This is a genomic window from Avibacterium sp. 20-132, assembly GCF_023611925.1.
GTDB lineage: Bacteria > Pseudomonadota > Gammaproteobacteria > Enterobacterales > Pasteurellaceae > Avibacterium.
Genome location: NZ_CP091456.1, coordinates 979664 through 1037334, shown reverse-complemented (window position 1 = coordinate 1037334; position 57671 = coordinate 979664). Strand labels below are relative to the sequence as shown.

The following is a 57671-nucleotide window of genomic DNA, read 5'->3' as shown; positions in this document are numbered from 1 at the left end:
CTGCTATACACTAAAGTAATAATAACACTTTCAATTTGTAACCAAAGGCTTGCGTTATTATTTCCAGTCACTTCACTCGAAACAAAAATCCCCGTTAAGATTGCCCCAGCAATGCCGCCCATTCCGTGAATACCAAAGGCATCAAGAGAATCATCGTAGCCTAATTTGTATTTCAGTTTGGTAACAGTAAAGAAACAAATTACACTGGTAATCGCACCAATCCATACCGCACTTTGTGGTAGTACAAAGCCGGCAGCAGGGGTTATCCCGACTAATCCTGCTATTGCCCCTGAGGCAAGACCTAATGCAGAGGGTTTATATTTACTGACAACTTCGCAAAGCACCCAAGTTAATGCCCCCACGGCGGCAGAAATTTGTGTGGTTGCAAGCGCCATTCCCGCACGGCTATCTGCGGCTAAGGCAGATCCCGCATTAAAACCAAACCAGCCAACCCATAACATCGCACAACCAATGAGGGTTAAGGTGAGGTTATGCGGCGCCATAACTTCTTTTCCATAGCCATAACGCTTTCCGATGAAAATTGCCGCACATAATCCGGCTACACCCGCATTGATATGAATGACTGTTCCACCGGCATAATCTAATACCCCATCTTCAGCCAACCAACCGCCAATCCCCCATACCCAGTGCGCCGTTGGAACATAAACCAGCAATGTCCATAAACCGACAAAAATTAGCACCGCACTAAATTTCATTCGCTCGGCAAATGCCCCTGTCATAATGGCGCCTGCAATGATGGCAAAGGCCATCTGAAATAGCATAAAAACAGACTCTGGAATTGTGCTTGCTCCGGGATAGACAGTGAGTTTTTCTTCTGTGGTGAGTACATTTAACCCTTGCAAAAAGAGACGATCAAATCCACCAATAAAGGCGTTATTTGGGGTGAAGGCTAGGCTATAACCACATATAAACCAAATTACCGCAATCAAACTACAGGCAGCAAAACTTTGCACCATAACGGATAAAATATTCTTTTTTCTTACCATTCCAGCATAAAATAATGCCAAGCCCGGGATCGTCATAAATAACACTAAAATCGTCGATAGCATCATCCAAGCGGTATCGCCAGTATTGATGACCGAAAAAGGTTGTAGCCAATCAACGGCTTTTGCTGTCAGGGGAAAGCATAAAAGCATTAATAACCCACTATATTTTTTCATTTTAATATCCTCTCATTGCGTTAAATTGCCGTTTTATTGCTTGCTTTTGGAGGGATAAGTTTTTATCACCCTTTCCACAAATGCCATTACCAAACAGGTAAATCACAAATAACAAAATAATGAAAAATAAAGATTTCGTCAAATAAAAAAGAAAAAAGAATGAAAATAAATTAAAAATAGAATGATGTTTTAATATGAAATCCAATTTTATTTATTTTGTATTCATCTCGTAGATAAAAATTTACTGATGCCATAAAACAGAGGCTTAATTTTATAAGCCGTTTCATTGCAAACTAAGATAAGACTTTCTTAATCCCTATCCTTCACCTTACCCAGATCCCACTGGCTCGTTGTACCGTTTTCTCTTATTGCCTTAAAGCATAATAATAGGCACTTTGATTAAAGTGCCTTATTTTTGAATTTAAACGACCAGTAAATGATTTACTGTCTTTTTAGCTTAGTTTGTAAGGATTGTAAGGAATACACCTCGTAATTTTGCAAATTGCCGATACTTTGCACTAAGGCTTCTGCCGCGGCCAAGGTGGTTTGAATAAAGACTTTTTGTTGCAACGCACTACGACGGATAGAATGGCTATCTTCAATGCTTTCAGGCAAACTACCTACCGTATTAATGATCATCGCAATCTCGCCATTTTTTATTGCATCAACAATATGTGGACGCCCTTCGCGAACTTTATTTACCGTTTGGGCAAAAATACCGTTTTCACGCAAGAAATTGGCTGTCCCAAGGGTTGCACATAAGCCATATCCCTGTTCTTGTAATCCTTTCGCAATCGGCAATAAGCGTGGCTTATCCTTGTCATCAACAGAAATAAATACTTTTCCTGTTTTAGCGATTTGTTCGCCTGCGCCAAGCTGAGCTTTAATGAACGCTTCTGCGAATGTTTCGCCCACGCCCATCACTTCTCCTGTTGAACGCATTTCAGGGCCTAAAATAGTATCTACCCCCGGGAATTTTATAAACGGGAACACCGCTTCTTTCACTGAATAAAAGTGCGGTTGAATTTCACCTTGAATTTGTTGAGCTTGCAAACTGATGCCAGCCATTACACGCGCCGCGATTTTGGCTAATGGACGTCCTGTGGCTTTGCTCACAAATGGCACAGTACGACTTGCCCGAGGGTTTACTTCTAAGACATAGATCACGCCCTCTTGCACGGCAAATTGAACATTCATTAATCCCACCACATTTAATGCTTTTGCCATCGCTGCAGTTTGCCGGCGGATTTCATCTTGAATCTCTGCACTTAAGGAATAAGGTGGCAGAGAACACGCACTATCCCCACTATGAATCCCCGCTTGTTCAATATGTTGCATAATCCCGCCGATGACCACCTGTTCGCCATCACAAATGCAATCCACATCCACTTCAATAGCATTATTTAAGAAATGATCAAGCAGAATTGGGCTATCTTCGGAAACTTGCACCGCTTCACGCATATATTTGTTGAGTTCCTCCACATTATACACGATTTGCATTGCACGCCCGCCTAGCACATAAGAAGGACGAACCACGAGTGGATAGCCCACTTCATCAGCCAATTTGACTGCTTCTATGGCATTTCTTGCGGTACGGTTATTCGGTTGTTTTAAGCCGAGTTGTTGTAGGATTTGTTGGAAGCGTTCACGATCTTCTGCGGCATCAATACTGTCCGCTGATGTACCAATAATGTTCACGCCATTTTCGGCAAGGGCGTTCGCAAGTTTTAGCGGTGTTTGACCGCCATAATGCACAATGACGCCATCAGGCTGTTCAAGGTGAATGATTTCTAACACATCTTCAAGGGTAAGCGGTTCAAAATAAAGGCGATCTGAGGTATCGAAATCGGTAGAAACCGTTTCAGGGTTACAGTTCACCATAATGGTTTCAAAACCGCTTTCACGCAAGGCAAGTGCGGCGTGGACACAACAATAGTCAAATTCAATGCCTTGCCCAATTCGGTTTGGTCCACCACCTAAAATCATAATTTTCTTACGATCAGAGGGTTTCGCCTCGCATTCTTCTTCATAAGTAGAATAAAGATAAGCCGTATCCGATTTAAATTCCCCAGCACAGGTATCAACCCGTTTATAGACAGGGTGCAGATTGAATGATTTACGCAAATTTCGCACCGCACTTTCATTACTTTTCACTAATTGGGCAATACGTTTATCTGAAAAACCTTTACGTTTTAAACGGCGAAGCTCTGCATAGTCTAATTGTTCAAGTGTTTTTTGCTCTAAGGCTAATTCTTCTTTCACTAAATCTTGGATCTGCACTAAAAACCAAGGATCAATTTTTGAGTAATGATGTACTTCTTCCAAGCTAAACCCTGCGCCAAAGGCATCGGCAACATAAAGAATGCGGTTAGGCCCGGGGTTACCAAGTTCGGTGCGTATTTTTTCAGGCGCTTCAGACAGCAAATTGAAACCACAAATACCCGTTTCTAATCCTCGTAACGCTTTTTGCAAGCTTTCTTGGAACGTACGCCCCATTGCCATTACTTCGCCCACGGATTTCATCTGCGTGGTTAAACGATCGTCTGCTTGAGGGAATTTCTCAAAGGCAAAACGTGGCACTTTAGTCACCACATAGTCAATAGACGGTTCAAAAGACGCAGGAATAAGTCCACCGGTGATGTCGTTACGCAATTCATTGAGCGTATAACCCACCGCCAATTTGGCTGCCACTTTTGCAATAGGGAAACCTGTTGCTTTAGATGCCAGCGCAGAAGAACGGCTCACGCGTGGATTCATTTCAATCACAATCATTTCACCATTGGCTGGATTAATGGCAAATTGCACGTTTGAACCGCCTGTATCCACCCCAATTTCACGCAACACAGCAAGGCTGGCATTACGCATAATTTGATATTCTTTATCGGTGAGGGTTTGCGCGGGTGCAACGGTGATAGAATCGCCCGTATGTACGCCCATTGGATCAAAATTTTCAATGGAGCAGATGATAATACAGTTATCGGCTTTATCACGAACCACTTCCATTTCGTATTCTTTCCAGCCTAATACCGATTGTTCGATAAGTAACTCGTGGGTGGGTGAGGCATCAAATCCCCGTTCACAAATGGCGATAAATTCATCTCGGTTATAGGCTATGCCTCCTCCTGAACCCCCCATAGTGAAAGACGGACGGATTAACGTTGGAAAACCGACTTCGGCCTGAGCTGCCCAAGCTTCCTCAAAAGTATGGCAAACAAAAGATTTTGGCGTATTTAAGCCAATTTTTTCCATTGCTTCTTTAAAGCGACCACGATCTTCTGCTTTATCAATAGCATCTTCCGTTGCTCCAATCAGTTCGACAGCGTATTTTTTCAACACGCCATTTTTAGAAAGATCTAAGGCACAATTCAAGGCAGTTTGCCCGCCCATTGTGGGTAAAATCGCATCGGGACGCTCTTTTTCAATAATCTTTTCGACCGTTTGCCAAGTAATTGGCTCAATGTAGGTTACATCTGCCATATCAGGATCAGTCATAATGGTGGCGGGGTTAGAATTGACTAACACCACTTTATAACCTTCTTCACGCAACGCTTTACACGCCTGCGCCCCTGAATAATCAAATTCACACGCCTGTCCAATCACAATTGGGCCTGCACCGATAATTAATATAGTGTTTATGTCTGTACGTTTTGGCATTTTGGTTTCTCTTATAATCTTTTTTAACGTTGTTTATGGAGTGTTGGTGTAACTTTAGTTACTATGAGGTTATTTCTATTTACTTTGTTCCAATGCAGCCACAAACTTATCAAACAAATACGCCACATCATTTGGACCGGGGCTAGCTTCAGGGTGGCCTTGGAAAGAAAATGCCACTTGGTCTGTTAGCTCAATGCCTTGCACCGAATTATCAAATAAAGAGCGGTGGGTAATTTTCACATTTTTTGGCAAGCTGTGTTCGTCCACTTCAAAGCCGTGATTTTGGCTAGTAATAAAAACTTTTTGTGTTGCTAAATCTTGCACAGGGTGGTTTGCACCGTGATGACCGAATGGCATTTTTTTGGTTTTACCCCCTACGGCAAGCCCCAATAATTGATGCCCCAAGCAAATACCAAAAATCGGCTTTTTGCTTGCTAATAAGGTTTGAATATTTTGAATCGCATAATCACAAGGTTCAGGATCGCCGGGGCCGTTGGATAAGAAAATGCCATCAGGCTGATAAGCTAACACTTGTTCTGCGGTTGTGTGAGCGGGTACAACGGTAATTTTACAGCCGCGTTCAGCAAGCATTCGTAAAATATTGTGCTTCACGCCAAAATCATAAGCAACAATATGATATTCTTGTTCAGGCTGTGAATGATAACCTTTACCTAACGCCCACTCTCCCTGTGTCCATTCATAAGGTGCTTGGCAAGTTACCTGTTGGGCAAGATCTTTGCCAGCCATAGAACCGAAACCTTGTGCAAGCGCGAGTGCTTTTTGTTCATCGATCTCTCCTGCCATAATACAGCCAGCCATCGCCCCTTTATCTCGTAAAAGACGAGTAAGGCGGCGAGTATCAATATCGGCAATGGCGACCACATTATTTGCTTTTAGGTAATCGGCAAGGCTTTGATTGGCACGGAAATTACTGTGTAACAAAGGCAAATCACGAATGATTAATCCACTAGCATAGACTTTATTGCTTTCTTGATCTTCATTATTGGTGCCAGTATTGCCAATATGGGGATAGGTAAGGGTAACCATTTGTTGAAAATAGGAAGGATCGGTGAGAATTTCTTGATAACCCGTGATAGCGGTATTAAAAACCACTTCTCCCGTCGTTGAGCCAGACACCCCAATAGATGTGCCGTGGAAAACGCTGCCGTCAGCCAATACTAAAATTGCTGGACTAGACATAAAAAACTCCTTAATTGTAGGTGAACACTTGCAAATGCTCATTAACCGAAATTTAGCGAAAAAACACCGCACTTTTATTTTGCAGTTGTACTAAATTGCATTGGTGGTTAGCTCACAGGCTAAACGGGCTAATTCTAAAAGACAATAGCACGATATTCAAGCAAATTCACAAGGAATAAGAAATATATTTATTCATTAATATTGCATAAATAATCATTGTAATGCAAGCAATTTATTTTTCTCTGATTTATTTTGTAGATTTTCACCAAGTTGTTTACAATGTATCTTATTTTTAGTAACAGGGCATATTATGAAAAAATCCGTTTTCGTCGTCTCACTCGTACTTGGTTCAGCTTTACTCACGGGCTGTGCCACAATCGATCCACAAACGGGAGAACGCAAAGATCCATTGGAAGGATTTAACCGAGCAATGTGGGATTTCAACTATAAGGTTGCCGATCCCTATGTGCTGAAACCAGTTGCCAAAGGTTGGAAAAATTACGTGCCACAGCCTATTAAAACAGGAATTATCAATGTTGCGAATAACCTTGATGAACCAGCCAGTTTTGTAAACCGCTTATTGCAAGGTGAATTTAAAAAAGCAATGGTGCATTTCAATCGCTTCTGGATCAACAGTATTTTCGGTTTAGGCGGTTTAATTGACTGGGCAAGTGCCAGCCCGCCATTACGCGTAGAAGAAAAACGCCGTTTTGGTGATACCTTAGGGGCTTATGGTGTCGAAACAGGTACTTATGTAATGTTGCCGATGTACGGGCCTGCCACCCCTCGTCAAGATCTAGGTAATTTAGTGGATACCACTTACCCAATGCTGTCTTTACTAGGTCCTTGGGGATTATTAAAATGGGGTATTCAAGGTATTGATAGTCGCGCAAAAATGCTTGATAAAGACGCATTATTAGAGCAATCGCAAGATCCTTATGTTACTTTCCGCGAAGCCTATTTCCAAAACTTAGAATATCACGTTAAAGACGGCAATGTGGAAACCAAAGGCAATACCCTTTCACAAGATGAACTTAAAGAAATTGATTAATGATAGGAATAAATACTATGGAAATGACCTCAACTCAGCGCTTAATTTTAGCTAATCAATATAAATTAATGGGCTTATTAGATCCAAATAACGCCGCGAAATATACCCGTTTAGAAACGATTGTAAAAGGGGGATTTGGACTAGAATTGAAAGAATTAGATAAAGAATTTTCTAATCTTTCAGAACAAGAATGCCAAACTGTTCGAGATACCCTTGAAATGTATCACGCTTTACACGTTTCTTATAACAACTTAGGCGACACAACCACCGTAACCCCACACCGCTTACAATTTGCGGGTTACTGTGCCGTGCGTGAGAAAAAATACCTTCACTACTTACGTTTTATCACCACCACAGAAGAGAAATACGCAGAATTTATGCAATGCGAACACGGCTGTGATTCACAAACGCCAATGTGGGACAAATATATTAAAATGCTCGAAGTTTGGCGTAGCTGCCCACACGAATATCATTTAAGTATGGCGGAAATTCAGAAAATTTTGAATGCTTAATTGCCAAAAACCACCGTATAATTAAGTGCGGTGGTTTTTTATAAAGTGTTTGACCTAGCTAAAATAATATACTCAAGCAAAAATTGTATTTTTCACGCACTGATTGCCCAAAATAGCCTAAAACCTATGGTATAAGATAATACTTTTTACTAATACGTTGGTCATTACGCCACTATATTCATTACTATACCCAGATGTATTCAAGTAAAATTAAAAGGACTTGGTACAGCACAGACCCAAGTCCTTAGATTTAATACCCCTAAGTTTTTAACGACAATTTAAAAAACCTAGATGTTTTCTTCACTTGTAACCTATTAAAGAATATTTTTAAATTCTTCCATTACTGATTTTGGCCACACGCTAGATTGCACTTCACCAATGTGTTTTTTATGTAGCAACAACATTGCTAGGCGAGATTGCCCAATTCCGCCACCAATTGAAAGAGGTAATTTACCATTGACAAGATCTTGATGCCAATCAAATTTTAAGCGATCTTCATCACCTGTAATGGCAAGTTGTTTGCGTAAAGCCGTTTCATCTACGCGGATTCCCATTGATGACACCTCAAATGCGCGCTCTAGCGTTGGATTCCATACTAAAATATCACCATTTAAGCCTTTGTATTCACCTTCCGAAATCGTTGTCCAGTCATCATAGTCTGGGGCGCGTTTGTCGTGTGGCTTACCGTCGGATAATTCACCGCCAATTCCAATTAAGAACACAGCGCCGTATTCTTTACAAATAGCATTTTCACGCTCTTTATCATTCATTCCCGGATAGCGTTGAACTAAATCTTCACTATGAATGAAGGTAATGTCCTGCGGTAAAAAACGGGTTAAACCAAATTTTTCACTCACTGCGGCTTCTGTTTCTAATATCGCTTGATAAATAGAACGCACGGTTTCTTTTAAATAAGCAAGGTTGCGACGACCTGCAGGGATCACTTTTTCCCAATCCCATTGATCCACATAGACAGAGTGAGTTTGATCGAGGCTATCTTCATCTGGACGTAATGCTTTCATATGTACAAATAACCCTTCACCTTCGGCAAAACCGAAACGCGCAAGGGTATGGCGTTTCCATTTGGCTAAAGAATGAACGACCTCGAAGGTAGCATCTGTGATCTGCTTCACATTTACTTGAACTGCTTTTTCTGTACCTGAAAGATTATCTTGAATACCATTGCCAACTTGGCTTAGGATAGGACCTTGAACTTCTACAAGCCCTAAATGTTCCAAAAGTTTTTGGGTAAAGGTGTTTTTAGCAAAGCTAATTTCTTGTTGTTGTAAAATAAATGATTTTTCCATTGTATGAACCTTATTTATTATTGGTTTTGATTTTCGTTGCATATTATTTAATGATACGGGATCAAAATTCAATACCTATAAACAAAAATAAGATTGAAAATGGTTTTTCCATAAAAAAATAGCTATAATTTTAAATTAAATTTAATTTTGGGAAAAGAAAATGCACAATATTGATAACTTAGATAAACAAATCCTCCGTGTGTTAATCAAAGATGCGCGTACGCCGTATGCAGAAATGGCAAAAAATTTTGGGGTAAGCCCCGGAACAATTCACGTTCGTGTCGAAAAAATGCGTCAGGCGGGCATTATTCAAGGGACGAAAATCCGTATTGATCAACGTAAATTAGGCTATGATGTATGCTGCTTCATTGGCATTATTCTTAAAAGTGCGAAAGATTACGATAAAGTCATTGAGAAATTAGAAAAATTTGAAGAAGTGGTGGAGGCTTATTACACCACGGGGAATTATTCCATTTTTATTAAGGTGATGACCCACACCATTGCGGAGCTTCATTCCGTGCTCGCAACCAAAATTCAGTTGATTGATGAAATTCAATCTACCGAAACCTTAATTTCAATGCAAAACCCGATTTTGCGTGATATTACTCCATAACTTATTCATTTATAACAAAAATAGGAGTCATTATGTCTGATGTTTTTCACTTAGGTTTAACCAAAACAATGCTAGATGGCGCGAAACTTGCCATTGTTCCGGGCGCACCAGAACGCGTTGAGCGAATTGCTCGTTTATTGGAAAATCCAAAATTTTTAGCGGCAACAAGGGAGTTTACTTCGTGGCTTGGCTATCTTAATGGTAAAGCGGTGGTGGTGTGTTCCACTGGAATTGGTGGGCCTTCTGTTTCCATTGCTGTGGAAGAGTTAGCGCAATTAGGCGTGCGTACCTTCTTACGCATTGGCACAACAGGGGCGATCCAACCGCATATTAATGTAGGTGATATTTTGATCACCACCGGCGCGGTGCGCTTAGATGGCGCAAGCCGTCATTTTGCTCCATTGGAATATCCTGCCGTAGCCGACTTTACTTGCACCTCAGTGCTTCACAAAGCCGCATTAGAAAATCAGAACGCCAAAGTGCATATCGGTATCACCGCGTCATCCGATACGTTCTACCCGGGGCAAGAACGCTACGACACTTACACGGGCAAAATTTACCGCCACTATCAAGGTTCATTAAAACAATGGCAAGAACTCAATGTGATGAACTATGAAATGGAAAGTGCAACCTTATTTACAATGTGTTCAGCCTTAGGGTTGCGTGCGGGAATGGTGGCAGGCGCTATTGTAAACCGTACCCAGCAAGAAATTCCAAACGAGGAAACCATTCACCAAACGGAACAAAACGCCATTGATATTGTGGTGAAAGCCGCCGCATTATTAGTTTAATTAAAAAATAAAGTGCGGTGAATTTTTACCCATTTTTTACCGCACTTTCTTAAATGACGTATCATAATTATGATGAATTTCAGGCTTTCTTATCTGGTTCTTGTCCCTCCGTACTCAATAAAAGATTGCAATTTCAGCCATAGATCGTAAAATCCCTTCGTTCGTTGAACAGCTATATCGCAAGTATTGTGTATAGGAAATGATCAAACTGTTTTCAATTCTGGTTTTCATCGTTATACCATTCTTGCCGTTTTCAATTTCTCTTAAGGATTTAAGGAAGGTTAGAAATTTGGCAATTCTTTAACGCAATGCGTTTTCTCTCGCCTAATTCCTATAAGGTATCCCATTTTTAATCGCGAATGGCATAACCTTGCAATCCCTTTTGTAAACAGGAGTTTTCTATGAAAAAAACGATTTTTACTACCGCACTTTTCGCGGCGGCTACGTTGGCAAATGCCACAACGATGCCAAACCCCAATACCACTACGCATACTTATGAGTTCACCCAAACCTATGCGTTGCAAGTTCCCAAAGGCTCATCAGGCACCACCAATTTATGGGTGCCATTGCCTTTTAGCAACGATTATCAAAAAGTAAAATCCATTACATTTGACGGCAATTATCAACAAGCGTACATCACTGAAAATAATCAATATAGTGCAAGTACCTTATTCGCCAGTTGGGCGCCAGATGCCCAAAAACGTGATTTAACAATTACCTTGGTGGTGGAAACGCAAGATCGTGAACCAAAGAAACAAGGGTTGCTGAAAGACTATCAAGCCCCACAAAACATAGAATATGGCGTTGATGTGCAACCTTATTTACAGCCAACAAAACATATTAAAATTGACGGAATCGTAAAAGAATATGCCGATAAAATTGTAGGCAATGAAACCAATCCGCTCAAAAAAGCAGAACGCATTCATCAGTGGATTGTGGCAAATATGGAGCGAGATAATTCGGTGTTAGGCTGCGGTGATGGCGATGTAGAAAAAATCTTAACCACCGGTGTATTAAAAGGAAAATGCACAGATATTAATTCTGTATTTGTTGCCTTAGCCCGTGCTTCTGGCATTCCTGCTCGTGAAGTGTTTGGTATCCGTTTAGGTAAAGCCGTGAAAATGGGGGAAATATTCTCAGTCTGCGTTTGGCAGTGCCAAAAATAATATAGCCAATGAAAACGGCGGACAACATTGCCGTGCAGAATTTTACCTTGCCGGCTTTGGTTGGGTGCCTGTTGATTCAGCCGACGTAGCAAAATATCGCCTAACAGAGAAAAAAGACGTGACGGATACAAATACCCAAGCCGTTTCAGATTATTTATTTGGAAATTGGGAGGGGAATTGGATGGGCTTTAATCACGCACGAGATTTCACTCTTTACCCAACGCCAGAACTCGCACCAATCAATAATTTTGGCTATCCTTATGCCGAAGTGGGTGGCGATCCGTTAAATTCATTTGATGCAAAAGAATTTGGTTATGAATTTATCTCACAACAACGTTAATCCGAAAAACGCCAATACCAAATTTTGCGCGATATGTACCACCGCAGTGAGTGCTGCGGTGGCATCAACATTATGCTGCATTGCCCCGTTATTTTATTTACTCTTCGGCATTTCCAGCACTTGGTTGGTGAGCTTAAATCAGCTTGCCTTTTTACAAATTCCAATGCTTGTGATTTCTCTCTTTGCCTTTGGTTATGGCTTTTGGCTATTGAATTTCTCAGGGAAAATCATTTGTAGCAAATATTTATCACGCCGTATGTTACAAATTTTATATTGGTTAATGGCGCTGATTATTCTCTTTTTCTTAACCTATCCTTATGTTTTACCTTATATTTTGGATTATTTAGAATGAAAAAAATATTACTTTTTTTAACCGCACTTAGTTTTTCACTATCAAGTCTTGGCGCAGAACGAAAGGTGACATTGCATATTGAAGAAATGAATTGCCAGCTTTGTGTCTATTTAGTCAATAAAGTATTACGTAATATTGATGGCGTGCAATCCACTAAAGCGAATTTTAACTCACGCTCAGTGAATGTGGTTGCAGAGGAGAACGTCAGCGATGAAATGCTGATTCAAGCCATTGATAGCTTGCATTATCACGCAGTGGTACAAAAATAAATCCCCTGTTGCCATCAACTAAAATAGAAAAATGCAATAAAAAAGGCTTAAAACCTTATCATTGGTTTTAAGCCTTTCGCTATGCAATTTAAAACATTATTTCTTTAACGCACCTAAAATCCCGCGCATAATTTGCTTGGTGATTTGGTTACGAATGTTGCGTCCTACGGATTTAGCCACGCCACTAACCACTTGTTCCGTTACGCTCAGTTGCTCGCCACGTTTTTTCTTACCAAACAACATTCTGCTTAAGCTACCCATAAAGCCATTTTCTTCTTCCTCTTGCGCTTGTTCTGCTTGTTTTTGTGCAACAGCGGCAAGATCAGCTTGCTCTTGCAACATTTCAAAAGCCGAAATATTATCCACATAATTATGGTAATAAGGATAAAGATCATCGTCTTTCACCCATTGGCTACGCTGTTCAAGAGAAATCGGTTTAAGCTGGCTTTTCGGTGGATAAATATACGCTACTTCCACGGGGGTTGGCATTCCTTTCTCATCAAGGAAAGACACTAATGCTTGCCCAACACCGAGGGTAGAAATCGTTTCTACCACATTCACATTTGGATTTGTGCGGAAGGTTTCAGCCGCAGATTTAACGGCTTTTTGATCGCGAGGCGTAAAGGCGCGCAAGGCGTGTTGTACACGGTTCCCTAACTGTCCTAGCACGGTATCGGGTAAATCTAATGGATTTTGTGTAACAAAATAAATCCCGACCCCTTTAGAACGAATGAGACGCACCACTTGCTCCACTTTATCCACCAATACGGCTGGCGCGCCATCAAATAATAAATGGGCTTCATCAAAGAACATCACAAATTTAGGTTTCTCTGGATCGCCCACTTCAGGCAATTGCTCAAATAATTCTGCCATCAGCCAAAGTAAAAAGGCGCTGTACATACGAGGGGAGTTAATTAATTTTTCTGAATTCAATACATTAATCACACCACGCCCATCACGGGTTTGTAGCCAATCATCAAGATTTAATGCGGGTTCACCAAAAAGGTTAGTTGCCCCTTCATTCTCTAATGTGAGTAAGGCACGCTGAATTGCCCCTACGCTAGCGGCTGAAACATTGCCATATTCCACTTGGAAGGTTTTTGCATTTTCTGCCACATATTTGAGCATTGCGCGTAAATCTTTTAGATCAATAAGTAACAATCCTTTATCATCTGCCACACGGAATACCAAATTGAGTAAGCCTTCTTGCGTGGCGTTAAGATTGAGTAAACGAGAAAGTAACAATGGTCCCATTTCTGAAATAGTGGTACGCAATGGAATGCCTGTTTCACCAAATACATCCCAGAAAGAAACGGGATAGCCTTGCAAATAGCTTTCCCCACCTAAATGGAATTGCGCAATTCGTTCTGCCACTTTGCCTTGAAATTCACCCGCTTTAACTAAGCCCGATAAATCGCCTTTGACATCCACCAAAAACACTGGCACACCGTCATCGCTGAATGCTTCTGCCATTTTACGCAAGGTAACGGTTTTTCCCGTTCCAGTTGCGCCCGCGATTAAACCGTGGCGGTTTGCCATTTTGGCGGTTAAACCTAAAACCTCGCCTTGTTCTGTTTGTGCTAATGAATATTGCATATAAGCCTCTAAAATCGATCAAAATGTGGGGGCATAATAAAAAAAAAATAAAGTGCGGTCAAAAATTATCACCAATTTTCTGGAGCTGTCGTTTTTATTTTTGGCAAATGAAATCATTAAATTGATGTGGTATGCTTAGGCTAATTTGCTAAATCTTTGAAGAATTATTGTTGAAAAATGAACGAAAAAAGCACCGCACTTTGCCCTTGCCAATCGGGTAACACATATCAAGATTGTTGCCAACCATTACATCAACAGCGCAAAATGGCACAAAATGCCGAGCAGCTAATGCGTTCACGTTATGCCGCTTTTGTTCTGCAACAGATTGATTATATTGTGGAAACCACCGTACCAAGCCAACAAAACCTCTTGGACTATCAGGCCTTAAAGCAATGGGCGGCACAAACACAATGGCTTGGTTTAGAAATCATAAAGCACGAACCTGAATTAGATAAAAAGCACAGTGCGGTGGAATTTAACGCACAATTTGCTAGCCCTGAGGGGAAGCAAATTCATCACGAAAAATCGCTATTTGTCAAAGTGGATGAACGCTGGTATTTTGCTGATCCTACGGTTAGCCTGCCGGCGATGAAACAGCCTTGCATTTGCGGTTCAGGAAAAAAATTTAAACATTGTTGTGGAGTGATGTTATGTCAGTTTTATGGCGAAAACTAAGCCTCTTTCTCAACGTATTTTGGTTACGTTTCAACCAAAATAAACTTACCCAAGCAGCGGGGTATCTCACGTACAGCACGATGTTGGCGCTTGTTCCGCTGATTATGGTGATTTTTTCTATTTTCTCTGCCTTTCCAGTATTTAACGAAGTAACTGGGGAGCTAAAGCACTTTATTTTTACCAACTTTGCCCCTGCTGCCAGTGATACGGTCGGCGAATATATTGACCAATTTGTTGCTAATTCTAAACAAATGAGTGCGGTAGGTATCATCAGTTTAATTGTGGTGGCATTATTACTCATCAATTCGATTGACCGCACTTTAAATAGTATTTGGCACGATGGCAGTGTGCGCCCAACCATTTTTTCATTTGCAATTTATTGGTTAATTCTCACGCTTGGCCCTATCATCATTGCAACCAGTATTGGGGTGAGTACTTACGTAACCAATCTTGCGAGCGATTTTCTCCAATCAGATCTGAGCCTACCCTTTGGCTTGAAAATACTCAGTTTTATCCCCTTTATACTGACGTGGTTTATTTTCACCTTAATTTATAAAATTGTGCCGAATAAACCCGTTAGCATAAAACATTCTGCCGTAGGTGCATTGGTCGCCGCAATTTTCTTTACCTTAGGCAAACAGGCCTTTGCGTGGTATATCACTAACTTTCCTTCTTACCAGCTTATTTATGGTGCAATGGCAACACTGCCCATTATGTTACTGTGGATTCAATTAAGCTGGATTGCCATTTTACTCGGCGCACAACTTGCCGCCGTTCTTGGTGATATGCGTTTATTAAAAAACGGTGAGATTGAATTACAACAAATTGAGGAACAATAATGATCGCATTAATTCAACGCGTAACCCAAGCCAAAGTAGAAATCAATGGCGAAATAACAGGGCAAATTCAACAGGGGTTGCTCGTGTTACTTGGCGTACAAAAAGAAGATGACGAAAACAAAGCAGATCGCTTAATGGAAAAAGTACTGAACTACCGAGTATTCAGCGATGAACAAGGTAAAATGAATTTAAATGTCCAACAAGTGAACGGTGAATTGCTTGTTGTTTCCCAATTTACTCTTGCCGCAGACACACAAAAAGGGCTACGCCCCAGTTTCTCTAATGGTGCAGCCCCACAGGAAGCTGAGCAGCTTTATGATTATTTTGTCCAGAAATGCAGTGAACGCATTTCAACCGCAACGGGAAGATTTGCTGCGGATATGCAAGTTAGCCTGACCAATGATGGCCCTGTGACTTTTTGGCTGGAGATGTAAAGATTACATAAATAGGAAGAGAGATAAAAAAGTGCGGTACCTTTTCGCTAAGTTTTTATGATCTTCATTGAAATAATCAATCAATGGAAAATAACCCATCACTAAATAAAGAATAGATTTAAAGAAAAAGAATATAAAAGAGAAAAATGAATAGAAACATTCAAAGTAAAAAAGAGAAATCATCCTGATTAAGCTATTACTTAAATTTAGTTCTTTAATGAATGACATTTTTATCTGGCTTTATATCATTCAGCTTCACTTCATTTAGCTTACTATTACTTTTATTTCATCCTTCTTTATAGCCTAATCTTTAAATCAAAAAAAACAAAAGGGCATCTTTCGATGCCCTCTTTCGCTTTCTGATAGCTTTCTAGTGTTACCTAGCAATAATCATTATTTGATGATTTTCGCTACAACACCCGCACCTACTGTACGGCCACCTTCACGGATCGCAAAGCGTAAACCTTGGTCCATCGCGATTGGGTGAATTAAGCTTACTGTCATTTTGATGTTATCGCCCGGCATTACCATTTCTACGCCTTCTGGTAACTCAATTGTTCCTGTTACGTCAGTGGTACGGAAATAGAATTGTGGACGGTAACCTTTGAAGAATGGCGTATGACGTCCACCTTCTTCTTTTGATAATACGTAAACTTCTGATTCAAAGTCAGTGTGTGGGGTGATTGAACCTGGTTTCGCCAATACTTGACCACGTTCGATTTCTTCACGTTTTGTACCACGTAATAATGCACCGATGTTTTCACCTGCACGACCTTCGTCAAGTAATTTACGGAACATTTCTACACCTGTTACGGTTGTTTTCGCTGTTTCTTTGATACCAACGATTTCTACTTCATCACCTGTGCGGATGATACCACGCTCTACACGGCCTGTTACTACAGTACCACGACCTGAGATTGAGAATACGTCTTCGATTGGTAATAAGAACGGTTGGTCAATCGCGCGTTCTGGCTCTGGGATGTAAGTATCTAAGTGGTTTGCTAACTCAAGGATTTTTTCTTCCCATTGTGCATCGCCTTCTAACGCTTTTAACGCTGAACCACGTACGATTGGGGTATCATCACCCGGGAAGTCATATTGAGAAAGAAGCTCACGCACTTCCATTTCAACTAATTCTAATAACTCTTCGTCATCTACCATATCGCATTTGTTTAAGAATACGATGATGTATGGTACACCTACTTGGCGACCTAATAAGATGTGTTCACGAGTTTGCGGCATTGGACCATCTGTTGCTGCTACTACTAAGATTGCTCCGTCCATTTGCGCTGCACCAGTAATCATATTTTTCACATAGTCCGCGTGTCCCGGGCAGTCAACGTGTGCGTAGTGACGAGTTGGAGTATCGTATTCAACGTGTGAGGTGTTGATGGTGATACCACGCGCTTTTTCTTCTGGCGCGTTATCAATTTGGTCAAATGCGCGTGCCGCACCACCGTAGTGTTTTGCTAATACGGTTGTGATCGCTGCTGTTAAAGTTGTTTTACCATGGTCAACGTGGCCGATTGTACCCACGTTTACGTGCGGTTTTGTACGTTCAAATTTTTCTTTAGACATTAAGAGTCCCTCTAGATAAACACGGTTATCGATGGTTCAAAATACCACATTAACCAATTGAATAAGTTTAAGCTATTAATAAGAGAAAGGTGAAATTAAGGCTGGTGCTGATAGGCGGATTTGAACCGCCGACCTCACCCTTACCAAGGGTGCGCTCTACCAACTGAGCTATATCAGCGCTTTGGAGCGGGCAGCGGGAATCGAACCCGCATCATCAGCTTGGAAGGCTGAGGTAATAGCCATTATACGATGCCCGCAGTCCTAAATTCATCTGTCCCATCAGAATTCATCTAAAAAATGGTGGAGGGAGAAGGATTCGAACCTTCGAAGGCTGAGCCGGCAGATTTACAGTCTGCTCCCTTTGGCCGCTCGGGAATCCCTCCGCACTAAATGAATGAACTTGGCTACGCTTGGTTATGGTGCCGACTACCGGAATCGAACTGGTGACCTACTGATTACAAGTCAGTTGCTCTACCTACTGAGCTAAGTCGGCGTCGTAAGCAAGTGAGGCGTATTATAGGGAAATTTTTATTGCTGACAAGCGTTTTTTTGAAAAAAAATTAATTTTTTTTATTGTTCGGCTATTTCTCACTCAAAACGCACAAAATTTATAAAAAAAGTGCCAATTTATTCTAAATTTTACTAATCAGAAGCCAATTTATAGGGTATATTTCTATTCATCATTCTATAAATTATGAAGACAACATTGTGGCCTTTTCTGATTCAACGTTATTAAATGAGCAATTAACGCCTTTTCTTTCTTTTGATCGCCAGCAATGGGCAGAATTACGCAAATCCGTTCCATTAAAACTGACCGAGCAAGATCTTAAGCCTTTGTTAGGTTTCAATGAGGATCTTTCATTAAATGAAGTAAGTACCATTTATCTGCCTTTGGCACGTTTAATTAATTACTATATTGAAGAAAATTTACGCCGCCAAACCGTATTAAAACGATTTTTAGCTGGTGATACCCCAAAAGTACCTTATATTATTAGCATTGCAGGCAGTGTCGCGGTGGGGAAAAGCACTTCAGCACGCATTTTGCAATCGCTCCTATCAAACTGGCCGCAAGTGCGTAATGTGGATCTTATCACCACCGACGGCTTTCTTTATCCCTTAGAAAAACTTAAAAAAGACAATCTGTTACAAAAGAAAGGCTTTCCTGTTTCTTATGACACCCAACGCCTAATCCATTTTTTGGCAGAAATAAAATCAGGTAAACGCAATGTGAGCGCACCGATTTATTCTCACTTAACTTACGACATTGTACCTGACCAATTTGATTATGTGGATCAACCTGATATTCTTATTTTGGAAGGATTAAATGTACTACAACGTGGCAATAGCAATACAAATCAAGTTTTTGTTTCTGATTTTGTGGATTTTTCTATTTTTGTTGATGCCGAAGAACACTTATTAAAAGAATGGTACATTCGCCGTTTTCTCAAATTCCGCCAAAGTGCATTTAATAATCCTCATTCTTACTTTAAGCACTATGCCAGCCTTTCCGAACAAGAAGCCATTGCCACCGCGAGTAAAATTTGGGAGGAAATCAACGGCAAAAACCTCCGAGAGAATATTTTACCAACCCGAGAGCGGGCTAATTTAATTTTGACCAAAGGCGCCAATCACGCGGTGGAAAAGATTAAATTGAAAAGATAGATATGAAAAATCGTTGTTAAGTTTGATTAACAACGATTTTTTATTTATATCAATCGACTCCCGTTTAATGGAATATCGCGACCACTTCCACAAAAAGCTTCAGTAAACTCGCATTAAGAATATCAATAAAAAATGCCCCCACCATTGGCACAATCAAAAAAGCTTTGTGAGAAGGCCCATAGTGAGACGTTACCGCCTGCATATTCGCAACAGCAGTTGGCGTTGCCCCTAAACCAAAGCCACAATGCCCCGCACTCAGTACCACAGCATCATAATCTTTCCCCATCACTCGGAAAGTAACAAGAATAGCATATAACGCCATTACTGCCACTTGAATGAGCAAGATCACTAAAATTGGCAATGCTAAGCCAACTAATTCCCACAATTTGAGCGACATCAATGCAATGGCTAAAAAAATCGAAAGTCCGACACTTCCCAAAATATCAATGGCCTCTTCCGCCACTTTAAATTTAAACAGATGAGATAAAGAATTACGCACAATCACTCCAGTAAACAAACACCATACAAAAGTTGGAAGTTGAAATGCGGTGCCTTTCGCCAATAAATCTAATTGTTGTCCAATAAACAAACAAATCGATAACATCGTAATTGTTTCAATAATTGAACGCGTATTGACTTTACGGCGATACACGGGTTTTTCAAACGCCTCTTCCACATCATCTAAATTTTCATCCTCAGGAATTTCTTTACGGTGTAAACGCTTAAGTAAAAAGCTCGCCACCGGCCCGCCGATAACCCCACCAAAAATTAAACCGAAAGTAGCACAAGCCATTGCTAATTCTGTCGCACTTTGAATACCAAAACGTGCTGCCAACGCATCGGCCCAAGCCGCCCCCGTACCGTGTCCTCCGGTTAAGGTCACGGAACTGGCTAACAAGCCATAAGCGGGATCTAAGCCTAATGCCATTGCACTGAAAATGCCTACCGTGTTTTGTAATGCAATTAATCCCGCTGCAACAAAAAGGAACATTACTAACGGCATTCCGCCTTTGATTAAGCGAGAAAAATTCGCACTCAAACCGATAGAAGTAAAGAAAGTTAGCATCATTGTACGTTGTAAATCCGTATCAAAACTGAAACTTAATCCCCAGAATTGATGAACGCCCGTTAAAACGATTGCAACTACAAAACCGCCTACAACCGGCTCAGGAATATTATAGTGATTCAATAAACGAACACGTTTGACTAAAAAATACCCCAACAATAAAACTAAACAGGCTAACGCCAATGTTTCATAAGTATCAAAAACCATATCCTTCTCTTTTTTATTTCTTCATCTCCTACTCCTTTAGGAGTAAAAGCATACCCTATGGAAAATCAAAGTGAGTTAATATAGCAAAAAAACCTTTATTAATGTAGGCTCACTGCGTTATTTGCCTGTTTTTCTCATTTCATATTGTTGCCGCAAATTGAATTTTACTCCCTGTAATCGTTCTCACAAATTTTCTTTTTCATCCGCACTTTTCGCAAAAATTCGCGTATATTTTGTACATTGATAACAACCTTCTTAAAGCGGATGTTGAAGATTATCCCAATGATTATCAATGGCAACGAGTACAGCGTTTAGGCAGCTCGATTTGCTTTAAAAAGGTTAGAGATAACACGTAAAAAAAGACGTTAACCCATCCTCAAGAAAGTGCTGAGAAACGTGCCTCTTTTGTTAATAAATTTGAATTATTTGAAAAAATGGAAGAAAGATCATTTAGTTAGATCAAAGTGGTTTCAAAATGTAGGACAATAAACCATATGGCAACACTCAAAGAGTGTCAGCCTTGACTGAGTCACGAAAACTGACAACGTAAACATCAGAGTAATGCCATTGAAGCAGAGCTCAATCAACAGCTTTTTGCTGTAGGCTTTATGATTGTGGTATCAATAATGATGTTTTTCATCACTGGTCAAACAGCGATTGCTTCCGCAACTTCGCGGTACTAAAGTCATTGCGATGGATAACTCGGATTTTCACAAACGTTCAGACGCAAAAGCATTGATAAAACCACGGGGCACACGATTCTCTGACTCCCGTCTTACAGCCCTAGCCTTAATCCGATTGAACGCACTTGGGCTTGGAGTTACAGAAGAATAATAGTTATGACTTCTAAACCATCTATGCAATGGATAACATGGGGCTACACTCTTCCAAAATTGAAGATATTTTCTAAGCCATCTATGCGATGGATAACGACTGGTCGATTGGCTGGTCGCAAACCTACGATTTCTAAGCCATCTATGCGATGGATAACAACGTTGATAGGTATCATCAAGAATATTTTTATTTCTAAGCCATCTATGCGATGGATAACGTTACTGCAGCCAACATTAAGCGCGCCCCAATTTTCTAAGCCATCTATGTGATGGATAACAGCCACCTTATCAGATGGAGGATATTGGCGCTTTTCTAAGCCATCTATGCGATGGATAACATGAAAAGCTATGAAATTGAACTTGAAGATAAATTTCTAAGCCATCTATGCGATGGATAACGCAGTTATACGTAACGCCAATGCAACCGCAGCTTTCTAAGCCATCTATGCGATGGATAACGCAAAAGCATATTGTTACTATTGCAACACAAATTTCTAAGCCATCTATGCGATGGATAACAAAGATTAATTGACGCGCTTACTCGCAATCTATTTCTAAGCCATCTATGCGATGGATAACCTTAATTTTATCTAGAAAATTTAGCTATAACAATGTGTTATAGTAAATTTTGTAATTTACCCCATCGTTTGTTTATTATTTATAACCTATTGTTTTTAATAAAATTATTAAAACGCCTTTAAAAAAGGTATTTTAATTTTTAAGATCTCACCAAGAGGGTACCGTGCTGCTTTTATGGCTTAATCCATAGGTACTATAACCCCCCTTTACGGAATTATCTGCTCGTGTTTGTAGAATTACAAGCGGATAAGATTGTGCATTGCTCTCGCTTTTCATTCTGATAAAGGGCGGGTGAAGCTCTGCTCTGCGGTGAGTCTTGCAATGCGTCAGTGCCTCTTCATAGCTGATTTGGTGCCGTTTTGCGTGGGCTTTGGCCTGCTGGTCAATCGGGCGGAAGCGATAGCGTTTAACCATAACTGGCACCGCATAGTCAGGCACGGCAGCTGGCTTTTTGATGTGGATATAGTCCGTCAATCTTGCCAGCCATTTTTCTACATTCAGCGTTGAAAGAGTGGCTTCATCTGGGGCGATGAGGCGAATTTTATTTCCAAGAGTTGCAAAATGTTTATTATTTCTCTGCTCGTATTGATAATGAGGAAAACTTACACCAGTAGGATTAGTCTTATGCTGATTATAAAGGTCAGCAAAAGCAATATGCAGCTGCTGATACAGTTTTTCCCAAAGAACCCTAATACTATAATCTTCATTATCTATTAAGGTAATCTCTTGATAAAACTTGGTCATCTTATCTCCTTTAAATAAATCGTATCGCTGACACATATGCCAAGCCTTTTTTTCCTAACGGAAAAGGACTAACACCTGCATTCTCTATACATATTCTTAAATCCTTGGGCTTTATTTATATCAATATCAAGTTTAATTCAAACACTAAGACAAGTATTACAATAAATCCCACCTTCGCAGATTGTGAATATTAATATCTTTACTGAAAAACAAAATAAATAATTCACAGAGATTATCTCTAAGACGTTATTGATAACTTATTTATAGACTTATCAATTTCTACAATACGGTGAGATCTCATTTGGAGTTCGGAAATCTTTTGAAGCACTGAGATCGCCTTTTAAGGGCTGTGTTAGATCAATGCTCATATAGTCAAACCCAATTAAATACACTACAATAGTCGCATAATATCTTCACAAGATTACCGACAAATGCTCCTAGCCAATCAAGACAACTGGTAGCTTAAACACCAGAGTAATACTATTGAGGCAGTATTCAATCAACCGCTTTTTATTGTAGGCTTTATGATTGTGTAGTGATGATCAATGGTTTTTTACTATATAGGCGGCTTTATGTTTTTACCGAATTATTTTCAAGACCCGAAGGTGTTGCATCTAAACACCACGGCTCATCACGCTTATTTTATTCCACACCATAATATCCAAAGTGCGGTGCAAAATTCGCGAGAATTTTCTCACTATTTCATTCCTCTCAATGGAAATTGGGATTTTCATTATTTTAAAAGTTATTGGGATTTGCCCGAGAATTTCCTCGATTTTTCCTTTCAACAACGCATTTCTGTGCCTTCCACTTGGCAAACTCAGGGATATGATCAACACCATTACACCAATGTGAATTACCCGTTTCCTTTTGATCCGCCTTATGTTCCACAGGAAAATCCTTGTGGGCTTTATCACCGCACTTTTTATTTGCAAGCTAAAGCCAATAAACGCTACTTAATTAATTTTGAAGGTGTAGATAGTTGTTTCTTTTTATATGTAAATCAAACGTTTATTGGATATAGTCAAGTCAGCCACTGCACGGCTGAATTTGATCTCACGGATTATTTATGCGAAGGAGAAAACCACCTTACCGCGGTGGTCTTAAAGTGGTGTGATGGCAGCTATTTGGAAGATCAAGATAAATTTAGAATGTCGGGTATTTTTCGTGATGTGTATATATTGGAACGCGAGCAAAATTATGTGCAGGATTTTTTCATTAAAACGGCGCTTTCTGCGGATTTAAAAAGTGCGGTGGTAAATTTGGCGATTTTTTTCCGCCAACCTGAAAACCCCTCAACAATTACTTATCACCTTTTTGATCCACAAGGAAAACCACTTCTCCGCACAGAACAGCCTCAATTCTGCGTAGAAAACATTCAATTATGGAATGCAGAAAATCCACAGTGTTACGATTTATTCATCTGCTATGGTGAAGAAGTGATTTGCCAAAAAATAGGATTTCGGCAAATTGAAGTGAAAAAGGGGATTTTATTGCTTAACCAACAGCCAATAAAATTTAAAGGCGTAAATCGGCACGATAGTGATCCTCAGAGCGGTTATACGATTAGTGAACAGCAAGCAATGGCAGATCTGCGCCTAATGAAGCAACACAATTTTAACGCCATTCGCACCGCCCATTATCCTAATGCACCTTGGTTTGCGGAATTGTGCGATCGCTACGGCTTTTATTTGATCGCGGAAGCCGATATTGAAAGCCACGGCACCAATGCGGTCTATGTGCCAAGCCCTGAAAAAAGCATTTTACTTGGCGTAGAAACCGCCTCTGATGACGCAACGACTCGTCAGCAAATCATTGATAATTATTGCTATATGGCACGCAGCCCTGATTTCAAACAAGCGATTTTAGATCGCGTACAAGCCAATGTGCAGCGCGATAAAAATCGTCCTAGTGTGCTAATTTGGTCGCTAGGTAATGAAAGTGGTTATGGAGAAAATTTTGAGGCGGCAGCACAGTGGGTAAAAACCGTTGATCCAAGCCGTTTAGTACATTATGAGAATGCCATTTTTCAACATTCCGCTCACCAAAATGATACGACGCAGTTAGATTTACACAGTGAAATGTACCGCAGTACAGAGGATATGGCCGCCTACTTTGCAACACAAACTGCCCCAAAACCTTATTTACTCTGTGAATATCTGCACGCAATGGGGAATTCTTGTGGTGATGCGGAAGATTATTTCCAAGCAATACAGCAACACGCGGGGGCTTGTGGTGGGTTTGTGTGGGAATGGTGCGATCACAGCCCTTATTTACCGCAGTCAAAAAAAATGGGGTATGGCGGTGATTTTGGTGATTTCCCTAATGATAACAATTTCTGTGCAGACGGTTTAGTGCGTGCGGATCGCCGTATTCAAAGTAATCTACTTGAACTGAAAAACGTACAACGCCCATTACGTGCAAACTATCACAATGGGCAAATTGAACTCACCAATTATTTTGATTTTACCCACGCAGAAGATATGGTGAGCATTCACTATCAACTGCTAGAAAACGGGGTTCTCGTGCAACAAGGAAACATTGCCACCCCAAAAATTCCACCAAAATGCACCGCACTTTTACCTTTCACCTTACCGCCAAATAATGGTAGTTTATGGCTGTTGAATTTAGAATATCGCACAAAACACGCCTCACCTTTAGTGGAAAAAAATCACTTACTCGGCGTTGATCAACTCTGCCTATTTGGCGATAAACGGCTACCCAGTTTTTATCCCCCGCGCTTAGCAGAAAAAGCCCATATTCAATACCGTTCGCACGAAATTCACATTACCTTCGGCAAGACAAATTATATTTTTGATAAACAAAAAGGCATTCTCTCGCAATGGCTTTATGGGCAATGCCCTATTATTCAGCGTCCGCTGGCGTTTAATATTTGGCGCGCACCATTAGATAACGACAGTCTTATCAAAGCACATTGGGTTTCAGCGGGTTATCATCACGCTTACAGTCGCGCCTATACGATGCAAGTGGAAATGCGAAAAGATCGGGTTGTGGTGAAAACGCATTGTGCTTTGCTCGCCGTATCGCAAAGTAAAATTTTAGATCTTAAGGTTGAATATCATTTGTTTAATCACACACAGTTTGAGATCAAAATTCACGCGAAAAAAGCACCGCACTTGCCTTTTCTACCCCGTTTTGGGTTACGCTTTTATTTAGCCAAACAACAATGGCAAGCACGCTATTTTGCCTATGGCAACGGCGAAAGCTATATTGATAAACACCACGCCACTCAGCTTGGGCTTTATCAAACAACCCCACAGGAAAATCACGTGGATTATTTAAAACCACAGGAAAATGGTAGCCATTATCATTGTTCTTTTATTAAATTAACCCGTGCTGAAGGTGGTTTGTACATCACTGCCCAGCAACCGTTCAGCTTTAACCTTTCCCCTTATAGCCAAGAAGAATTGGCAAGTAAAAAACATCATTACGATTTACAAGAAAGCCCTTACTGTGTGCTGTGTGTGGATTATAAAATGAGTGGCATTGGCTCAAACTCTTGTGGGCCATCGCTCAAAGAGGCTTATCGTTTGAATGAAACCCAATGGGATTGCACCTTTAAGGTGAGTTTGCTTTGAGGCGTATGGGCAAAATAAGGCATAGGTAAAACGTGGGGCGGAAGTTCGCCCCATTTTTATATCCTGTTATTTTTCAATAGGATCTTTCATTGCTTGCAACACGGCTTGCGGTACAAGCTCACTCACATCGCCACCGTGTAGATGAATTTCTCGCACCATTGTAGAAGACACAAATGCCCATTTTTCACTTGGAGGGAAGAATAAACTTTCTACCCCTTGTCCATTTCCATTTTTTGTCAATAAACGGTTTAGGCTGGCAAGTTGCAGTTCGTATTCAAAATCAGTGGTGGTTCGTACACCGCGGATAATGGCGTGAATGTGTTTTTCTTTCACGACATTGGCAAGTAAATCAGCAAAGCCAAAAACCTCTACATTTGGCAAGTGCGCCACGGCTTGCTGTGCAATTTTTACTCGGCTATCTAAATCAAACAGAGGCTTTTTACTCGGGCTGGCAGCAATGGCAACAAAAACGTTTGAAAAAAGCACCGCACTTCGCTCAATAATATCTAAATGCCCATTTGTGATAGGGTCAAAAGTGCCGGGATAAATCACGGTCGTCATTGTCTTTCCTCGCTTAAATAAGGCTGTAATAAATCTAATAGGCGTTGCAAGGCGCCACGATTTTCTAATAATACCGTATAACCTGCTTTGCCGGTGCGTTCACGCAAGGCGGGGGAATTAAGCAAAATTTCCACCGCTCTTGCAATTGCGGCAGCATTATTATTCACTTCAACAAAGCCCTGAACTTCCATTAACTTGCGGTAAACTTCGGGGAAATTGAAGGTATATTTGCCACTCACCACGGGGATTTGAAAGGCTAACGGTTCAAGTGGATTATGTCCTCCCCGTTTCACTAAACTGCCTCCCACAAAGGCAACATCAGCCAATGCATAGATTAACATTAGCTCACCCATCGTGTCGCCTAGCACCACTTGGGTATCGGGTTGTGGCACGCGATTTTCACTACGGCGAACAAAGGTGAAATGCTGCTTTTCAATTTGTTCCGCCACCTGATTAAAGCGTTCAGGGTGGCGTGGCACAAGAATCAGCAATAAATCAGGAAAGGCTTGTAATAATAAACGATGACTTTCCAAAATCAGGCTCTCTTCACCTTCGTGGGTACTCGCCGCCACCCATATAGGGCGTTGTTGTTTCCACTGGATTTTGAGCTTTTCTGCTTCTGTAAGTAAGCTCTCACTTAATACGAGATCATATTTGATATTGCCAGTGGGTTTGAGCTTTTGTGGATTATAGCCCAGTTTGAGATAACGCTGACCGCTGATGTTATCTTGCGGTGCAATCAAGCTGATTTTACTTAAGATCGCTTGGATATAGCTTTCCAACCAGCCATAGCGTTTTGCTGATCGGGCAGATAAACGAGCATTGGCAATAATAAAAGGAATATGCTGTTTATCTAGTTGATAAATTAAATTCGGCCAAATTTCGGTTTCGATCACAATGCAAGCTTTTGGCTGAATAAAACCAATAAAGCGTTTGATCGCACTGGGTAAATCATAAGGCAAATAAAAATGGCTGACTTGCTCACCAAAGGCCGCTTTGACGCGCTCAGATCCTGTTGGCGTTACGGTGGTTAGGGTGATGGCTAAATCAGGATAAGTACGTTGAATCGCTTTCACTAACGGTGTGGCTGCAATGACTTCGCCCACCGATGCCGCGTGAATTAACACGCCATTCGGTTTCGGTGGGGTTTGTGAGGCAGAATAAATAGCATAACGCTCCAAAATTCGCTGACGATAAGCGGGCGCTTTGAAGCTACGTAATAAAATAAATAACCAAATAAGCGGTTGAACAAGATACATTATGCTGGTGTAAATTCGGTGCCACATAGCCGTTTCTTCATTAAATAGCGAGAAAACCGAGAACTTCTCCGCACTTTATTGAGACAAGAAACAAAGTGCGGTGGAATTTCGCGGCGTTTTTATTTTATGGATTGTTCAATAATTCCACCACCAAGGCAAATTTCACCTTGATAAAACACCGCTGATTGCCCCGGTGTAACCGCAATTTGCGGTTCATCAAAACGTACCTCGATGCTGTCATCATTAATTGGGATAATTTGGCAAGGAATATCCGTTTGGCGATAGCGTGTTTTCACTGTGCAACGCAATGGTTCACGAATCGGCTGGCGATCTACCCAATGTAGCTGTTGTGCAATTAAGCCACTGGATAGCAACGCGGAATTATCTAACCCCTGAGCCACCACTAACACGTTATTTGTGAGATCTTTTTCGACCACATACCACGCATTTTCTGCTTTACCTTTCACCCCACCAATGCCTAAGCCTTTGCGTTGCCCTAAGGTATGATACATTAAGCCTTGATGACGCCCAATAATCTCGCCTTCCGTTGTCTTAATATCACCCGGTTGAGCTGGCAAGAAGCGGGCTAGAAAATCTTTAAATTTACGCTCACCAATAAAGCAAATGCCAGTCGAATCTTTTTTCTTGGCGGTAACCAAGCCTAAATCTTCTGCAATGGCTCGCACCACTGGCTTTTCAAGCTCGCCAACAGGGAAAAGGCTTTGCCCCACTTGGCGTTCACTCAAGGTGTAAAGAAAATAACTTTGATCTTTATTCGTATCTAAACCACGCAACAATTGCGCTTTGCCATTGTGATCTCGACGGCGCACATAATGCCCTGTGGCGATATAATCTGCTCCTAAATCTTCTGCCGCATATTCCAAAAAGGCTTTAAACTTGATTTCTTTGTTGCACAAAATATCAGGGTTAGGCGTGCGGCCTGCTTTATATTCCGCTAAAAAATGTTCAAAAACATTATCCCAATATTCTGCGGCAAAATTGATTTTATGTAATTTGATCCCGAGCTTATCACAAACCGCTTGTGCGTCTGCCAAATCCTCTGCTGCGGTGCAGTAGTCCGTATCATCATCCTCTTCCCAATTTTTCATAAACAAGCCTTCCACTTGGTAGCCTTGTTGTTGAAGAATAAATGCGGAAACAGAGGAATCTACCCCGCCAGACATACCACAAATCACTTTTATTTTACTGTTTTCTGCACGTTGTTCTTCACTGAGTGCTGGAAAATATTGTTCGTAAGTTTTTGATTTTATCATAATTTTGCTTAATTTTTTTACCGCACTTTCGTTTCCCCATTGGGGCATTATTTGACTTCGTAAAAGTTATTTTCGCTTTTGTTAAAACGCTCTAATTCTGATGCGTCCACTTCACCTTTTTCTACTTTTGCTTTTAAGTTATCGCAAGGCTCATCACAATCGCAGACTTTTTTTAATCCCAACGCGGAGATCCCCCCGCAGCTTCCTGCAATAGATTTGCGTTTAATAATATAGCCAATAGACATAGCAAAAATAACGAGGACGAAAAAGCCGAAAGTAATAAAAAAGAGTTCCATATTTCCCCCTTATTGGTTGATGAGTTGTTTAAATGCAGAAGACATTTTTACCTCAAATCCTTTTTCCGTTTTGATAATTAAATAAACGGCAAGTTTTTGCTGCTCTGCAATATCCAGTGCTTTCGCCTCACCCAGTACAAATAGCCCTGTTGAAAGCCCGTCTGCGGTCATTGATGACGGCGCTAATACGGTAATCGAGGCTAAATGATGTTGGATTGGACGCCCTGTTTGTGGATCAATTTCGTGCGAATAACGCACGCCATTTTCTTCAAAGTAAATGCGATAATCACCTGAGGTTGCCATTGCTAAATTATGTAGCCCAACAACTTGCTCAACGCTTCTGGAACCGTCAAAGGTAGGCTTTTCAATGGCAATCTGCCAAGGTTTGTTTTCGCTATTATTTCCTTTAGCACGAATTTCGCCACCTATTTCTACCATATAGTTGCCAATACCTAAACTTTCTAGGTAATCCGCCACTTGATCCACCCCAAAGCCTTTGGCAATCGAAGATAAATCCACATAAAGTTCTGGCACAGCCTTTTCTAAGTAAAATTTACCCGCACTTTCACTGAGTTTTAATTTTTCAATGCCAACCCACGCACGGCGTTCATCAAGTTGTTGCTGGCTCGGTGCTTTTTCCACGCGTTTTTCGGGGCCAAATCCCCATAAATTCACCAAGGGGCCTACGGTAACATCTAATGCACCTTGTGTAACCTTATTTAAGCGAATGGCTTCACCTATCACTTTGGCAAGATCGGCTGAAATTTCAATGGGCGTATTAACTTGACGATTTTGATTAAAGCGACTTAATTCAGAAGTCGGAATATAAGTGGACATTTTATCATTGACGTCTTTTAAAATATGTTCAATCCCCTCGTGTGTATCGGTAACCGATTGTGAGCCTTCCTCAGTGATGTATTTGATATGGTAGGTTGTTCCCATTGTTTTCCCACTTAAGGTCACAATTTCAGGATCTTTTTGGCAGGCGGTTAAGCAGCAAGCCAAAAGTATTCCCATACTCCAAGCATAAACGGATTTTAATTTTCTTCGCATTAGGCAATCACTCATTTTGGTTTGGCTAAAAATGGTTAAAGCGGTCAGAAATCTGACCGCTCTTTTTTGTCGTGAAGCAGTTATCAACCACCAAAATCATCTAGTAAGATGTTTTCATCTTCAACGCCTAGATCTTTAAGCATTTTGATTACGGCAGCATTCATCACTGGTGGTCCACACATATAGTATTCACAATCTTCTGGTGCTTCGTGATTTTTTAGATAGTTTTCATAAAGCACATTGTGGATAAAGCCGGTGTAACCATCCCAATTATCTTCAGGCAATGGATCAGAAAGTGCCACGTGCCATTGGAAATTGTCATTTTCTGCTTGTAAGGTATCGAAATCTTCCACATAGAACATTTCACGTTTAGAACGCGCCCCATACCAGAAAGACATTTTACGTTTAGATTTCAAACGTTTTAATTGGTCAAAGATATGTGAACGCATTGGTGCCATACCTGCCCCACCACCGATAAAGACCATTTCAGCATCGGTTTCTTTGGCAAAGAATTCACCAAACGGACCAGAGATAGTGACTTTATCACCCGGTTTTAATGACCAAATGTAAGATGACATTTGTCCCGGTGGTGCATCTGGATTACGTGGTGGTGGCGTTGCAATACGCACATTCAGCATAATAATGCCTTTTTCTTCTGGGTATGAAGCCATTGAATAAGCACGTACAATAGGCTCATCCACTTTTGAAACATAACGCCATAGGTCATATTTATCCCAGTCTTCGTGGTATTCTTTTGGAATATCGAAGTCTTTGTAATATACCGTATGCGGTTCAGCTTCAATTTGGATATACCCCCCCGCACGGAATGGGACTTCTTCCCCTTCAGGAATTTGTAATTTTAACTCTTTAATGAAGGTCGCTTTATTATCGTTAGAAATAACGGTACATTCCCATTTTTTCACGCCAAAGACTTCTTCAGGTAACTCAATTTGCATATTGGTTTTGACATTAACCTGACAAGCAAGGCGATAACCTTCTTTTGCTTCACGTTTTGAGATATGGGAAAGTTCAGTAGGTAGAATATCTCCACCACCTTCTGTAACTTTCACCACACACTGACCACAAGAGCCACCGCCCCCACAAGCAGAAGACACGAAAATCCCTTTACTGGCTAATGCGCCTAATAATTTTCCACCTGCTGGTAAATGAATGGCTTTATTTGGATCGTGATTAATTTCAATAGTAATGTCCCCCGAGTTTACTAGCTTAGATTTAGCAAACAAGATAATTGCTGCTAAAGCTAAAACCACAATCGTGAACATTGCAATACCTAAAATAATTTCCATTTAGTATCCCCTTCTTATAACTGAATACCTGAAAATGACATAAAGCCAAGCGCCATTAGACCTACCGTGATAAAGGTAATCCCTAAACCACGTAAACCTGCTGGGATATCAGCATATTTCATTTTTTCAGTTAAACCAGCAAGTGCAACGATAGCAAGCATCCAACCTGTACCCGCACCAATTCCATAAACCACGGACTCCGCAAAATTATATTCACGTTGAACCATAAAGGAGACGCCACCGAAAATCGCACAGTTTACGGTAATTAACGGTAAGAAAATCCCTAATGCGTTATAAAGTGCGGGGAAAAATTTGTCTAAAACCATTTCGAGGATTTGAACCAACGCAGCAATCACCCCAATAAAGGTAATAAAGCGTAAGAAACTTAAATCCACCCCTTCCACTAACGCGCCATCTTTTAAGATGTGAGTGTAAACAATTTGGTTGGCAGGCACAGCAATACCCAATACCACGATTACCGCAATCCCTAAACCAAACGCGGTTGAAACTTTCTTTGAAACAGCAAGGAATGTACACATACCAAGGAAGAAAGAAAGTGCCATATTTTCAATAAAAATGGACTTAACAAAGAGACTTAAATAATGTTCCATTGCTTATTTCTCCACTTGTTCTGGTTTCCACGTTCTTAAGCCCCAAATTAAGAAGCCGATAATAAAGAACGCACTTGGTGCTAAAAGGAAAAGCCCGTTTGCTTGGTACCAACCGCCGTCTTGGATGGTTTGGAAAACAGTCATACCAAAGATTTTACCTGAACCAATTAATTCACGTAAAAACGCAACAATAATCAAAATAGTCCCGTAACCAATACCGTTACCTAAACCATCAACAAAACTCGCTAATGGGGGTTCTTTCATTGCGAACGCTTCTGCACGTCCCATTACGATACAGTTTGTGATAATCAAACCAACGAATACGGAAAGCTGTTTAGATAACTCATAAGCATAGGCTTGCAACACTTGATCCACAAGGGTTACTAATGATGCAATAATTGCCATTTGCACGATAATACGGATACTGTTTGGAATATAATTACGGATACAAGAAATGAAGAAACTTGAAAATGCCGTAACCAAACTTACTGCGATAGCCATTACCACCGCGGTTTCTAATTTTGTTGTTACCGCTAAAGCAGAACAAATACCCAAGATTTGCAATGCAATTGGGTTATTGCTCACAATCGGAGATAACAATAATTTTTTCATATTTGCATTAGCCATTAGTTAGCCTCCGCTCTAAGTTTATCTAAATATGGACCAAAGCCATTACGATCAAACCAGTAATCGAAAGAACCTTGTACCCCTTTCGTTGTTAAGGTTGCACCAGATAAACCATCAATACCGTGTTCTTTATCTGCTGAAGCCCCTTTACCAATTTTAATCGCAACTTGATTTTGTTCATTAAAGAGTTTTTTACCTACAAAGTATTTTTGCCAGTTTGGATTAGCAATTTCGCCCCCTAAACCAGCCGTTTCACCTTGCTCATAATAAGTAATCCCTTTAATGGTATTTGCATCCGGTGCAACAGACACAAAACCATACATCACAGACCATAATCCCGTACCATAAATTGGTAAGACAATTTGTGAAGTTTTGCCTTGTGCATCTTTTACCAAATAAACCTCAGCGTATTTTGCCCGCACTTTAATACCAGCTTTATCATCTTCTGGTTTAATTGCGACACTTTCAGCTGGATTTTTCACCGCAACACGCGCATCAAAATTCGTGATGTTATTAACATAATCACCTGTTGCAAGATCAACAATTTTAGGCTCAATGTTTTCCGCATAAAGTGCTTTTATTTCCGCCCCTTTTGCTTTCGCTGGGAGTAACCCTGCCACACTGAGAATGTTTTTCTGTTTATCTAATAATTTTTGCTCATTTTGCGTCGGTTTTAAACCTACTGCCGCACTTGCTACGATAATTGAGCAAACTAAGCTGACTAGAACAACAACAAGGATTGTTCCGCCAACACTATCTTTATTAAACTTAGCCATTGCGCGCTCTCCGACGTTTGATATTTGCTTGAACAACCAGATAGTCAAAAATTGGGGCAAATAAGTTAGCTAATAAGATGGCTAACATCATTCCTTCTGGATAAGCAGGGTTTACCACTCGAATAATCACTGCCATTGCACCAATTAATGCGCCATACCACCATTTCCCTTTATTTGTAAATGAGGCGGATACAGGGTCTGTTGCCATAAATAACATACCTAACGCAAAACCACCTAACACTAAATGCCAATGCCAAGGCATTGAGAATAATGGGTTTGTCTCTGAACCAATCACATTGAATAGGGTAGAAGTGGCAATCATACCGATCATCACACCCGCGATAATACGCCACGAAGCAATACGGGCGAATACAATCACCGCAGCCCCAATTAATAATGCAAGGGTCGAAACTTCACCGATTGAACCCGGGATATTCCCTAAGAAAGCGTCCATCCATTGAATTGGCTGACCGATGGTAACTTGTTTTAATGCTCCTTGACCGCCGGTTGCCCATTGTGAAAGTGCGGTTGCACCAGAGAAACCATCAGCAGCGATCCATACGGAATCCCCTGAGATTTGTGCTGGATAAGCAAAGAATAAAAACGCACGCCCTGCTAATGCTGGGTTCATAAAGTTTTTACCAACACCACCGAACACCTCTTTTGCCACAACAACACCAAAAGTGGTCGCTAATGCCGCTTGCCATAATGGCAATGTTGGTGGAACGATAAGGGCTAATAAAATAGAGGTTACGAAGAAACCTTCGTTGATTTCGTGTTTACGCACCATGGCGAATAACACTTCCCAGAAACCGCCCACAAGGAACACGGTTAAATAAATTGGTAGGAAGAAAATCGCCCCTAATGCCATTTTAGCAAGTACACCTGCATCAGGCGACACTAAACCTAGTGCGTTTGCTAAGGCAAAATGCCAGTCATTCGCCACATTTTGTGCTAAGTTTTGTGCAAAATCGCCGACGTTTAATGCAAGGATAGATTGCGCCCCCACATTAAACATACCGTAGAACATTGCTGGAAATAACGCCAGCCACACTAATACCATCATACGTTTTGAATCTAACGCATCACGGACGTGAGAAGCTTTCGCTGTTACTGTACCGGGGGTATATAAAAAGGTTGCCGTTGCTTCAAACAGTGCATACCATTTTTCATATTTACCACCCGGTAAAAAAGCAGGTTCCATTTTCTCTAAAAGATGTTTTAAACCCATTTTTAACCTTCCTTCTCGATCTTATCTAAAGCCGCACGCAGCATTGGACCGTAATCATTTTTACCCGGACAAACGAATGTACAAAGTGCTAAATCTTCTTCATCTAACTCTAAACAACCTAATGCTTGCGCACTATCGGTATCGCCTGCACTTAAATCACGCAGTAATAATGTCGGGATAATATCTAATGGCATCACACGTTCATAAGCACCAATTGGTACCATTGCACGGTGTCCACCATTAAGTGCGGTGGTAAAATTGAATAATTTATGGCCGAAATGACCTAACACGGTACGGGTGATCGAATATTTATTTGCGCCCGGCATAATCCAACCGAGGAACTCTTTCTCACGCCCTTCTACAAGCACAGAAACCTGTAACGCATAGCGTCCTAAGTAAGCTAATGCGCCTTCCGCTTTATGACCACTTAACACAGATCCTGAAATAATGCGGTTTTCGCCTTCTTTTAATTCGCCTTGAGTTAATTGAGCTAAATTAGCGCCAAGTTGCGTGCGAATTAAACGTGGATTTTTCACCTGCGGACCAGCTAATGCGACAACACGATCTGTAAACAATTCACCCGTGGTAAATAATTTACCGATAGCAATCACATCTTGATAGTTTAAATGCCAAACTTGCTTGGTTGCACCCACAGGATCGATAAAGTGAATATGTGTACCAACAAGTCCTGCAGGATGTGGACCTTTAAAACGGTTAGTTTGCACATTTTCAATTTGGCGACTTTGTGCTGCATTTAAGATATTAGAATCAGCACCACCACAAAGATGGATCATTTTTTTGCCGTCAAACAAACGGCTTAACACCGTTAAGCCATCAAAGAAAGCTTGCTGATGTTCTGCAATAATCACTTCTGGATTTGCCGCTAATGGATTTGTATCCATTGCATTGACAAAAATAGAAGAAGGTACCGCATCAATAGCTGGCACTTTACTAAATGGACGGGTACGCAATGCTGTCCAAAGCCCTGAGGCTTGTAAGTTTTGACGAACTTGCTCCGAAGTTAAACTTTTTAGCTCATCGGCAGAATATTTATTAAAGGTAACCTGATCATCACCTTCGATTTGAATCACTACTGATTGCAACACACGCTTAGCACCGCGATTAATCGCAGTTACAGTACCGCTGGCAGGGGCAGTAAATAATACGCCGGGGTTCTTTTTATCTTCAAAAAGTACCTGACCTTTTTTCACTACATCACCTTCACGCACCTTCATTGAAGGACGCATTCCCACATACTCTTCGCCAAGCAAGGCAACTTCAGTAACGGCATTGCCGTTATGGATTACTTGTTCTGGCTTCCCAGCAATAGGAAGATCCAAGCCTTTTTTAATCGTAATCATATTGTATGCACTACTTTTCGTTAGATTAAAAATATAGCTATCGCAAGATAAAACGCAATGCGATAACCTCGTCTTGAGTAATGATTTTTGCTTAATTATCAACGATGAATGCAAAAAACATCGTCATAACATCCACTCCAACCACATAAATTTAAAACTCAAATTCTGTTTAGATTTTATACCGCGCATAAAACTAAACGCGCAATATACGTTAAAATTTTGATAAAAATTAGCAGTTCATTTTAACTAAATAATAACTTTCATTCCACTTTGACAAACAGTTTTTCCTGCTTTTTCGCAAAAAAACCGCTCTGTTCTTGTGGAAAATCAAATTTTGCAAAAACCTGTTAGCTAATCTTACCTCGTATGAGGTAGCTTGTTTATTGCCCGACACCTAAACAATTTGGCGATTTTGGGAACTGCTGTTCCAACGCGTGCCATTCATCTAATGTATAAGTATGTAAGGCTAATGCGTGGATACCCTGTTTCAATTCTTCTGCTAATAACTGATACAACATTTGATGACGCGCGACCTTTCTCACTCCATTAAATTCATCGCTCACTAACACTACTTTGAAATGTGAATCTGCACCACGCCCCGAACTGTGCATATGGCTTTCATTTTCGATATGTAAAAAGTGCGGTGCAAATTTTTGCTGAATTTTTTGCGTTAAAATTTGTTGAGTATTCATTCTCGTTTCCTTTTGATGATCAATCGCACATTAAAGTAAGGTCGTTTTATTTGTGCTTAAATGTTATGAATAATTTGCCAGCGCAAAGACTATACATTCATAATGAAGTTTGCAAGAATAACCCTTTCTTTTTTGTTAGCGAGGAAATGACTATGCGTTTTACCAAACTCTCTCTCATCAGCTTATTTTCAAGTGCCGTGCTATTATCTGCTTGCCAATCTCAGCCCAGTAACACGCTCACGTTTACCCCACCTAGCCCAAGTGTACAATTCAATGCCGCAAATCAACAGGCGGTGCTAAACATTTTAACCCGCGATGTGCGCCAACAACCTGAAGTATCGAGCTATGTTTATAATGAAAAAATATTTAAACTCTTTGCTAAACCAACCCCAACCGAGCTTTTCGATCAAGTCATCAAACAAGATTTAAATGCTAAAGGTTTCCGCATTGCGGCAACACCGGCTCAATCCAACACCAACGTCATTGTGAATATCAATAAATTCTATGCCGATATTGATCAAGGCAATTTGCGTTACAAAATCGCAGCAAATGTACAACTTAGCGTTCAAGTACAGGGTGCAAAAGGGCAATTTAATAAAAATATTGGTTCATCAAGAACCCAAGAAGGAGCGTTCAAAGCCAGCAATGAAAATATCCAGAAGGTACTAACCCAAGCCTTGCAAGAAACCGTGAAAAGTATTTATCAAGATCAAGACATCGCTAATGCGATTAATCGCTATTCCAATTAATGTTATAGCTATCTTGCTTGATTTTGAAATAACACAGCCTAACTGGTTTTCACTTATTGCAAAGTGAAGTCACAACAAAAGAAAACCTTGCAAACTAACGCAAGGTTTTTTATTACCTAAAATGGCGAACGTGGGCGGAGTCGAACCGCCGACCTGTCCCTTAGGAGGGGACTGCTCTATCCTGCTAAGCTACACGTTCTTCTACGTTTCAGTTTCGCATAAATAGGTGATGATGAAAAGCAAATACTGAGAAATAAAGTGCGGTGTTAATTTTGTTAATTTTTAATCAGAAAAGAGAGGGTAATTAGATATGAAAAAGCCGCTAATTTTCATTAGCGGCTGTTAAGAATTTGGCTCCTCCTGCTGGACTTGAACCAGCGACATATGGATTAACAGTCCACCGTTCTACCGACTGAACTAAGGAGGAATAGTGGTGCCTCGAGGCGGAATCGAACCACCGACACGGGGATTTTCAATCCCCTGCTCTACCGACTGAGCTATCGAGGCAACGCATCATTGGTGCGTATTAAACGATTTTTACCGCGGTAAGTCAATCATTAATTTTAACTTTTTTACATTTTTTTATCCGTTTGAATATTTAACAGACGAAACGCATAGAAATACAGCAAAAATTGTGTAAAAAAACAAAACCACTTTTAATGCTTATCGTCTAACACGATAACTTTTTTGTGCTTTATCCACCTTAATGAGATAATTTCTTGCCTGTGAAGAAGGATGTGCCGTCGTTAAAATACGGTACACTTGCTCAGGATACAAGCGATTAATCTGTTCAATTGCCATCTCTTTATCTTCGTGAAACACGCGTAATACTGCGCCAGCACCACTGTTATAAGCTGAGATCATTGCAAAACGTTTAGATGTCGGATTGGTAATGCCATCTAAATATTTATTTTGTAATAACCATAAATAAGACGCGCCTGTATCAATATTCTTTTCAGGATCAAATAAATAACTTTTTGATGGTTGCCCACCACGCCCTTTCATTTGGAATACATCACGTCCTGCCGTATGTGGCACAACTTGCATTAATCCCACGGCATTGGCATAGCTAATTGCATAAGGGTTAAAACTTGATTCTGTTTGCATAATGCCAAGGATTAAACTTTCATCAAGGTTATAACGTCTTGCAGCACGACGTACCATAGGTAAATATTTTTGCGCACGCACTGCAACGTGATTCGCAATCATTGGAATCACCACAAATTGCACCACTCTGCCATTACTCAAACGACGCGTCTGTAATTTATTTTGCAATAAATAATTGGCAAAATTACTTGCTGTCGTTACATTCGCAATTTGTCCACCCAAATTATCCACAACCTGCCCTAAGAGGAACGGGCGTGAGCTAATCGGTACATCACCAGAAGCAAATAGATCAATGCCTTTAGCATCAGATCCCATTAATAATGTATGTACAATGGCATTATGTAAGCGATTTACATCACTTAATGTTTCAACCGTAATGCTCCCTTCATCAAAACTCACGTGGCTACGCGTATAATAACTATCCGTATATTTCACATAATCTTTACGGCTAGCAACCAATAACTCATTAACGCCCCAAATTTGATCAATATTATGGGAAAATTGTCCAGTTAAAATATCTAACCCTTGTGTATCTTTTGCAAAGGCTTCATCATAATCAATCCTTTTATGGCTTGAGCCACTACAAGCAAATAAAAAAGGAATAATCAACGCAACAACATATTTTTTCATAGTGTTTTTTCTGCTGGTGGAACATAACCTTCAATGTGAACCTCTTTGCCTTCAAACAAAAAGTTCACCATTTCTTGTTCTAATAATTGACGATGTTCAGCATTCATCATATTTAATTTCTTCTCATTAACGAGCATAGTTTGCTTTTTCATCCACTCGCCCCACGCTTGTTTACTGATATGATCAAAAATACGTTTACCTAACTCCCCCGGATAGAGTTGAAAATCTAATCCATCTGCGTCTCGTTTTAAATAGGCACAAAATACCGTTCTTGCCATTATTCTTTTCCTTTTGCTAACTGTAATAAAAGATTTTTAACTGGTGTTGCCAGCCCAATTTGATCTGGATTTTGCGGATCATACCAATATTTGACCGCACTTTGTATAGAAGATTCATACTTCCCGTGATTTTCACCCACCTTTTTCCAATCAGAGCGATTGCTATCCTCACCCCGATATTCCTGTTTCACATAAATAGGATGAATCATTAAATGAAAATGGCTAAACGTATGACGAAAGGCCGGCCATTCTTGGTAAAAAGCCACATTTTGACGGGCTAAATACGGCAGTAAATCCTGCTTACTATCAAATTGCGGAAAACAATACAAACCGCCCCATAATCCTGATTTTTCACGCTGTTCTAAGACAACTTTTCCCTGTTCTTGCCAAATCAAAAAATAACTTTGTCGCTCAGGTAAGGTTTTTTTCGGCTTTTTAGCTGGATAAGCTTGCCAATTTTGTTGTAAATTTGCACCGCACTTTGTAGCTAAAGGACAAAGTTCGCATTTGGGTTTTGTGCGTGTACAAACCATTGCGCCAATATCCATCATCGCTTGATTAAAATCCGCCACACGCTGTTTTGGTGTAACTTCTGCACTTAACTGCCAAAGCTGATTTTCTACTTTCTTCTCTCCAGCCCAACCTTGCACGGTAAAATAACGTGATAATACCCGTTTCACGTTACCATCTAAAATTGGGTAAGGGGCATTTAAACAAGAAGATAAAATCGCCCCCGCAGTACTACGCCCAATCCCTTTTAATGCCTGCACTTGCTCAAATTCAGTGGGAAAATTACCTTGATAATGATCTCGAATATATTGTGCGGATTGGTGCAAATTTCTTGCTCTTGCGTAATAACCTAAACCTGTCCACAAATGTAATACTTCATCAAGAGGCGCATTCGCCAGCGCAGTAATCGTGGGAAAAGTTTGCATAAAGCGTTCAAAATAGGGAATCACAGTGGCAACTTGGGTTTGTTGCAACATCACCTCTGACAGCCATACACCATAAAGGGTTTTATTTTGCTGCCAAGGTAAATGCTTACGTCCAAATTGCTCATACCAAGTAAGCACAGATTTTGCAAAAGGAGACGTGGTGGAAGATTGAGCTAATAGCATAAATATAATAGATAAAAGAATCAAAAAACGAAGTGTATCATAGGCAAAATTTATCTTGCAAAAGAATTGCGAAGGAAATGCCATAGAAGAAAAATTTGCCTGAAACAAAAGTGCGGTGAAAAATTTCTTAATTTTCCACCGCACTTAGGTTATGAATGATTGAGCAATTAAAGTTTCTCCACTAACGCCACGGCTGCCCCAATATAGGTGGCAGGGGTAAGTTGTTGTAAGCGTTGTTTTTCTGCTGCTGGAATGTCTAATTTTTCAATAAACTCACGCATAGCTTGCTCATCAACTCGCTTACCACGCGTCAATTCTTTCAGTTTTTCATAAGGTTTTTCAATGCCATAACGACGCATCACCGTTTGAATTGGCTCTGCAAGCACTTCCCAATTTTGATCCAGTTCATCACGTAAGTGTTGTTCATTGACCTCTAATTTACTGATCCCTTTTCTGGTTGCCGCATATGCAATTAAACAATAGCCTAAGCCTACCCCGAGGTTACGTAACACCGTCGAATCAGTTAGATCACGCTGCCAGCGAGAAATCGGTAATTTTGCCCCCAAATGCGCCATTACTGCATTTGCCAGTCCTAAATTTCCTTCAGAATTCTCAAAATCAATCGGGTTTACTTTATGTGGCATTGTTGATGAGCCAATTTCTCCCGCAATTGTTCGTTGTTTGAAATGGTTTAATGCGATATAGCCCCATAAATCACGATCAAAATCAATAATAATGGTATTAAAACGTGCGATGTTATCAAATAATTCTGCAATGTAATCGTGTGGTTCAATTTGCGTGGTGTAAGGATTCCATTTAATCCCTAAAGAGGTAACAAATTCTTCGCTAAACTTGTGCCAGTCTAGCTCAGGATAAGCCGATAAATGCGCATTATAGTTCCCCACAGCACCATTGATTTTACCTAGAATATCAATACGTTGTAGCTGTTCAAATTGACGTTTTAGGCGATATACCACATTCGCCATTTCCTTTCCAACGGTAGAAGGGGAGGCTGGCTGTCCGTGTGTACGAGAAAGTAACGGAATCGCCTTATATGCTTGGGCTAATCGACTAATTTCATCAATCAATTTTTGCCATTCGGGTAAAATCACTTCTTCACGTGCGGTTTTTAACATTAATGCGTGAGAAAGATTATTGATATCCTCGGAGGTACAAGCAAAATGAATAAATTCACTTACTGCGGCTAATTCATCAAGTGCGGTCGTTTTTTCTTTCAAAAAATACTCTACCGCTTTCACATCGTGATTTGTGGTTCGCTCAATTTCTTTAATGCGCTCGGCATCTGCTAAACTGAAATTTGCAACAATTTGATTTAAGTAATCGTTTGCTTTTTTTGATAAAGAAGGAACTTCTTGAATTTGTGCCGTTGCCGCTAGTTTTTGCAACCAACGAACCTCAACCTCCACGCGAAACTTGAGCAAACCAAACTCACTAAAAATATGACGTAATGCCGTTGTTTTATCCTGATAACGACCATCAAGGGGAGATATTGCAGTAAGCGCATTTAATTGCATAATAAAAAAACTCCTAAAAGGTTGAATAAATTTGTTGTGCTGTTGTAGCGATTTTGCTGCGGGAAAAAAGAAGCTGATATTTTTTACCGCCCACTTGTCGCCAAAGTACTGCCGAACGAATTCCAGCTAATAAACACGCCCGAATACGGTGCTGTATGCCTTGTTGCTGTAAATAATCTGGTGAGCCTAATACTTGAATACGATTACCCAGAGGGCTTATTACATCGACATAAATACTTGCTAGATTACTGATCATCTGTTCATCAAGCAGATGATAGAAATTAAGTTGTGACGGCAAATACGCAATACGTTGAGCAAGTTGTTGTTTTGCCTGCGCGGATTTATTTAACTTCCCTTCTAACGCCAATAAGCTCACCCAATAACGTGTCAGCTCCGCATCTCTGCCATTCAACTGCTCCATTAATATTTGTAACCCAAGCTTAAGATGAGCTTCATTTCCCCCATAAACGGCTAAGGTATTTTCTGGTGAAGTTTGTAACAAAGAATCTAAACTCGCCTTGAATGCATCTGAATCTGCACGACCATTATGCGCAAATTGTTGAACTAATTTTGCCGCTTGGCACACACCCGCTAAGGCAAGCGTGATGGGGTAATAATCAGCCATAAGGAGATAAAAACCATTATGTGGAAAGAAATATTAAAAAGTGTGGGCAATATAGCATTTTTCATAGGTTATTGAAAGCTAAGCAGCAAAATTCCCCCAGTAAAACAAATTCTTGCTATACTAGCACGATAGCCTTTATTCCTTTCAACGGAGAAAAAAATGCAGTGGATAAAAAAATCTTTATTAATTTACACCGCACTTTTCCCTCTCATCAGTCAAGCGGATATGCTTGTTTCTCAGGCAACAATGTTTGCAACAGAAAAAGCTGGTGAGCCTAGTGCTATTTTTATGCAATTACAAAACACAGGCGATGAGGCAGTACATCTTGCCTTACTTGAAAGTGAACAACCTTCTCGACTAGCCTTACACGGTATGCAAAATGGTAAGATGATCGATCTTGATGGGATAGAAATCCCCGCTAAACAAACCATTAGCTTGAAACGTGGTGGCTTACATATTATGGTGTTTGATTTACTCACCCCAATCAAACAAGGTAGTCCCTTCCCGCTTACCTTGTATTTTGATGATGGGGAAGTGGTAAAGGTGCAAGTTGCCGTGCAATAATCACCTGAGGAAAGAAAGCGCTCTTTCTTTCCTGTTCTTTAATCAGCGATAACGACAGAAATACCTTTATCAAGTAACGCATTATGTGTTTTTTCGTCAAGCAAATTATCTGTGATAATCACATCAATTTTTTCTAACGGACAAACAATATTTGGGCTACGTCGCCCAAATTTGGAAGAATCAGCAAGGACAATAATTTGTTTCGCTGCGTTGGTCATTGCTTTACTTACGCCATGAACCTCATTAAATGTTGTTAATCCTAATTCTAAATCAAGCCCATCCGTGCCAATGAATAGTTTATCAAAAGAGAATTTTTCAAATGTAGATTCGGCTAAAATTCCATGTAAGGATGCTGATCTTGCGCGAAAAGTTCCACCACACATTAGCAATTGATGTGCTTTTTCTAAGGTGGCTAGGCTATTCATTATATGTAAACTATTCGTCATAATTGTCAGGTCATTAAATTCCGCTAGGTGTGGGATCATTTGCAATACGGTACTCCCTGAATCAATGATAATCGAATCGCCATCTTTCAAAAAACCAATTGCGGCTTTTGCAATTTTTTTCTTTTGCAATAAGTTAATATGGGTTTTATTTGTCATAGGTAACTCAATGTCGGCTGCTTTTTCTTGCCCCGCCAACACAACACCACCATAGGTACGGAGAACTTTCTGCTGTTTTTCAAGTGCGGTGAGATCTTTGCGAATTGTTGTTCCTGTTGTGGCAAAATAATTGGCAAGTTGCTCAACAGGCGTTTTTCCATTTGTATGTAAGTAGTCTAGAATAGCAAGCTGTCTTTCTTTGGGTTTCATAGTAAATCCATTATTAGGATTTATCGCAATCGAATGGCCTCCCTTAAAGCATCTTGACTTGATTTATCTTTCGGGAAAATGGCTTCTGGGTCAATTTCGCTATGCAATAATCCTGTTAAATTTGTTATTGGTTTAGGGCGAGAAAATACACTCACACCTTTCAAAATAATTGAATTAACCACACAATGGTTATGATCAAAAGCAATGGCAATGACAACTTTGGGGTTAAAACGACCAGATGTTCGACCGATTCCCACATTCCCTTGTTTACACAATATTTCGAATGCCTTATTAAATTGCGAAATTTGCCACCACCCCAATATAATTTGCAATATCCACGCGATAATGGCAACAATAATAAGTGAATTTATCATACTGTGCATCGATTTTTCCCCTATTGTAGATCTTTTTTATTGATTATAAAAACTTATTCAATGAAAGATTGATTAAATGCTAATTTCCAATCATCTTCAAACTGCGCTATTGCGGCACAGACTGCAGGATCTGACAAAAATTTGTGTACAATCTCTGGCGCAACAGTTACAGCTTGACACCCTGTTAATAAACAATCAACAACCTGTCTTGTCGTTTTAAAACTCGCCGCCATTACCTTTGTATTGATGCTATGCAGGGTAAATAATTTTTGTAATTCTTCTGTTACTTTTATTCCATTTCCTCCTTGATTATCAATTCTGCTAACATAAGGTGCAATATAATTTGCGCCAGATAAAGCCGCTAACAGCCCTTGCCCCGCACTGTACACTGCTGTACCGAGTGTGGGGATCTGTAAAGCAGAAAGTTGCTTTATTGCAGCGATGCCTTGTAATGTTGCTGGAATCTTGATAACCAAATTAGAATATCTCTCACTTAACTTTAATGTTTCCTCAACAATTTCATTCGTATCCCTTGCTAATACTTGAACAAATAAATGTGGCGTTTCTCCTAATATATTGCATAATTCACTCAATACATCGGAAAGTGGACGCCCCACTTGTGCGATTAAACTTGGATTTGTCGTTACCCCATCAATAGGAAGCAAATGAATAAATTGCTTAACAAGTTTTGGGTCTGCGGTATCAAGATAAAACTCCATCATTTTTCTCCTTTAATATAGGGCGTAATCACTACGCCCCCGATATTAAAACATAACTTGCCCGCCAGTAATGTTAATGGATTGTCCGGTACAATATTCTGCTTTTTCACTGGCATAAAACAGTAGAACATTTAATACATCTTGATACTCACAACCCCGTTTCAGTGGCACTTTATCAATATACGTTTGTTCAACTTGTTCCGCCGGAATCCCTAATTTTTCAGCATATTGCGGAATTAACGACTGAAACATAGGGGATTTAAGCAAATTACCTAACATTAAAGAATGTACAGTAATGCCATACTCAGCAAGATCTAGTGCTAAAGATTGAGTTAAGCCAACACCACCAAATTTAGCTGCGCTATAACCTGTATTGTGCTTACTACCAACTTTTCCTGATTTAGAATTAATTTGAATGATACGCCCAGCAATACCTTCTCTAATCATTAATTTAGAAAATTCTCTTGCACAAAGGAAATAGCCAACAAGATTTACTTGTAAGGATAAATCAAAATCTTGCGCCTTAAACTCAGTAATTGGTGCGGCTTTTGCTATGCCTGCGCTATAAACCAATAAATCGACACGTCCAAATACAGTATCAACCGTATTTGCAAGTTTAATAACACTTTGCTCATCCGTTGCATCTACATAAAAACCCCGAGCAACATTACAGGACATTTTTAAATTAATTTCTTGAGCAATTTTTTCTGCATTTGCCTGATTCAAATCAGCAATCGCAACAGCATAACCATTTTCCGCTAACCCAGAAGACAAAAAAGCCCCTAAGGTTTGTCCCCCACCAATAATCACAGCAACTTTATTTCCCATAATACGACTCCTCAATTTTTAATAATAGTTAATACATCACCAATCTTTATAGCTGTTGGTACTTCACCCGCCAAGTGGATCGTACCGGGATACTCAGCCTTAAGATTGCTATCAAAACGAAAGGTAATATGACCCAATTCTTTTAAATTAAAATTTGCAACCTCACCAACTGCTGTAATTTTAAAACAGTTATCATTGATCATTAATACATCACCACGGCATACTTCTGCTGAGAGATCGCTATGACAATGAACAAAGCAATAATCTTCTAAATCAGGTGGCACATCTTGTTTAAAGGTAATGAGCATATTCTCTAATAAAGCATCAGGTGCAAATTGCCCAATTTTGGTAAATTTTGTTTGGTAAATAACAGTCATTCTTTTTCCTTATTTTTAAAAGTGCGGTAAATTTTTCCCGCACTTTTACTACACAAATTAATAAATAAATGCAGATACAAACCAAGCAATCAGTACGGTTGGCGCGCCCGTTAAAAAACGGCTAACAAGGACTGATGGCACACCAACTCGAACCGTATCTTGTTTTGCTTCAGCAAGGGATAATCCCACAGGAATAAAATCACATGCTGCTTGTGCATTAATAGCAAACAAGGCTGGAAGGGCTAAATGAGGCGGAATATTACCTAAACCAATTTGAACCCCCACTAACACTCCTATAACCTGTGCGATCACTGCTCCCGGTCCTAAGAAGGGCGATAAGAAAGGAAAAGAACAAATTAATGCTAACGTGACCAATCCAATAGGACTATTTGCTAAAGGGGTTAAACCATGCGCAATCCAATCACCTAACCCTGAAGCAATAATGATGCCGATTAACGCGGAAACAAATGCCATAAATGGCAAGATCGTTTTCAAGACAGTATCAATTGTGTCTCGCCCAGCTTGAAAAAATACAGCCACAACAGATCCCATCCCCATCCCGATTTTGGCAAGTAATCCATCACTTTGCTCAGTAATTTTTTTCGATGTGTCATATTCTTTTGTTATTGGGTTATGCGGATTTTTTGGGGCTATCGCGGCATTTGGCACATCAATGTCAATTAATTTAATATTCATTTCTTTTACCGCTGAAACATAAATATCTTCAACGATAAATTCAGCAAGCGGCCCAGATTTCCCTGTTGCATGGATATTAATCGTTGGAATGCGGCGTTTAGGATATAGCCCACAACGTAATACTCCGCCACAATCGATAATTGCGATCCCAATTTGTTCATTATCAGGCTCACCTTCTTTAAAACCATCAACCGCATCCCAACCGGTTAATGCCACAAGGTGATCAACAATGCTGGGACGTGTTCCCGCTGTCATATAGAGAATTTTTTTTCCTTCTTCTAGCGGAATAGTTAAAGGACCACCCCAACCACTATCACCTTTTTCAATATAAAGTGCTTTTACCATAATTTGTTTCCTCCATTAGAGATGGACTTCTCGATCTAATTGAATTCCCATACGCTTTTCAAAGATTGCTGTTGTAAAATCGGTAATCCAGCCTCGAAAGAAATTCGTTACCATACCCACTAATAAATAACTCACAGCCAATGGTCCCAATGGCAAACCTAGCGTAGTTAAACCATTAGCAATTCCTAAGTAAACGAATAGTTCCCCGGGATTAATATGAGGGAATAACCCATTCATTGAGTGACAACTATAAGATGCTGCCGCATAATAGCTTGGCTTATAACGTTCTGGTAAAAACTTGCCTAAACTCAATGTCATTGGGTTACAAAATACAAAAGTACCAAAAACAGGCAGGATTAAATAACGAGAAATAGGATTACCTGCACTTCGTTGTGCAAGACGTTCTATTCGTTGTTGACCAATAAATTTAATCAACGCATTCATTACAACGAGTAAAGAAATGAGTAACGGTAAAATCCCTGTTACCATACTAACAAAAACTTCACCCCCTTTTTGGAATAGCCCAATAAACCATTCCGCGCTATGTGTAATAAGTTCCATTGCACACCTCTCAAAATGAAAGTTTTTAGATTTGTTTCTGATTAATAACTTAATCATCGAAAGTAATAATATTTTATTTTGAAAAATGTTTTTGTGATAAAGGTCTCATTTTTAAAAATAAATTTCAAAATAAAAGAAATTTATTTTACAAAGAAAGGAAGTGGAGGTGGGAATGAAGTCGCTAATTTCAACATTAGCGACAAGTAAGATATTATTTATCGGAACGATTTTCCTCTCCGGGTTGCCAATCAACTTCACCGCCTTGAAGAAGCGTTTGCATCATTTCTTTTGTTTCGAGTTCTAATTCTTTCGCACGAGCAATCATACGTTCATTGCTAAAAACCGACATTTCGGGATCATAAAGACTCGCCATTTCAGCGAGACTATGGCGATCGCGATGATAATAAAATTCGGCAACTTGCTTGGCTTTATCTTTATCCATTCCCAGTTCCTCAAGTGCAAAGCGTCCGCTACGAATGGCAGAATCAAATGTTTCACGCACAATATTTCGCGCGCCTGCACGGTATAGATCATAAACATGCAAACGATCATAGGCGCGAGTAATAATAGGTAAATGAGGATAAAAATGATGTGCAAAGTGTGCAATTTTTATTGCTTGTTCTTTATCATCTAAGGCGATAACCAAAAGGCTGGCTTTATCAATACCTGCTGTTTCGAGCAAATCAGAGCGAGATCCATCTCCAAAATAGGTTTTTAAGCCGAAACGTGAAAGTCCTTCTACTAAGGTTGCATCATAATCAATAACCGTTGGCTTATAACCACAACTTATCAACATTCCACTAATAATTTGCCCGTAACGACCATGTCCGATGATAATCACATCATTTTGATCTTCAATGGCATCATTTTCTCTTTGTTGATGGCTTGCTCTTGCGACAATCAACTTATCATAAGCAATAAATAAGAAAGGGGTCAGTAACATTGAAATGGCGACAGCAAGTAAGAGTTTATCAGTAAGCTCTTGAGGTAAGATCCCATTTTGCTGGCTAAAAGACAGTAGGACAAAGCCAAATTCTCCAGCGGGTGCAAGGCTTAAAGCAAATAAATAACGGTTTAGGCGATCAAGCCGAAAAATAAAACCTAACCCCCATAGTACGATCGCTTTCACTAAAATAAAGCTTAAAGTAATAGCCAAAATAACAGCAAAATCATCAAAAAATAGACGAAAGTTAATATCCGCCCCAACAGTAATAAAAAATAGCCCTAATAACAATCCTTTAAAAGGCTCAAGATTACTCTCTAATTCGTGCCGGTATTCACTGTTTGCTAAAACAACCCCAGCTAAAAATGTGCCTAAAGCAGGAGAAAGCCCAATGGCTGACATCATTGCGGCAATCCCAATGACTAAAGCTAGAGCAAATGCAGTGAAAATTTCTCGCATTCTTGAGGCTGCAATATAGCGAAAAATAGGCCGTGCGAGAAAATAACCACCAAAGACGATAGAGCTAATCACACTTAGGGTTATTAAGGTTTTAACATAATTATTTACACCTTCTAATAAATTTCCGCTATGTTGCTCTGCACTTTGTAAACTCGTTAATAATTCAGGGGAAGCCAGAATAGGTAGCAATGCTAAAATAGGAATGATCGCAATATCTTGGAAGAGCAAAACTGAAAAACTACTTTGTCCACCGGGACTATTTAATAAGCGTTTCTCTCCTAAGGTCTGTAATACAATTGCGGTTGACGAAACAGCCAGTACACAACCCATTGCAAGGCTCATGGACCAACTTAATCCACATAAATGTGCAATACCTGCTATTGCCCCCACAGTCAGAACGACTTGTAAACTTCCTAATCCGAATAATTTATTGCGTAATTTCCATAACAATTTTGGATCTAGCTCTAACCCGATTAGAAAGAGCATCATCACTACCCCAAACTCCGCAACGTGTTGAATACTTTCCGTTTCTTGTCCAACTAGTCCCAGAATAGGGCCAATTGCCACGCCTGCTAAAAGGTATCCCAATACAGAGCCAAGCCCTAAACGTTTAGAAATGGGTACCGCAACTACGGCAGCAAAAAGATAGATAAAAGCGGAAGTTAATAGTGATGTCATAAGGGTCTTATTTACCTAATCAAATAGAAATATAGGTTTAGCATAGTAATCAGTTTTACTTCAAATATCACGAGATATTTTAAACAAAAATTATCAATCTCTTTCTTCTACCCCATTCATTAAAATTTACCTTTGATGATCAACACAAAATCTATCTATAATAAAAGGCTATCTCAACATCAAAATATATTCAGATAGCCTTCGTTTGAAAAAATCAAAGTATATCAGTACAAAATTAGAAGTTCTTGCTTTTGAAATACGGCAGTATTGGCTCAACTTGCTGCGTCAAACCGTCTTGCCTTATCTCACCCTTAAACGCCCCTATTTTAAAACTTAACACTTTCCCCATCTTCTGGTATGGCAACCCAATCTTTTAACCCAGATTTTTGCACAAAAGCACGCATCGCTTGACGGCTCACAGCACCGTGATTGACCGCATCCATATGCACGGCAATGATTTTTGCCTTGGGCATTGCCTGATGGGCGTGGGCAACATCTTCTTTACCCATGATAATGCCTTCATTAAAGCCATTGACCCTTGCCGACCCCGTATTCATCACCAAAACATCGGGCTTATACTTGATGAGCGCCTTATTGACATCAGCCGTCCAGAGCGTATCGCCCATGATATAAAGCGTCTTACGGTCTTTGGCACGCAGCACCACGCCCATCGCATCGCCCAGCAATTGCCCAAGCGGTGCGACCGCATACATCTCTTTGGTGCCATGAGCACCGCCTGTTTTGTGCAGGCTGACATCGCCAATTTTCAAGGTCTCGTTTAACACCCGCACATCATTAAATCCCTGTTCACGAATCAGTTTTGCATCATCTTGATTTTGCACGATAATCGGCAAATCTTTAGGCAGATATTTTTGTGCTGCCTCGTCCCAGTGGTCAAGATGGGTATGGGTAACCACAACCGCCGTTACCCCTTGCCAAGCCTCATTCATCGGCATCGGTAGTTCGGTCAAAGGGTTACGCAGCTGACTGTTTAGCGTGTTGGCAAAGCTTTCATACGCCCCTTTTTTGGCAAGCATCGGGTCAATCAAAAACGTTTGTCCCGCATAGCTGACTTTTGCAGTGGCGTTGCGGATATGCTGATAGCTGTCGCTGGCGTAAGCCTGAACGCTCAATAACGCCCCCAAAAGGACAGTGGCAAGTAAAGTTTTGGTACGCATCGTGATTCCTTAAATCGATTGCCCATGCTTGAAAATTAAAGCATTGGGCGGTGAAAAATCATCAAAATGGCAGGTAAAATGCCATCTTTTTCAAGAACGAGCATTATCCATCTTCTTGAAAAACAAAAATATTGACCAATCTATCAAAAAACGAAAGAATTGGCTCAAAAAGTGAGAAAAAAATGACCGCACCGACTGTTGCCCTGCTGCTGTATCCTGATTTTAACCCCTTTCAATTTGCCATACCGCAACGTGTTTTTTCGCTCAATATTGATTATAAGCCACTGTTTCATCTGAAAATTGTCGCAGAAAATCCCGACTGCTGTTATGGAGAAAACGGCATTTACGTGCCTGCTGACGGCGATTTACGCCTGCTTGAGCATGCCGATATGGTGATTGCCTTTGGCTGGCAGCCTGAAAAAATGCCAAGCGATGCCTTAAAACAGGCACTTATCCGAGCCAATCAACGTGGGGCTTTGGTTGCAGGGCTTTGTTACGGTGCTTATTTGTTGGCGTACAGCGGACTGCTAAACGGCAAAGAGGCGACTACCCACTGGCTGGGCGAAGCGGATTTTGCCAAGCGTTTTCCTGGCGTTAAACTGAGCATTGAAGCCATCTACATTGAGCAAGGCAGCCTGATGACCTCTGCTGGCACGGCGGCCGCCCTTGACTGCTGTCTTGCCATCATTCGCAGAACGTACGGGGTAAAAATCGCCAACCAAATCGCCCGCATACTGGTGGTTTCACCGCACCGTGAAGGCGGACAGGCACAATTTATCGAGCAGCCCATCGCCCGCCTAAGCCCAAGCGAAAACATGAGCGAACTGCTGGCACAAATGCAGCAAAACCTCAAGCAAGATTACCGTATTGACGCACTGGCAAAGCGTCTGAATATGAGCCGAAGCACCTTCACCCGCCATTTTCGCCAAGCCACAGGTGTGTCTTTGACCGAGTGGCTGATTGCCCTGCGTCTTCAGCGTGGACGGGAACTGTTAGAAAGCACGGATTTGGGCATTGAACACATTGCCAGCGAAATCGGCTTTCACTCTGCCACCGCCTTTCGCCAGCATTTTAGAAAGAAACACCGTGTAAGCCCGAGAGTGTGGCGGAGGGGGGAGGTGAGAATGATTTGAGCGTTAAAGCAGTACATCATAAAATAACTATGCTAAATATGTTGTATAAAGAACAAGTATTAACAGAAAATAGGGTTGTCAAAAATTAAAAAGGAGCCTTTATGCCTCATGCACTAAGCCCTTATCAGGCATCTGGATTCAATGTTTCCGATCTCAAAACCATTCTGCATAGCAAGCGTGCCAATATGTATTACTTGGAATATTGCCGCGTGATGCAAAAAGACGGCCGTGTTCTTTATCTCACTGAAGATGAACGTGCTAATCTCTATTACAATATTCCCATTGCCAATACAACCGTTATCTTACTCGGGACAGGCACTTCTATCACACAAGCCGCTATGCGTGTGTTGGCTCAGGCTGGTGTGTTGGTCGGCTTTTGCGGCGGTGGCGGCACCCCGCTCTTTGCTGGCACGGAAATCAGCTGGCTGACACCGCAAAGCGAATACCGCCCAACGGAATATGTGCAAGGCTGGCTTTCATGGTGGTGGGACGATAATAAACGGCTTCAGGCAGCAAAAATACTGCAAACTGCACGCATGGATTATCTATTAACCATTTGGCAAAAAGACCGTGAACTCATTGCCCGTGGATTTAATGCTCCTGCGATTTTGCACACCATTGAAACTGCCCGAAACACCATTGCCCAACAAAGCAGCATAACGCATCTGCTCCAACATGAAGCCCATCTGACCAAAGCCCTTTATAAAGCCGCCGCAAGCTGTACCAAACAAGAAGGCTTTAGCCGCGAACATGACGGCATCGACAAAGCCAACCGCTTTTTAAATCACGGCAATTATCTTGCCTACGGGCTGGGCGCGACAACCGCATGGGTGCTAGGCATTCCGCACGGTTTTGCCGTGATGCACGGAAAAACAAGACGCGGTGCGCTCGTTTTTGATATTGCCGACATCATCAAAGATGCATTAGTCTTACCGCTTGCCTTTATCGCTGCTGCCGACAACCTAAGTGAACAGCAATTTCGCCAAGAATGCTTAAATCAATTCATCAAACATAATGCCTTAGATACCCAATTTGACCTGATAAAAGCACTGGCTTTAAAAACCGATTGGGAGGCAGCATGATTGTTACCTTTGTCAGCCAATGCGAAAAGAAAGCATTAAAACGCACCCGCCGTATACTCGATAGCTTTGCCAACCGCATTGGCGATAACGTTTGGCAGACAGCCATCACCCAAGAAGGGCTTAATACCGTTGCCGCGCTGCTGCGTCAAAGTGCCACTAAATCCACCGCCGTCAGCTGCCACCGCAATCGCACCAGTCATACCACAGAACTGCTTTTTATTATTGGCAACAGACGTAAATTTAATGAATTAGGCATTGTTCCTGTTAATTACACCAAGAGAAATATCATGCATCAAGAATGGGAAAACGATTGGCAATATCTCACCGCCATGCAAATCATCGCAACCCTTGCCGCCCTACTGCATGATATTGGCAAATCCAATTTAGGTTTCCAGCAGAAACTCAAAGGGCAAACCGCCACAAAAGGCGAACCCTACCGCCATGAATGGGTATCGTTAAAACTCTTTCTATGGCTCGTTGCTGACTGTCAAACCGATGAAGCCGTGTTTGACCGCTTAATCCATTTAGACCATTATCTTGCTAACCATAAGCCCGCATTTGAAACAAGCGATTATGGCTACGCCAATATGCAGAACCTGCCGCCGCTTGCCCAATGGATTGGCTGGCTGATTGTTACCCATCACCGTCTGCCGCCCCTGCCACGGCTGCAAGACACAGATGCCAGCGATGACGGCTACACCACCAACGCCATCAAGGAAATGCAGCAAGCAGGGAATCGATACTACAACGTCTCTGCTCAAGATTTTTATAAAAGCTTGCGTGCCATCAATCATTGGGTGCATAACCCCCAAATTACCGCAAATCTGAAGCAAAACTGGCAATTTGAATACCTTGTTTTGCATAGCAAAACCTTGCAGAAGCAGCTTAAACGCTTTGCCCAAAAAGCCAAAAACGACTCCAAATTGACCGCATTAAGCCAGCCAAAAAGCCCCATCAGCAATCCCTTGCTGCTGAATCTTTCCCGCTTAATCCTGATGACAGGCGACCACAACTACTCTTCACAGCCCAAAGACAGCAAACAACGCGTGTCAGGCGATACCGATTGGCAGGATAAACTTATCGCCAATACCGACCGCAAAACCAAAGAAACCAAACAAGCCCTTGACGAACATCTGCTTGGCGTAGCGGACTATTGCGGACGTGTCGCCAAAGCCTTGCCCATTATTCAGGCAGCCTTACCCAAACTCAAAGACCACGACAGCCTAGCTAAAAACACCGCAACCGCAAGATTTCAATGGCAAAACCAAGCCTTCAAACTGGCAAGAGAAGTCAGCGGACAAAGTCAAACCCATGGCTTTTTTGCCATCAATATGGCGTCTACTGGCTGCGGCAAAACCATCGCCAACGCCCGCATTGCCTATGCACTGGCCGATACACATCAAGGGGCACGCTTTACCATTGCCCTAGGACTGCGGACACTCACCTTGCAGACAGGTGCCAGCCTGCGACAAGACCTTGGCTTAAGCGAAAAAGAACTCGCCGTCTTAGTGGGCGGACGAGCCAATAAACAGCTTTTTGAACTTAATCAAAAAACCGAAGAAGACAGCGAAGAAAACGGCAGCCTCTCTGCCGAATCACTCATTGACAGCTATGTGGACAGCCGCTTTGAGCCATCAGATTTTGACGTACTTGGGCTTGGCGTACTCACCCAGCAAGAAAAAGCCCAGCTGTTGCTCTACAGCCCCATTGTCAGCTGCACCATTGACCATCTCATGCAAGCCAGCGAACAGCTTCGTGGCGGACACTACATCATTCCCACCCTGCGATTGCTCTCAAGCGACCTTATCCTTGATGAACCAGACGACTTCTCCGAAAGCGACCTGCCCGCCCTCACACGGCTTGTGCATCTGGCAGGGCTATACGGCAGCCGCATCATACTCTCATCAGCTACCTTACAGCCCGACCAAGTGTATGGCTTATTTACCGCTTACCTAGAAGGACGCAAAATTTACAACGAAAATTTTAACCTGCCAGCACCGTCCATTCCCTGCCTATGGAGCGATGAAAACCACAGCAGCATCAGCACCTGCACCGACACCCGCCAGCACAGCCAAGCCCACCAACGCTTTTTGGAAAAACGCCAACGCTGCCTGAAACAACAGCCCATACAGCGGATAGGCGAAATCCTGCCGATGGTCGCCAAAGTAAGCAAAAACCCCAAACGCTTCTATCCAGCAATTGCCAAACAACTGCTTGAATACGCAACAGATTACCATCATCGCCACCACTTTGACGAAAACGGAAAAACCATCAGCATTGGGCTCATCCGTATGGCGAACATCACGCCCATGATGCAGACCGCACTTGCCCTGTATGCACAAGACAGTCTTGCCAAAGACACCCATATCCACCTTGCCGTCTATCACAGCAGGCAAGCCCTCATACTGCGTAACCAACTGGAACAACAGCTTGATGCAATACTAAACCGCAAAAACGGCAACAACCCTGCCAACCACCCAGCCATCAAAACCGCGATTGCCGCTTATCCCAACGCCAAGCATCACCTCTTTATCGTGCTGGCAAGCCCCGTCTGTGAAGTCGGACGCGACCACGACTACGACTGGGCAATTGCTGAACCCAGCTCCATGCGATCGCTCATTCAGCTGGCAGGACGCATCAACCGCCACCGCCCCTACAGGCAGCCCAAAATGCCCAACCTTGGCATCTGGCAGCACAATATCCGTGGCATCAAACAAGAAAACTGTGCCTTTATCCACCCAGGCTATGAAAGTGCCGAGTACCGCCTAAACAGCCACAATTGCGAAACCCTCATACCTGCCGAACAGCTCAAGCGTATTGATGCCCAGCCCCGCATCATCAAGCCAGCCGAACCCGACCCCAAAAACCGCCTATCCGACCTAGAACATCAAGTGCTTGCCGAGCTGATGCAAAATGACAAAATCAATATCGTCAATGCCTACTGGCAGCCTGAACTCCTAAACCGCCATCACTGCCACCTGATTCGCCTAAGCCCATTCCGACAAGGCGAAAAAGAAGCTGACTACCTTATCCGCCCCGAAGACAGTGGCAATGTGCCATATCACTTAGAACAAATTGAAGCCCATGGTTTTTCGGGTGCTAAAACAGCCCAAGATGTGATTAAGCCCTATCCTTTTGAAAATAATAATGAAGGCATCACCCCATGGCTCACCGCCTCACTCAAAACACAAATCAGCCAATTAAGCGAAAAACTGGGCATCTCTGACAATACCGCCGTCATCCGCTTTGCCGGCATCACCCTGCCAGAGAGACAACATACTTGGTATTTTCATGAATACTTTGGCTGCTGGGAAAATGAGTAAAAATGGAAAGGATACCCAAGAAGCCATCAAAAGAACAGCCAAAAACCTGCTTTGGCGGGCTTAACTCAATAGTGAAATGATTATAAAAAAATAAAAAAACAATGGTTGAAAAATTTTTTACTTAGGTTACTCTGTACGAGTCGAGGACAGGGCTTAAGCAACCTATGAAAAAACCACCTAGGCGGCGGCTAAGTGAAAAACAAAAATACAATTTACTAAGCCATCTATGCGACGGTCTTTCATTGTAGCACAAAAGGCTTA

At 41.1% G+C, this 57671-nt stretch carries 50 protein-coding genes, 7 tRNA genes, 1 pseudogene and 1 CRISPR repeat array (1 of these 59 cut by a window edge); of the genes and pseudogenes, 17 read left to right on the top strand and 41 right to left on the bottom strand.

All coding sequences use genetic code 11. The features are described from left to right. The 3 genes from L4F93_RS04855 to carA form a co-directional block, all read right to left on the bottom strand. Window positions 1–1181: the 5' portion of an ammonium transporter gene (locus L4F93_RS04855; RefSeq protein ID WP_250351375.1), read on the bottom strand. It extends 115 nt beyond the left edge of the window; 1181 of the gene's 1296 nt are visible here — the first part of the coding sequence; it begins with the start codon at window positions 1179–1181; its stop codon lies off the left edge, out of view. Between the two features lie 441 nt (window positions 1182–1622). Further along, window positions 1623–4835 carry a carbamoyl-phosphate synthase large subunit gene (carB, locus tag L4F93_RS04850; protein ID WP_250351374.1) on the bottom strand — a complete coding sequence of 1071 codons (3213 nt, stop codon included), beginning with the start codon at window positions 4833–4835 and terminating at the stop codon, window positions 1623–1625. Between the two features lie 75 nt (window positions 4836–4910). Next, window positions 4911–6035 (bottom strand): glutamine-hydrolyzing carbamoyl-phosphate synthase small subunit, encoded by a 1125-nt coding sequence (gene carA / locus L4F93_RS04845; protein WP_250351373.1) that lies wholly within the window; start codon window positions 6033–6035, stop codon window positions 4911–4913. 310 nt (window positions 6036–6345) lie between these two features. Here carA and L4F93_RS04840 point away from each other — a divergent pair, with 310 nt between their 5' ends. Both L4F93_RS04840 and L4F93_RS04835 read left to right on the top strand, forming a co-directional pair. Continuing rightward, window positions 6346–7086: an MlaA family lipoprotein gene (locus L4F93_RS04840; RefSeq protein ID WP_250351372.1), complete on the top strand. Its 741-nt coding sequence runs from the start codon at window positions 6346–6348 to the stop codon at window positions 7084–7086. 17 nt (window positions 7087–7103) lie between these two features. Further along, complete coding sequence (locus L4F93_RS04835) at window positions 7104–7598, top strand: YfbU family protein (RefSeq protein ID WP_250351371.1); 495 nt, start codon at window positions 7104–7106, stop codon at window positions 7596–7598. 314 nt (window positions 7599–7912) lie between these two features. Here the strand turns inward: L4F93_RS04835 and asnA are convergent, their stop codons facing one another. Further along, on the bottom strand, window positions 7913–8905 hold the full coding sequence (gene asnA, locus L4F93_RS04830; RefSeq protein ID WP_250351370.1) for an aspartate--ammonia ligase: 993 nt from the start codon (window positions 8903–8905) through the stop codon (window positions 7913–7915). A gap of 160 nt (window positions 8906–9065) precedes the next feature. Here asnA and asnC point away from each other — a divergent pair, with 160 nt between their 5' ends. The 5 genes and pseudogenes from asnC to L4F93_RS04805 all read left to right on the top strand — a co-directional run bounded on the left by asnC (window position 9066) and on the right by L4F93_RS04805 (window position 12436). Continuing rightward, window positions 9066–9518: a transcriptional regulator AsnC gene (gene asnC / locus L4F93_RS04825; RefSeq protein ID WP_250351369.1), complete on the top strand. Its 453-nt coding sequence runs from the start codon at window positions 9066–9068 to the stop codon at window positions 9516–9518. Between the two features lie 32 nt (window positions 9519–9550). Continuing rightward, the gene (gene udp / locus L4F93_RS04820; RefSeq protein WP_250351368.1) at window positions 9551–10309 is read left to right on the top strand and encodes a uridine phosphorylase; all 759 of its coding nucleotides are present in this window, start codon (window positions 9551–9553) and stop codon (window positions 10307–10309) included. 401 nt (window positions 10310–10710) lie between these two features. Then, a pseudogene (locus L4F93_RS04815) lies at window positions 10711–11815 on the top strand (transglutaminase-like domain-containing protein). Then, on the top strand, window positions 11790–12167 hold the full coding sequence (locus L4F93_RS04810; protein WP_250351367.1) for a mercuric transporter MerT family protein: 378 nt from the start codon (window positions 11790–11792) through the stop codon (window positions 12165–12167). Before L4F93_RS04815 ends, L4F93_RS04810 begins: the two are co-directional and overlap by 26 nt. Then, window positions 12164–12436 (top strand): heavy-metal-associated domain-containing protein, encoded by a 273-nt coding sequence (locus tag L4F93_RS04805; protein ID WP_250351366.1) that lies wholly within the window; start codon window positions 12164–12166, stop codon window positions 12434–12436. The genes L4F93_RS04810 and L4F93_RS04805 overlap by 4 nt, the downstream gene beginning before the upstream one ends. Before the next feature lie 96 nt (window positions 12437–12532). On the opposite strand, the gene L4F93_RS04800 is transcribed toward L4F93_RS04805, so the two are convergent. Further along, window positions 12533–14032, bottom strand: coding sequence for a helicase HerA-like C-terminal domain-containing protein (locus L4F93_RS04800; RefSeq protein WP_250351365.1), 1500 nt, complete (start codon window positions 14030–14032; stop codon window positions 12533–12535). 177 nt (window positions 14033–14209) lie between these two features. Between L4F93_RS04800 and L4F93_RS04795 the strand changes: the two genes are divergently transcribed. From L4F93_RS04795 to dtd, 3 genes are read left to right on the top strand one after another with little or no spacing between them, the layout of a single operon-like run. Next, a complete protein-coding gene (locus L4F93_RS04795) occupies window positions 14210–14707 on the top strand; it encodes a YchJ family protein (RefSeq protein WP_250351364.1) in 498 nt (165 codons plus the stop codon). Next, entirely contained in the window at window positions 14683–15546 is an 864-nt protein-coding gene (locus L4F93_RS04790; protein ID WP_250351363.1) for a virulence factor BrkB family protein, read from the top strand. The genes L4F93_RS04795 and L4F93_RS04790 overlap by 25 nt, the downstream gene beginning before the upstream one ends. Then, window positions 15546–15980, top strand: coding sequence for a D-aminoacyl-tRNA deacylase (gene dtd, locus L4F93_RS04785; RefSeq protein WP_250351362.1), 435 nt, complete (start codon window positions 15546–15548; stop codon window positions 15978–15980). Before L4F93_RS04790 ends, dtd begins: the two co-directional genes overlap by 1 nt. A gap of 393 nt (window positions 15981–16373) precedes the next feature. Here the strand turns inward: dtd and tuf are convergent, their stop codons facing one another. The 5 genes from tuf to L4F93_RS04760 all read right to left on the bottom strand — a co-directional run bounded on the left by tuf (window position 16374) and on the right by L4F93_RS04760 (window position 18051). Then, window positions 16374–17558: an elongation factor Tu gene (gene tuf / locus L4F93_RS04780; protein ID WP_046097610.1), complete on the bottom strand. Its 1185-nt coding sequence runs from the start codon at window positions 17556–17558 to the stop codon at window positions 16374–16376. A 102-nt stretch (window positions 17559–17660) separates the two neighbouring features. Next, window positions 17661–17736, bottom strand: a tRNA-Thr gene (locus L4F93_RS04775). A gap of 4 nt (window positions 17737–17740) precedes the next feature. Further along, window positions 17741–17815: transfer RNA gene (locus L4F93_RS04770), tRNA-Gly, on the bottom strand. A 41-nt stretch (window positions 17816–17856) separates the two neighbouring features. Then, window positions 17857–17941 (bottom strand) — tRNA-Tyr (locus tag L4F93_RS04765). 34 nt (window positions 17942–17975) lie between these two features. Further along, a tRNA-Thr gene (locus tag L4F93_RS04760) sits at window positions 17976–18051 on the bottom strand. A gap of 215 nt (window positions 18052–18266) precedes the next feature. Here L4F93_RS04760 and coaA point away from each other — a divergent pair. After that, complete coding sequence (coaA, locus tag L4F93_RS04755; RefSeq protein ID WP_250351361.1) at window positions 18267–19220, top strand: type I pantothenate kinase; 954 nt, start codon at window positions 18267–18269, stop codon at window positions 19218–19220. 64 nt (window positions 19221–19284) lie between these two features. On the opposite strand, the gene gltS is transcribed toward coaA, so the two are convergent. Beyond that, entirely contained in the window at window positions 19285–20493 is a 1209-nt protein-coding gene (gene gltS / locus L4F93_RS04750; protein WP_250351360.1) for a sodium/glutamate symporter, read from the bottom strand. A gap of 843 nt (window positions 20494–21336) precedes the next feature. Then, window positions 21337–21905: a CRISPR direct-repeat array (repeat unit 28 nt; unit sequence TTTCTAAGCCATCTATGCGATGGATAAC). 147 nt (window positions 21906–22052) lie between these two features. Next, complete coding sequence (gene cas6f, locus L4F93_RS04745; protein ID WP_250351359.1) at window positions 22053–22649, bottom strand: type I-F CRISPR-associated endoribonuclease Cas6/Csy4; 597 nt, start codon at window positions 22647–22649, stop codon at window positions 22053–22055. Between the two features lie 572 nt (window positions 22650–23221). Between cas6f and L4F93_RS04740 the strand changes: the two genes are divergently transcribed. Next, window positions 23222–26248, top strand: coding sequence for a glycoside hydrolase family 2 TIM barrel-domain containing protein (locus L4F93_RS04740; protein ID WP_250351358.1), 3027 nt, complete (start codon window positions 23222–23224; stop codon window positions 26246–26248). Between the two features lie 66 nt (window positions 26249–26314). Here L4F93_RS04740 and coaD read toward each other — a convergent pair whose 3' ends face one another. The 12 genes from coaD to L4F93_RS04680 all read right to left on the bottom strand — a co-directional run bounded on the left by coaD (window position 26315) and on the right by L4F93_RS04680 (window position 37296). Next, complete coding sequence (coaD, locus tag L4F93_RS04735) at window positions 26315–26809, bottom strand: pantetheine-phosphate adenylyltransferase (RefSeq protein WP_250351357.1); 495 nt, start codon at window positions 26807–26809, stop codon at window positions 26315–26317. Then, window positions 26806–28095 (bottom strand): lipid IV(A) 3-deoxy-D-manno-octulosonic acid transferase, encoded by a 1290-nt coding sequence (gene waaA, locus L4F93_RS04730; protein WP_250351356.1) that lies wholly within the window; start codon window positions 28093–28095, stop codon window positions 26806–26808. The genes coaD and waaA overlap by 4 nt, the downstream gene beginning before the upstream one ends. 92 nt (window positions 28096–28187) lie before the next feature. Next, a complete protein-coding gene (mnmA, locus tag L4F93_RS04725; RefSeq protein WP_250351627.1) occupies window positions 28188–29339 on the bottom strand; it encodes a tRNA 2-thiouridine(34) synthase MnmA in 1152 nt (383 codons plus the stop codon). Between the two features lie 50 nt (window positions 29340–29389). After that, window positions 29390–29638, bottom strand: a complete 249-nt coding sequence (gene nqrM / locus L4F93_RS04720) for a (Na+)-NQR maturation NqrM (protein WP_250351355.1) — start codon at window positions 29636–29638, stop codon at window positions 29390–29392. A gap of 9 nt (window positions 29639–29647) precedes the next feature. Then, complete coding sequence (locus L4F93_RS04715) at window positions 29648–30655, bottom strand: FAD:protein FMN transferase (protein ID WP_442778832.1); 1008 nt, start codon at window positions 30653–30655, stop codon at window positions 29648–29650. Window positions 30656–30774: 119 nt separating this feature from the next. Then, window positions 30775–31998: an NADH:ubiquinone reductase (Na(+)-transporting) subunit F gene (gene nqrF, locus L4F93_RS04710; RefSeq protein WP_250351353.1), complete on the bottom strand. Its 1224-nt coding sequence runs from the start codon at window positions 31996–31998 to the stop codon at window positions 30775–30777. 14 nt (window positions 31999–32012) lie between these two features. Further along, a complete protein-coding gene (nqrE, locus tag L4F93_RS04705) occupies window positions 32013–32609 on the bottom strand; it encodes an NADH:ubiquinone reductase (Na(+)-transporting) subunit E (RefSeq protein ID WP_250351352.1) in 597 nt (198 codons plus the stop codon). Between the two features lie 3 nt (window positions 32610–32612). Next, window positions 32613–33236 (bottom strand): NADH:ubiquinone reductase (Na(+)-transporting) subunit D, encoded by a 624-nt coding sequence (locus L4F93_RS04700; protein WP_250351351.1) that lies wholly within the window; start codon window positions 33234–33236, stop codon window positions 32613–32615. After that, window positions 33236–34012 carry a Na(+)-translocating NADH-quinone reductase subunit C gene (locus L4F93_RS04695; protein WP_250351350.1) on the bottom strand — a complete coding sequence of 259 codons (777 nt, stop codon included), beginning with the start codon at window positions 34010–34012 and terminating at the stop codon, window positions 33236–33238. Before L4F93_RS04695 ends, L4F93_RS04700 begins: the two co-directional genes overlap by 1 nt. After that, window positions 34005–35243: an NADH:ubiquinone reductase (Na(+)-transporting) subunit B gene (locus L4F93_RS04690; protein WP_250351349.1), complete on the bottom strand. Its 1239-nt coding sequence runs from the start codon at window positions 35241–35243 to the stop codon at window positions 34005–34007. Before L4F93_RS04690 ends, L4F93_RS04695 begins: the two co-directional genes overlap by 8 nt. 2 nt (window positions 35244–35245) lie before the next feature. After that, the gene (locus L4F93_RS04685; protein ID WP_250351348.1) at window positions 35246–36604 is read right to left on the bottom strand and encodes a Na(+)-translocating NADH-quinone reductase subunit A; all 1359 of its coding nucleotides are present in this window, start codon (window positions 36602–36604) and stop codon (window positions 35246–35248) included. 380 nt (window positions 36605–36984) lie between these two features. Beyond that, window positions 36985–37296, bottom strand: a complete 312-nt coding sequence (locus L4F93_RS04680) for a BolA family protein (protein WP_250351347.1) — start codon at window positions 37294–37296, stop codon at window positions 36985–36987. Between the two features lie 146 nt (window positions 37297–37442). Between L4F93_RS04680 and L4F93_RS04675 the strand changes: the two genes are divergently transcribed. Next, window positions 37443–38045: a YajG family lipoprotein gene (locus L4F93_RS04675; protein ID WP_442778827.1), complete on the top strand. Its 603-nt coding sequence runs from the start codon at window positions 37443–37445 to the stop codon at window positions 38043–38045. Window positions 38046–38167: 122 nt separating this feature from the next. Here L4F93_RS04675 and L4F93_RS04670 read toward each other — a convergent pair. The 8 genes from L4F93_RS04670 to hflD form a co-directional block, all read right to left on the bottom strand. After that, window positions 38168–38244: transfer RNA gene (locus L4F93_RS04670), tRNA-Arg, on the bottom strand. 152 nt (window positions 38245–38396) lie between these two features. Continuing rightward, a tRNA-Asn gene (locus tag L4F93_RS04665) sits at window positions 38397–38472 on the bottom strand. 4 nt (window positions 38473–38476) lie between these two features. Next, window positions 38477–38552, bottom strand: a tRNA-Phe gene (locus tag L4F93_RS04660). A gap of 156 nt (window positions 38553–38708) precedes the next feature. Further along, the gene (mltC, locus tag L4F93_RS04655; protein ID WP_250351345.1) at window positions 38709–39782 is read right to left on the bottom strand and encodes a membrane-bound lytic murein transglycosylase MltC; all 1074 of its coding nucleotides are present in this window, start codon (window positions 39780–39782) and stop codon (window positions 38709–38711) included. After that, the gene (locus L4F93_RS04650; RefSeq protein ID WP_250351344.1) at window positions 39779–40060 is read right to left on the bottom strand and encodes an oxidative damage protection protein; all 282 of its coding nucleotides are present in this window, start codon (window positions 40058–40060) and stop codon (window positions 39779–39781) included. The genes mltC and L4F93_RS04650 overlap by 4 nt, the downstream gene beginning before the upstream one ends. Beyond that, window positions 40060–41178, bottom strand: a complete 1119-nt coding sequence (gene mutY, locus L4F93_RS04645; RefSeq protein ID WP_250351343.1) for an A/G-specific adenine glycosylase — start codon at window positions 41176–41178, stop codon at window positions 40060–40062. Before mutY ends, L4F93_RS04650 begins: the two co-directional genes overlap by 1 nt. Before the next feature lie 167 nt (window positions 41179–41345). Continuing rightward, complete coding sequence (gene purB / locus L4F93_RS04640; RefSeq protein ID WP_250351342.1) at window positions 41346–42713, bottom strand: adenylosuccinate lyase; 1368 nt, start codon at window positions 42711–42713, stop codon at window positions 41346–41348. A 13-nt stretch (window positions 42714–42726) separates the two neighbouring features. Then, window positions 42727–43338 carry a high frequency lysogenization protein HflD gene (gene hflD / locus L4F93_RS04635; protein WP_250351341.1) on the bottom strand — a complete coding sequence of 204 codons (612 nt, stop codon included), beginning with the start codon at window positions 43336–43338 and terminating at the stop codon, window positions 42727–42729. Between the two features lie 159 nt (window positions 43339–43497). On the opposite strand from hflD, the gene L4F93_RS04630 reads away from it, so the two are divergent. Beyond that, a complete protein-coding gene (locus L4F93_RS04630; RefSeq protein ID WP_250351340.1) occupies window positions 43498–43902 on the top strand; it encodes a copper chaperone PCu(A)C in 405 nt (134 codons plus the stop codon). Window positions 43903–43940: 38 nt separating this feature from the next. On the opposite strand, the gene srlR is transcribed toward L4F93_RS04630, so the two are convergent. The 9 genes from srlR to L4F93_RS04585 form a co-directional block, all read right to left on the bottom strand. Then, window positions 43941–44714: a glucitol operon DNA-binding transcriptional repressor SrlR gene (srlR, locus tag L4F93_RS04625; RefSeq protein WP_250351339.1), complete on the bottom strand. Its 774-nt coding sequence runs from the start codon at window positions 44712–44714 to the stop codon at window positions 43941–43943. A 20-nt stretch (window positions 44715–44734) separates the two neighbouring features. After that, entirely contained in the window at window positions 44735–45088 is a 354-nt protein-coding gene (gene gutM, locus L4F93_RS04620) for a transcriptional regulator GutM (RefSeq protein ID WP_250351338.1), read from the bottom strand. Between the two features lie 53 nt (window positions 45089–45141). After that, window positions 45142–45810, bottom strand: a complete 669-nt coding sequence (locus L4F93_RS04615; RefSeq protein WP_250351337.1) for a transaldolase family protein — start codon at window positions 45808–45810, stop codon at window positions 45142–45144. 42 nt (window positions 45811–45852) lie between these two features. Next, window positions 45853–46635, bottom strand: coding sequence for a sorbitol-6-phosphate dehydrogenase (gene srlD, locus L4F93_RS04610; protein ID WP_250351336.1), 783 nt, complete (start codon window positions 46633–46635; stop codon window positions 45853–45855). An 11-nt stretch (window positions 46636–46646) separates the two neighbouring features. Continuing rightward, a complete protein-coding gene (srlB, locus tag L4F93_RS04605) occupies window positions 46647–47012 on the bottom strand; it encodes a PTS glucitol/sorbitol transporter subunit IIA (protein WP_250351335.1) in 366 nt (121 codons plus the stop codon). Between the two features lie 57 nt (window positions 47013–47069). After that, entirely contained in the window at window positions 47070–48053 is a 984-nt protein-coding gene (gene srlE, locus L4F93_RS04600) for a PTS glucitol/sorbitol transporter subunit IIB (protein ID WP_250351334.1), read from the bottom strand. A gap of 15 nt (window positions 48054–48068) precedes the next feature. After that, a complete protein-coding gene (gene srlA / locus L4F93_RS04595) occupies window positions 48069–48614 on the bottom strand; it encodes a PTS glucitol/sorbitol transporter subunit IIC (RefSeq protein WP_250351333.1) in 546 nt (181 codons plus the stop codon). Window positions 48615–48825: 211 nt separating this feature from the next. Next, a complete protein-coding gene (locus L4F93_RS04590; protein WP_250351332.1) occupies window positions 48826–50694 on the bottom strand; it encodes a monovalent cation:proton antiporter-2 (CPA2) family protein in 1869 nt (622 codons plus the stop codon). Between the two features lie 326 nt (window positions 50695–51020). Further along, window positions 51021–51872, bottom strand: coding sequence for an MBL fold metallo-hydrolase (locus tag L4F93_RS04585; RefSeq protein WP_250351331.1), 852 nt, complete (start codon window positions 51870–51872; stop codon window positions 51021–51023). Window positions 51873–52054: 182 nt separating this feature from the next. Here L4F93_RS04585 and L4F93_RS04580 point away from each other — a divergent pair, with 182 nt between their 5' ends. From L4F93_RS04580 to cas3f, 3 genes are all read left to right on the top strand, one after another. Continuing rightward, window positions 52055–53005 (top strand): GlxA family transcriptional regulator, encoded by a 951-nt coding sequence (locus L4F93_RS04580; protein WP_250351626.1) that lies wholly within the window; start codon window positions 52055–52057, stop codon window positions 53003–53005. Window positions 53006–53106: 101 nt separating this feature from the next. After that, window positions 53107–54087: a type I-F CRISPR-associated endonuclease Cas1f gene (gene cas1f / locus L4F93_RS04575; protein ID WP_250351330.1), complete on the top strand. Its 981-nt coding sequence runs from the start codon at window positions 53107–53109 to the stop codon at window positions 54085–54087. Then, on the top strand, window positions 54084–57410 hold the full coding sequence (gene cas3f / locus L4F93_RS04570) for a type I-F CRISPR-associated helicase Cas3f (RefSeq protein WP_250351329.1): 3327 nt from the start codon (window positions 54084–54086) through the stop codon (window positions 57408–57410). The genes cas1f and cas3f overlap by 4 nt, the downstream gene beginning before the upstream one ends. Window positions 57411–57671 lie beyond the last annotated feature (261 nt).

Excerpts from the sequence above, each read along its gene's own strand:
- L4F93_RS04685 (WP_250351348.1), bottom strand. The coding sequence starts at position 36,604 with ATGATTACGATTAAAAAAGGCTTGGATCTTCCTATTGCTGGGAAGCCA.
- L4F93_RS04800 (WP_250351365.1), bottom strand. The coding sequence starts at position 14,032 with ATGCAATATTCATTAGCACAAACAGAACAAGGCGAGGTTTTAGGTTTA.
- L4F93_RS04690 (WP_250351349.1), bottom strand. The coding sequence starts at position 35,243 with ATGGGTTTAAAACATCTTTTAGAGAAAATGGAACCTGCTTTTTTACCG.
- L4F93_RS04805 (WP_250351366.1), top strand. The coding sequence starts at position 12,164 with ATGAAAAAAATATTACTTTTTTTAACCGCACTTAGTTTTTCACTATCA.
- L4F93_RS04700 (WP_250351351.1), bottom strand. The coding sequence starts at position 33,236 with ATGGCTAATGCAAATATGAAAAAATTATTGTTATCTCCGATTGTGAGC.
- udp (WP_250351368.1), top strand. The coding sequence starts at position 9,551 with ATGTCTGATGTTTTTCACTTAGGTTTAACCAAAACAATGCTAGATGGC.
- L4F93_RS04715 (WP_442778832.1), bottom strand. The coding sequence starts at position 30,655 with ATGGGAATACTTTTGGCTTGCTGCTTAACCGCCTGCCAAAAAGATCCT.
- L4F93_RS04795 (WP_250351364.1), top strand. The coding sequence starts at position 14,210 with ATGAACGAAAAAAGCACCGCACTTTGCCCTTGCCAATCGGGTAACACA.
- asnA (WP_250351370.1), bottom strand. The coding sequence starts at position 8,905 with ATGGAAAAATCATTTATTTTACAACAACAAGAAATTAGCTTTGCTAAA.
- gltS (WP_250351360.1), bottom strand. The coding sequence starts at position 20,493 with ATGGTTTTTGATACTTATGAAACATTGGCGTTAGCCTGTTTAGTTTTA.
- L4F93_RS04790 (WP_250351363.1), top strand. The coding sequence starts at position 14,683 with ATGTCAGTTTTATGGCGAAAACTAAGCCTCTTTCTCAACGTATTTTGG.
- L4F93_RS04650 (WP_250351344.1), bottom strand. The coding sequence starts at position 40,060 with ATGGCAAGAACGGTATTTTGTGCCTATTTAAAACGAGACGCAGATGGA.
- L4F93_RS04675 (WP_442778827.1), top strand. The coding sequence starts at position 37,443 with ATGACTATGCGTTTTACCAAACTCTCTCTCATCAGCTTATTTTCAAGT.
- asnC (WP_250351369.1), top strand. The coding sequence starts at position 9,066 with ATGCACAATATTGATAACTTAGATAAACAAATCCTCCGTGTGTTAATC.
- cas6f (WP_250351359.1), bottom strand. The coding sequence starts at position 22,649 with ATGACCAAGTTTTATCAAGAGATTACCTTAATAGATAATGAAGATTAT.
- L4F93_RS04740 (WP_250351358.1), top strand. The coding sequence starts at position 23,222 with ATGTTTTTACCGAATTATTTTCAAGACCCGAAGGTGTTGCATCTAAAC.
- L4F93_RS04615 (WP_250351337.1), bottom strand. The coding sequence starts at position 45,810 with ATGATGGAGTTTTATCTTGATACCGCAGACCCAAAACTTGTTAAGCAA.
- L4F93_RS04835 (WP_250351371.1), top strand. The coding sequence starts at position 7,104 with ATGGAAATGACCTCAACTCAGCGCTTAATTTTAGCTAATCAATATAAA.
- L4F93_RS04580 (WP_250351626.1), top strand. The coding sequence starts at position 52,055 with ATGACCGCACCGACTGTTGCCCTGCTGCTGTATCCTGATTTTAACCCC.
- tuf (WP_046097610.1), bottom strand. The coding sequence starts at position 17,558 with ATGTCTAAAGAAAAATTTGAACGTACAAAACCGCACGTAAACGTGGGT.
- srlD (WP_250351336.1), bottom strand. The coding sequence starts at position 46,635 with ATGGGAAATAAAGTTGCTGTGATTATTGGTGGGGGACAAACCTTAGGG.
- carB (WP_250351374.1), bottom strand. The coding sequence starts at position 4,835 with ATGCCAAAACGTACAGACATAAACACTATATTAATTATCGGTGCAGGC.
- nqrE (WP_250351352.1), bottom strand. The coding sequence starts at position 32,609 with ATGGAACATTATTTAAGTCTCTTTGTTAAGTCCATTTTTATTGAAAAT.
- srlR (WP_250351339.1), bottom strand. The coding sequence starts at position 44,714 with ATGAAACCCAAAGAAAGACAGCTTGCTATTCTAGACTACTTACATACA.
- waaA (WP_250351356.1), bottom strand. The coding sequence starts at position 28,095 with ATGTGGCACCGAATTTACACCAGCATAATGTATCTTGTTCAACCGCTT.
- cas3f (WP_250351329.1), top strand. The coding sequence starts at position 54,084 with ATGATTGTTACCTTTGTCAGCCAATGCGAAAAGAAAGCATTAAAACGC.
- L4F93_RS04680 (WP_250351347.1), bottom strand. The coding sequence starts at position 37,296 with ATGAATACTCAACAAATTTTAACGCAAAAAATTCAGCAAAAATTTGCA.
- coaD (WP_250351357.1), bottom strand. The coding sequence starts at position 26,809 with ATGACGACCGTGATTTATCCCGGCACTTTTGACCCTATCACAAATGGG.
- srlB (WP_250351335.1), bottom strand. The coding sequence starts at position 47,012 with ATGACTGTTATTTACCAAACAAAATTTACCAAAATTGGGCAATTTGCA.
- cas1f (WP_250351330.1), top strand. The coding sequence starts at position 53,107 with ATGCCTCATGCACTAAGCCCTTATCAGGCATCTGGATTCAATGTTTCC.
- srlE (WP_250351334.1), bottom strand. The coding sequence starts at position 48,053 with ATGGTAAAAGCACTTTATATTGAAAAAGGTGATAGTGGTTGGGGTGGT.
- L4F93_RS04810 (WP_250351367.1), top strand. The coding sequence starts at position 11,790 with ATGAATTTATCTCACAACAACGTTAATCCGAAAAACGCCAATACCAAA.
- L4F93_RS04695 (WP_250351350.1), bottom strand. The coding sequence starts at position 34,012 with ATGGCTAAGTTTAATAAAGATAGTGTTGGCGGAACAATCCTTGTTGTT.
- hflD (WP_250351341.1), bottom strand. The coding sequence starts at position 43,338 with ATGGCTGATTATTACCCCATCACGCTTGCCTTAGCGGGTGTGTGCCAA.
- L4F93_RS04840 (WP_250351372.1), top strand. The coding sequence starts at position 6,346 with ATGAAAAAATCCGTTTTCGTCGTCTCACTCGTACTTGGTTCAGCTTTA.
- srlA (WP_250351333.1), bottom strand. The coding sequence starts at position 48,614 with ATGGAACTTATTACACATAGCGCGGAATGGTTTATTGGGCTATTCCAA.
- nqrF (WP_250351353.1), bottom strand. The coding sequence starts at position 31,998 with ATGGAAATTATTTTAGGTATTGCAATGTTCACGATTGTGGTTTTAGCT.
- mutY (WP_250351343.1), bottom strand. The coding sequence starts at position 41,178 with ATGCTATTAGCTCAATCTTCCACCACGTCTCCTTTTGCAAAATCTGTG.
- mltC (WP_250351345.1), bottom strand. The coding sequence starts at position 39,782 with ATGAAAAAATATGTTGTTGCGTTGATTATTCCTTTTTTATTTGCTTGT.
- carA (WP_250351373.1), bottom strand. The coding sequence starts at position 6,035 with ATGTCTAGTCCAGCAATTTTAGTATTGGCTGACGGCAGCGTTTTCCAC.
- L4F93_RS04585 (WP_250351331.1), bottom strand. The coding sequence starts at position 51,872 with ATGCGTACCAAAACTTTACTTGCCACTGTCCTTTTGGGGGCGTTATTG.
- L4F93_RS04630 (WP_250351340.1), top strand. The coding sequence starts at position 43,498 with ATGCAGTGGATAAAAAAATCTTTATTAATTTACACCGCACTTTTCCCT.
- dtd (WP_250351362.1), top strand. The coding sequence starts at position 15,546 with ATGATCGCATTAATTCAACGCGTAACCCAAGCCAAAGTAGAAATCAAT.
- purB (WP_250351342.1), bottom strand. The coding sequence starts at position 42,713 with ATGCAATTAAATGCGCTTACTGCAATATCTCCCCTTGATGGTCGTTAT.
- nqrM (WP_250351355.1), bottom strand. The coding sequence starts at position 29,638 with ATGGAACTCTTTTTTATTACTTTCGGCTTTTTCGTCCTCGTTATTTTT.
- L4F93_RS04590 (WP_250351332.1), bottom strand. The coding sequence starts at position 50,694 with ATGACATCACTATTAACTTCCGCTTTTATCTATCTTTTTGCTGCCGTA.
- gutM (WP_250351338.1), bottom strand. The coding sequence starts at position 45,088 with ATGATAAATTCACTTATTATTGTTGCCATTATCGCGTGGATATTGCAA.